Origin of the sequence: Rhizobium ecuadorense (assembly GCF_001187535.1) — a bacterium.
GTDB classification, from domain to species: Bacteria; Pseudomonadota; Alphaproteobacteria; order Rhizobiales; family Rhizobiaceae; genus Rhizobium; species Rhizobium ecuadorense.
On the sequence record NZ_LFIO01001737.1, the window covers coordinates 1 to 52,529 of the forward strand.

The 52,529-nt window shown below is 62.3% G+C and carries 59 protein-coding genes, 1 tRNA gene and 4 pseudogenes; 35 read left to right on the forward strand and 29 right to left on the reverse strand.

Annotated elements, in window-relative coordinates:
* Positions 1-51: 51 nt before the first annotated feature.
* Positions 52-186 (forward strand): annotated as a pseudogene (locus tag AF337_RS45905) (VOC family protein); the annotation flags it as partial.
* The gene (locus AF337_RS41340; RefSeq protein ID WP_244471372.1) at positions 183-314 is read left to right on the forward strand and encodes a hypothetical protein; all 132 of its coding nucleotides are present in this window, start codon (positions 183-185) and stop codon (positions 312-314) included. The pseudogene AF337_RS45905 and the gene AF337_RS41340, both read left to right, overlap by 4 nt.
* A gap of 18 nt (positions 315-332) precedes the next feature.
* On the opposite strand, the gene AF337_RS34625 is transcribed toward AF337_RS41340, so the two are convergent.
* From AF337_RS34625 to AF337_RS34635, 3 genes are all read right to left on the reverse strand, one after another.
* Positions 333-878: a YbhB/YbcL family Raf kinase inhibitor-like protein gene (locus tag AF337_RS34625; protein ID WP_049735630.1), complete on the reverse strand. Its 546-nt coding sequence runs from the start codon at positions 876-878 to the stop codon at positions 333-335.
* Between the two features lie 38 nt (positions 879-916).
* A complete protein-coding gene (locus AF337_RS34630) occupies positions 917-1,771 on the reverse strand; it encodes a helix-turn-helix domain-containing protein (protein ID WP_049735631.1) in 855 nt (284 codons plus the stop codon).
* 269 nt (positions 1,772-2,040) lie between these two features.
* Positions 2,041-2,937: a LysR family transcriptional regulator gene (locus tag AF337_RS34635; protein WP_049735632.1), complete on the reverse strand. Its 897-nt coding sequence runs from the start codon at positions 2,935-2,937 to the stop codon at positions 2,041-2,043.
* 86 nt (positions 2,938-3,023) lie between these two features.
* Here AF337_RS34635 and AF337_RS34640 point away from each other — a divergent pair.
* From AF337_RS34640 to AF337_RS34650, 3 genes and pseudogenes are all read left to right on the forward strand, one after another.
* Positions 3,024-3,290, forward strand: a pseudogene (locus AF337_RS34640) (Atu4866 domain-containing protein); the annotation flags it as partial.
* A gap of 39 nt (positions 3,291-3,329) precedes the next feature.
* Entirely contained in the window at positions 3,330-4,181 is an 852-nt protein-coding gene (locus tag AF337_RS34645) for an oxidoreductase (protein WP_193393693.1), read from the forward strand.
* A 41-nt stretch (positions 4,182-4,222) separates the two neighbouring features.
* Positions 4,223-4,957 carry an SDR family oxidoreductase gene (locus tag AF337_RS34650; RefSeq protein WP_049735634.1) on the forward strand — a complete coding sequence of 245 codons (735 nt, stop codon included), beginning with the start codon at positions 4,223-4,225 and terminating at the stop codon, positions 4,955-4,957.
* A 13-nt stretch (positions 4,958-4,970) separates the two neighbouring features.
* Here AF337_RS34650 and AF337_RS34655 read toward each other — a convergent pair whose 3' ends face one another.
* Positions 4,971-5,534, reverse strand: coding sequence for a methylated-DNA--[protein]-cysteine S-methyltransferase (locus tag AF337_RS34655; protein ID WP_049735635.1), 564 nt, complete (start codon positions 5,532-5,534; stop codon positions 4,971-4,973).
* Here AF337_RS34655 and AF337_RS46605 point away from each other — a divergent pair.
* The 5 genes from AF337_RS46605 (at position 5,517) to ybaK (ending at position 8,305) form a co-directional block, all read left to right on the forward strand.
* On the forward strand, positions 5,517-5,816 hold the full coding sequence (locus tag AF337_RS46605; protein ID WP_244471373.1) for a hypothetical protein: 300 nt from the start codon (positions 5,517-5,519) through the stop codon (positions 5,814-5,816). The two genes, AF337_RS34655 and AF337_RS46605, sit on opposite strands and share 18 nt — an antisense overlap.
* An 11-nt stretch (positions 5,817-5,827) precedes the next feature.
* Positions 5,828-6,112: a hypothetical protein gene (locus tag AF337_RS46610; RefSeq protein WP_244471374.1), complete on the forward strand. Its 285-nt coding sequence runs from the start codon at positions 5,828-5,830 to the stop codon at positions 6,110-6,112.
* A gap of 219 nt (positions 6,113-6,331) precedes the next feature.
* On the forward strand, positions 6,332-7,390 hold the full coding sequence (locus tag AF337_RS34665) for a succinylglutamate desuccinylase/aspartoacylase family protein (RefSeq protein WP_049735677.1): 1,059 nt from the start codon (positions 6,332-6,334) through the stop codon (positions 7,388-7,390).
* A gap of 80 nt (positions 7,391-7,470) precedes the next feature.
* Positions 7,471-7,821, forward strand: coding sequence for an ArsC family reductase (locus AF337_RS34670; protein ID WP_049735678.1), 351 nt, complete (start codon positions 7,471-7,473; stop codon positions 7,819-7,821).
* 10 nt (positions 7,822-7,831) lie between these two features.
* Positions 7,832-8,305, forward strand: coding sequence for a Cys-tRNA(Pro) deacylase (gene ybaK, locus AF337_RS34675; RefSeq protein ID WP_049735636.1), 474 nt, complete (start codon positions 7,832-7,834; stop codon positions 8,303-8,305).
* 2 nt (positions 8,306-8,307) lie between these two features.
* On the opposite strand, the gene AF337_RS34680 is transcribed toward ybaK, so the two are convergent.
* Positions 8,308-8,751, reverse strand: coding sequence for a MarR family winged helix-turn-helix transcriptional regulator (locus AF337_RS34680; protein ID WP_049735679.1), 444 nt, complete (start codon positions 8,749-8,751; stop codon positions 8,308-8,310).
* 79 nt (positions 8,752-8,830) lie between these two features.
* Here AF337_RS34680 and AF337_RS34685 point away from each other — a divergent pair, with 79 nt between their 5' ends.
* Together AF337_RS34685 and AF337_RS34690 are read left to right on the forward strand one after the other, a co-directional pair.
* Complete coding sequence (locus AF337_RS34685) at positions 8,831-9,514, forward strand: glutathione S-transferase family protein (protein ID WP_049735637.1); 684 nt, start codon at positions 8,831-8,833, stop codon at positions 9,512-9,514.
* Between the two features lie 227 nt (positions 9,515-9,741).
* The gene (locus AF337_RS34690) at positions 9,742-10,995 is read left to right on the forward strand and encodes an aminopeptidase (RefSeq protein WP_049735638.1); all 1,254 of its coding nucleotides are present in this window, start codon (positions 9,742-9,744) and stop codon (positions 10,993-10,995) included.
* Here the strand turns inward: AF337_RS34690 and AF337_RS34695 are convergent.
* Positions 10,943-11,854 (reverse strand): annotated as a pseudogene (locus AF337_RS34695) (EamA family transporter). The gene AF337_RS34690 and the pseudogene AF337_RS34695 sit on opposite strands and share 53 nt — an antisense overlap.
* Before the next feature lie 81 nt (positions 11,855-11,935).
* On the opposite strand from AF337_RS34695, the gene AF337_RS34700 reads away from it, so the two are divergent.
* A complete protein-coding gene (locus tag AF337_RS34700) occupies positions 11,936-12,436 on the forward strand; it encodes a MarR family winged helix-turn-helix transcriptional regulator (RefSeq protein WP_049735680.1) in 501 nt (166 codons plus the stop codon).
* Between the two features lie 285 nt (positions 12,437-12,721).
* Here the strand turns inward: AF337_RS34700 and xseA are convergent, their stop codons facing one another.
* Positions 12,722-14,305: an exodeoxyribonuclease VII large subunit gene (gene xseA / locus AF337_RS34705; protein ID WP_049735639.1), complete on the reverse strand. Its 1,584-nt coding sequence runs from the start codon at positions 14,303-14,305 to the stop codon at positions 12,722-12,724.
* Positions 14,306-14,603: 298 nt separating this feature from the next.
* Between xseA and AF337_RS34710 the strand changes: the two genes are divergently transcribed.
* A complete protein-coding gene (locus tag AF337_RS34710; RefSeq protein WP_049735640.1) occupies positions 14,604-14,849 on the forward strand; it encodes a hypothetical protein in 246 nt (81 codons plus the stop codon).
* 23 nt (positions 14,850-14,872) lie between these two features.
* On the opposite strand, the gene AF337_RS34715 is transcribed toward AF337_RS34710, so the two are convergent.
* On the reverse strand, positions 14,873-16,714 hold the full coding sequence (locus AF337_RS34715) for a hypothetical protein (RefSeq protein ID WP_049735641.1): 1,842 nt from the start codon (positions 16,712-16,714) through the stop codon (positions 14,873-14,875).
* 161 nt (positions 16,715-16,875) lie between these two features.
* On the opposite strand from AF337_RS34715, the gene AF337_RS34720 reads away from it, so the two are divergent.
* On the forward strand, positions 16,876-17,883 hold the full coding sequence (locus tag AF337_RS34720; RefSeq protein ID WP_049735642.1) for a glycosyltransferase: 1,008 nt from the start codon (positions 16,876-16,878) through the stop codon (positions 17,881-17,883).
* On the forward strand, positions 17,880-18,257 hold the full coding sequence (locus AF337_RS34725) for a GtrA family protein (protein ID WP_049735643.1): 378 nt from the start codon (positions 17,880-17,882) through the stop codon (positions 18,255-18,257). The genes AF337_RS34720 and AF337_RS34725 overlap by 4 nt, the downstream gene beginning before the upstream one ends.
* A gap of 15 nt (positions 18,258-18,272) precedes the next feature.
* Here AF337_RS34725 and AF337_RS34730 read toward each other — a convergent pair whose 3' ends face one another.
* Entirely contained in the window at positions 18,273-19,259 is a 987-nt protein-coding gene (locus tag AF337_RS34730; protein WP_049735644.1) for a Gfo/Idh/MocA family protein, read from the reverse strand.
* Between the two features lie 236 nt (positions 19,260-19,495).
* Here AF337_RS34730 and AF337_RS34735 point away from each other — a divergent pair, with 236 nt between their 5' ends.
* Both AF337_RS34735 and AF337_RS34740 read left to right on the forward strand, forming a co-directional pair.
* Complete coding sequence (locus tag AF337_RS34735) at positions 19,496-20,443, forward strand: aldo/keto reductase (RefSeq protein WP_049735645.1); 948 nt, start codon at positions 19,496-19,498, stop codon at positions 20,441-20,443.
* 13 nt (positions 20,444-20,456) lie between these two features.
* Entirely contained in the window at positions 20,457-20,900 is a 444-nt protein-coding gene (locus AF337_RS34740) for a GNAT family N-acetyltransferase (RefSeq protein ID WP_049735681.1), read from the forward strand.
* Here AF337_RS34740 and AF337_RS34745 read toward each other — a convergent pair.
* Complete coding sequence (locus tag AF337_RS34745; RefSeq protein WP_049735682.1) at positions 20,890-21,507, reverse strand: hypothetical protein; 618 nt, start codon at positions 21,505-21,507, stop codon at positions 20,890-20,892. The two genes, AF337_RS34740 and AF337_RS34745, sit on opposite strands and share 11 nt — an antisense overlap.
* Positions 21,508-21,656: 149 nt before the next feature.
* On the opposite strand from AF337_RS34745, the gene AF337_RS34750 reads away from it, so the two are divergent.
* Positions 21,657-22,154 carry a YciE/YciF ferroxidase family protein gene (locus tag AF337_RS34750; RefSeq protein ID WP_049735646.1) on the forward strand — a complete coding sequence of 166 codons (498 nt, stop codon included), beginning with the start codon at positions 21,657-21,659 and terminating at the stop codon, positions 22,152-22,154.
* A 141-nt stretch (positions 22,155-22,295) separates the two neighbouring features.
* Here AF337_RS34750 and AF337_RS34755 read toward each other — a convergent pair whose 3' ends face one another.
* Positions 22,296-23,189, reverse strand: coding sequence for a LysR family transcriptional regulator (locus tag AF337_RS34755; protein WP_049735647.1), 894 nt, complete (start codon positions 23,187-23,189; stop codon positions 22,296-22,298).
* Positions 23,190-23,306: 117 nt separating this feature from the next.
* On the opposite strand from AF337_RS34755, the gene AF337_RS34760 reads away from it, so the two are divergent.
* Both AF337_RS34760 and AF337_RS34765 read left to right on the forward strand, forming a co-directional pair.
* Positions 23,307-24,302, forward strand: a complete 996-nt coding sequence (locus tag AF337_RS34760) for an aldo/keto reductase (protein WP_049735648.1) — start codon at positions 23,307-23,309, stop codon at positions 24,300-24,302.
* Positions 24,303-24,393: 91 nt separating this feature from the next.
* Positions 24,394-24,753 (forward strand): nuclear transport factor 2 family protein, encoded by a 360-nt coding sequence (locus AF337_RS34765; RefSeq protein WP_049735649.1) that lies wholly within the window; start codon positions 24,394-24,396, stop codon positions 24,751-24,753.
* A 54-nt stretch (positions 24,754-24,807) separates the two neighbouring features.
* Here the strand turns inward: AF337_RS34765 and pheT are convergent, their stop codons facing one another.
* From pheT to infC, 5 genes are all read right to left on the reverse strand, one after another.
* Complete coding sequence (gene pheT, locus AF337_RS34770; protein ID WP_049735650.1) at positions 24,808-27,231, reverse strand: phenylalanine--tRNA ligase subunit beta; 2,424 nt, start codon at positions 27,229-27,231, stop codon at positions 24,808-24,810.
* Positions 27,232-27,247: 16 nt separating this feature from the next.
* Positions 27,248-28,330, reverse strand: coding sequence for a phenylalanine--tRNA ligase subunit alpha (pheS, locus tag AF337_RS34775; protein WP_049735651.1), 1,083 nt, complete (start codon positions 28,328-28,330; stop codon positions 27,248-27,250).
* 148 nt (positions 28,331-28,478) lie between these two features.
* Positions 28,479-28,883, reverse strand: a complete 405-nt coding sequence (gene rplT, locus AF337_RS34780) for a 50S ribosomal protein L20 (RefSeq protein WP_049735652.1) — start codon at positions 28,881-28,883, stop codon at positions 28,479-28,481.
* A 38-nt stretch (positions 28,884-28,921) separates the two neighbouring features.
* Positions 28,922-29,125, reverse strand: a complete 204-nt coding sequence (gene rpmI, locus AF337_RS34785) for a 50S ribosomal protein L35 (RefSeq protein WP_003570998.1) — start codon at positions 29,123-29,125, stop codon at positions 28,922-28,924.
* 313 nt (positions 29,126-29,438) lie between these two features.
* Complete coding sequence (gene infC / locus AF337_RS34790; protein WP_012559640.1) at positions 29,439-29,975, reverse strand: translation initiation factor IF-3; 537 nt, start codon at positions 29,973-29,975, stop codon at positions 29,439-29,441.
* 178 nt (positions 29,976-30,153) lie between these two features.
* Here infC and AF337_RS34795 point away from each other — a divergent pair, with 178 nt between their 5' ends.
* Entirely contained in the window at positions 30,154-30,978 is an 825-nt protein-coding gene (locus tag AF337_RS34795) for an alpha/beta hydrolase (protein WP_049735654.1), read from the forward strand.
* Between the two features lie 164 nt (positions 30,979-31,142).
* Entirely contained in the window at positions 31,143-31,742 is a 600-nt protein-coding gene (locus AF337_RS34800) for a transglutaminase-like cysteine peptidase (protein WP_049735655.1), read from the forward strand.
* 613 nt (positions 31,743-32,355) lie between these two features.
* On the opposite strand, the gene mbfA is transcribed toward AF337_RS34800, so the two are convergent.
* Positions 32,356-33,339 (reverse strand): iron exporter MbfA, encoded by a 984-nt coding sequence (gene mbfA / locus AF337_RS34805; RefSeq protein WP_049735656.1) that lies wholly within the window; start codon positions 33,337-33,339, stop codon positions 32,356-32,358.
* Positions 33,340-33,522: 183 nt separating this feature from the next.
* Between mbfA and AF337_RS34810 the strand changes: the two genes are divergently transcribed.
* A complete protein-coding gene (locus tag AF337_RS34810) occupies positions 33,523-33,990 on the forward strand; it encodes a group III truncated hemoglobin (RefSeq protein ID WP_049735683.1) in 468 nt (155 codons plus the stop codon).
* Positions 33,991-33,994: 4 nt separating this feature from the next.
* Here the strand turns inward: AF337_RS34810 and AF337_RS34815 are convergent, their stop codons facing one another.
* From AF337_RS34815 to AF337_RS34825, 3 genes are all read right to left on the reverse strand, one after another.
* Positions 33,995-34,888 carry an EamA family transporter gene (locus AF337_RS34815; protein ID WP_049735684.1) on the reverse strand — a complete coding sequence of 298 codons (894 nt, stop codon included), beginning with the start codon at positions 34,886-34,888 and terminating at the stop codon, positions 33,995-33,997.
* 90 nt (positions 34,889-34,978) lie between these two features.
* The gene (recX, locus tag AF337_RS34820; protein ID WP_049735685.1) at positions 34,979-35,530 is read right to left on the reverse strand and encodes a recombination regulator RecX; all 552 of its coding nucleotides are present in this window, start codon (positions 35,528-35,530) and stop codon (positions 34,979-34,981) included.
* Between the two features lie 9 nt (positions 35,531-35,539).
* Positions 35,540-36,565, reverse strand: coding sequence for a histone deacetylase family protein (locus AF337_RS34825; RefSeq protein WP_049735657.1), 1,026 nt, complete (start codon positions 36,563-36,565; stop codon positions 35,540-35,542).
* A 134-nt stretch (positions 36,566-36,699) separates the two neighbouring features.
* Between AF337_RS34825 and AF337_RS34830 the strand changes: the two genes are divergently transcribed.
* Entirely contained in the window at positions 36,700-37,311 is a 612-nt protein-coding gene (locus tag AF337_RS34830) for an HAD-IA family hydrolase (protein ID WP_049735686.1), read from the forward strand.
* A 15-nt stretch (positions 37,312-37,326) separates the two neighbouring features.
* Here the strand turns inward: AF337_RS34830 and AF337_RS34835 are convergent, their stop codons facing one another.
* Together AF337_RS34835 and AF337_RS34840 are read right to left on the reverse strand one after the other, a co-directional pair.
* Positions 37,327-37,845 carry a GNAT family N-acetyltransferase gene (locus AF337_RS34835; RefSeq protein ID WP_049735658.1) on the reverse strand — a complete coding sequence of 173 codons (519 nt, stop codon included), beginning with the start codon at positions 37,843-37,845 and terminating at the stop codon, positions 37,327-37,329.
* Between the two features lie 23 nt (positions 37,846-37,868).
* Positions 37,869-38,438, reverse strand: a complete 570-nt coding sequence (locus tag AF337_RS34840; protein WP_049735659.1) for a helix-turn-helix domain-containing protein — start codon at positions 38,436-38,438, stop codon at positions 37,869-37,871.
* Positions 38,439-38,577: 139 nt separating this feature from the next.
* Between AF337_RS34840 and tenA the strand changes: the two genes are divergently transcribed.
* From tenA to AF337_RS41345, 4 genes and pseudogenes are all read left to right on the forward strand, one after another.
* Positions 38,578-39,276 carry a thiaminase II gene (tenA, locus tag AF337_RS34845; RefSeq protein ID WP_049735660.1) on the forward strand — a complete coding sequence of 233 codons (699 nt, stop codon included), beginning with the start codon at positions 38,578-38,580 and terminating at the stop codon, positions 39,274-39,276.
* 77 nt (positions 39,277-39,353) lie between these two features.
* Positions 39,354-41,186 carry a translation elongation factor 4 gene (gene lepA / locus AF337_RS34850; protein WP_049735661.1) on the forward strand — a complete coding sequence of 611 codons (1,833 nt, stop codon included), beginning with the start codon at positions 39,354-39,356 and terminating at the stop codon, positions 41,184-41,186.
* A 58-nt stretch (positions 41,187-41,244) separates the two neighbouring features.
* The gene (locus tag AF337_RS34855) at positions 41,245-41,475 is read left to right on the forward strand and encodes a type II toxin-antitoxin system CcdA family antitoxin (protein WP_049735662.1); all 231 of its coding nucleotides are present in this window, start codon (positions 41,245-41,247) and stop codon (positions 41,473-41,475) included.
* Positions 41,475-41,771 (forward strand): annotated as a pseudogene (locus AF337_RS41345) (CcdB family protein); the annotation flags it as partial. The gene AF337_RS34855 and the pseudogene AF337_RS41345, both read left to right, overlap by 1 nt.
* Before the next feature lie 640 nt (positions 41,772-42,411).
* On the opposite strand, the gene AF337_RS34865 reads toward AF337_RS41345, so the two are convergent.
* From AF337_RS34865 to AF337_RS34875, 3 genes are all read right to left on the reverse strand, one after another.
* Positions 42,412-42,864, reverse strand: coding sequence for a GFA family protein (locus AF337_RS34865; RefSeq protein ID WP_049735664.1), 453 nt, complete (start codon positions 42,862-42,864; stop codon positions 42,412-42,414).
* Between the two features lie 73 nt (positions 42,865-42,937).
* Positions 42,938-43,495: a sugar O-acetyltransferase gene (locus AF337_RS34870; protein WP_049735665.1), complete on the reverse strand. Its 558-nt coding sequence runs from the start codon at positions 43,493-43,495 to the stop codon at positions 42,938-42,940.
* Positions 43,496-43,506: 11 nt separating this feature from the next.
* Positions 43,507-44,244 (reverse strand): type 1 glutamine amidotransferase, encoded by a 738-nt coding sequence (locus AF337_RS34875; RefSeq protein ID WP_049735666.1) that lies wholly within the window; start codon positions 44,242-44,244, stop codon positions 43,507-43,509.
* A gap of 125 nt (positions 44,245-44,369) precedes the next feature.
* On the opposite strand from AF337_RS34875, the gene AF337_RS34880 reads away from it, so the two are divergent.
* On the forward strand, positions 44,370-44,663 hold the full coding sequence (locus AF337_RS34880) for an Rdx family protein (protein WP_049735667.1): 294 nt from the start codon (positions 44,370-44,372) through the stop codon (positions 44,661-44,663).
* A gap of 11 nt (positions 44,664-44,674) precedes the next feature.
* On the opposite strand, the gene AF337_RS34885 is transcribed toward AF337_RS34880, so the two are convergent.
* Complete coding sequence (locus AF337_RS34885) at positions 44,675-45,088, reverse strand: BA14K family protein (protein ID WP_049735668.1); 414 nt, start codon at positions 45,086-45,088, stop codon at positions 44,675-44,677.
* A 168-nt stretch (positions 45,089-45,256) separates the two neighbouring features.
* Between AF337_RS34885 and AF337_RS34890 the strand changes: the two genes are divergently transcribed.
* Together AF337_RS34890 and AF337_RS34895 are read left to right on the forward strand one after the other, a co-directional pair.
* A tRNA-Leu gene (locus tag AF337_RS34890) sits at positions 45,257-45,343 on the forward strand.
* 220 nt (positions 45,344-45,563) lie between these two features.
* Positions 45,564-45,851: a hypothetical protein gene (locus AF337_RS34895; protein ID WP_049735669.1), complete on the forward strand. Its 288-nt coding sequence runs from the start codon at positions 45,564-45,566 to the stop codon at positions 45,849-45,851.
* 269 nt (positions 45,852-46,120) lie between these two features.
* Here the strand turns inward: AF337_RS34895 and AF337_RS34900 are convergent, their stop codons facing one another.
* The 3 genes from AF337_RS34900 to AF337_RS34910 all read right to left on the reverse strand — a co-directional run bounded on the left by AF337_RS34900 (position 46,121) and on the right by AF337_RS34910 (position 48,711).
* Positions 46,121-46,417, reverse strand: coding sequence for a DUF982 domain-containing protein (locus AF337_RS34900; RefSeq protein WP_049735670.1), 297 nt, complete (start codon positions 46,415-46,417; stop codon positions 46,121-46,123).
* Positions 46,418-46,675: 258 nt separating this feature from the next.
* Positions 46,676-47,008, reverse strand: a complete 333-nt coding sequence (locus tag AF337_RS34905; protein WP_049735671.1) for a hypothetical protein — start codon at positions 47,006-47,008, stop codon at positions 46,676-46,678.
* A 59-nt stretch (positions 47,009-47,067) separates the two neighbouring features.
* Positions 47,068-48,711, reverse strand: coding sequence for a GumC family protein (locus AF337_RS34910; RefSeq protein WP_049735672.1), 1,644 nt, complete (start codon positions 48,709-48,711; stop codon positions 47,068-47,070).
* Positions 48,712-48,846: 135 nt separating this feature from the next.
* Here AF337_RS34910 and AF337_RS34915 point away from each other — a divergent pair, with 135 nt between their 5' ends.
* The 3 genes from AF337_RS34915 to AF337_RS34925 are packed head-to-tail and all read left to right on the forward strand — an operon-like array spanning position 48,847 to position 52,239.
* Positions 48,847-49,896 (forward strand): glycoside hydrolase family 5 protein, encoded by a 1,050-nt coding sequence (locus AF337_RS34915; protein WP_049735673.1) that lies wholly within the window; start codon positions 48,847-48,849, stop codon positions 49,894-49,896.
* Positions 49,897-49,898: 2 nt separating this feature from the next.
* Entirely contained in the window at positions 49,899-51,167 is a 1,269-nt protein-coding gene (locus tag AF337_RS34920) for a hypothetical protein (RefSeq protein WP_049735674.1), read from the forward strand.
* 55 nt (positions 51,168-51,222) lie between these two features.
* Positions 51,223-52,239 (forward strand): acyltransferase family protein, encoded by a 1,017-nt coding sequence (locus AF337_RS34925; RefSeq protein WP_049735675.1) that lies wholly within the window; start codon positions 51,223-51,225, stop codon positions 52,237-52,239.
* The last annotated feature ends 290 nt before the right edge of the window (positions 52,240-52,529 follow it).

The following is a 52,529-nucleotide window of genomic DNA, read 5'->3' on the forward strand; positions in this document are numbered from 1 at the left end:
TTCCCTCCATGCCAAGGAAGATATTGCACCATCAAATGCCGGGACTAAACACCTAAACTGATGCCGTGGGGCAATCGGTCGGTGCAGTTCCGCGATCCGGACGGAACGCTTGTCGCGCTGTTCATGCCGTTTAGTGAAGCGGCAAAGAAGCGCTTTGCATCGCGATCATCGCTCACGGCGGCGTGAGCTTTGCCCGCAGTCTGATCGGCCAGGGACTGGTCGATCAGTTTGCTCTGCTTGTGATCCCCGTGGCGCTGGGCAAAGGCCTGTCGTTATTCTCCGGCGCGGTGGCGAATATCTATCGGCCGGCCTGACCCGCCGGCCGGCCGGTTTCAGCGGCCGTAAGTGACTTCGACGGAGGCCTTGTCGAGCGTATTTGCCCTGACATAGTAGCCGACCATGGCGCCCGGCGCGGTATCGGGAAGCGGCAGCTTGTCGACCGAGAGCGCGTAGACGGTGAACTGGTAATGGTGCGGCGCATCGCCGGTCGGCGGGCATGCGCCGCCATATCCGGATACGCCGAAATCCGTCCGGCCTTCCACGGCGCCTGTCGGAAGCTTCTTCTCACCGCTGGCGCCGGTAGCGATCTTCGAGGCATCGGCGGGAATGTTGAAGACGGACCAATGCCACCAGCCCGAGCCGGTCGGAGCGTCCGGATCGTAAGCCATGACGGCGAAGCTCTTGGTTCCATCAGGCGCACCCGACCAGACCAATTCCGGCGAGATATTCTTGCCCGTGCAGCCGAAGCCGTTGAAGACCTGCGCATCGGCCATGGATTTGCCTGAAGTCAAATCCCTAGAGGTGAGCTTCATTTCGGCCTGTGCGGCCGTGGCGCCGAAGACGGAGGCGGCGAGAAGGACTGCTGTTATGAGACGCATGCTGTTTTCCTGCGGTTGGTGATGCAGGAAAACTAGCGTCAGCCCGGGAGCATATCTGCCCCGCTCCGCTCAACTTCTGCCCCGATCCGCTCAAAGTGCTCCGGTCCGCTGCGCACGTGGCGCGGATTGACGCCGAACCGCTCCTTGAACCGCGCCGAGAATTGCGACGGCGAGTCGTAGCCGACTTCGAGCGCCACCTGCGCCATCGGCAGGGTTGTCGTTTGAATGAGGGCCAGGGCGCGATTCATCCTTGTATCGCTCAAAATCTCGCTGAAACCTGTCTTCTCGGCGGCCAGCTTACGCCTGAGCGTCGCTTCGCTCATGTTGAACGCGCGCGCCGCCTGCCCCAATGTCCAATCGAAGGCCGTATCACTTTCAATCATCTGCCTCAGCCGATCCTCGAGCCGAGGACTTTGGCATTGGCCCAGCACCGCTCCACTGAGCGCAAACCAGGTGATCAGTTCCATCAACCGAGCCTTGGCAATGGCGGCGGGAAGCCTCGTCAGATTGCCGGGCTGACAGCAATAGTCAAACAATGCCGCCGCTTCCTCCGGCAGGTTCGGGGCACTTGCCGGGACAGGCCGCGATGGAACGGCGATCGATCCCATACTGAGATAAGCGTCCTCGAAAAGCTGTCTCGGAACAGGAAGCGCCAGGGTCTGGTACTTCTGCGGCGCCTTGGGGATGTTCTCCATCGTCAACGGCCGATAGTCGGGCAGCAGGCCATAGGCGCCGGCCTCGAGGCGCAAAGCCTTATCATCCGCCATAACGATCTTCGTTCCCGACTGCACCTGGATCAGCAAGGGGCTCGTATTGACGAGGCGATAAAAACAGGCCCGACCGCCCTGGCGGATCAAGGCCCTGGTCGGAACGGAAAAGACGTCTTCCAGCATATGGTCTCCGGCAACGGAATGGGGCAGAGCGCTACCGTCTCCCTCTGGGGGATACCAAAACCGAGTGCGAGCGGCAACCTTGGGCCGGGGCACAGCTCCCATTCTAGCGATTGTCGGGCCGTCCGGCATAAGCGACCGATGCGCACAGCCTCCGCGGCTGCCTCTGGCATCGGGATTCGAATCTGGATAGTTCTTCTGCAGCAATGGTTTGCCTGACGGCAGAGGGACTTCCGCAGCCGACAGTCTTCCGCCGCGGCGACGGGCCCTATCTACCGCCTGCCGGGGGCGCGGATATGGTCCACCAGCGCTCGCAGCTTCAGCGGCTGCCGCTGGCGTCTGGGATAATAGAGATAGAAGCCCGGAAAGGGCGGGCAGAAATCTTCGAGCAGCGGCATGAGTTCGCCGCGCTCGACATAGGGCTGAAAGGTTTCGACCATGCCGAAGGTGATGCCGGCGCCGGCGCAGGCCATGCGGATCATCATGCCCATGTCGTTGGTCGTCACCGCGGGATCGACGGAGACGTCGAAGTCGCGATCATTCTCGGTGAATTCCCAGCGATAGGGCGCGGTATCCGGGCGCGGCCGCCAGCCGATGCAGGCATGGTCCTGGAGTTCGCTTGGATGGCGGGGATGGCCGCAGCGCTCGAGGTAGGCGGGGGATGCGGCGGCGCATTGCCGCTGCGGCGCGGAGACGGAGATGGCGATCATATCCCGCTCGATGACTTCCCCCAGCCGGACCCCGGCGTCGAAGCCCGCCTCGACGATATCGAATTCGTCGTCGGTGACGGTGATATCGAGTTTGATATCGGGGCAGGCCTGCAGGAAGCCGGCCAGCAAGGTGCCTGACAGAAAACTCTCGGCGATCGAGGAAACGGTGATCCTGAGCAAGCCGCTCGGGCGCGCCTGCATGTCCCGCACCGTCTGCATCGCGTCGCTAACCTGCCGCACCGATGGGCGAACCGCCTCGAAGAAGACTTCGCCGGCTTCGGTGAGGCTGACGCTGCGCGTCGTGCGTTGAACAAGCGCGACGCCAAGGCGATCCTCCAGGCGCTGCAAAGCCTGGCTGACGGCGGAGCGGGTGACGCCGAGCCGCTCGCCGGCCAGCCGGAAATTGCGCGCTTCCGCCACTGCAAGAAAGACCGAAATGCCTTCGAGATCATCGACCATTGGTTAGAATTTCTAACCAAGGCATCTCCGATTGGCAACTTAATCATCGTCACCGGCCGCATTATGTTCAATCCCGTCAACGCGCGAAGCATCAACAAACAAGCGAGAACACGATGCAGCACCATCCCTATGTCGGCATGTGGGTCACGGATAACGGCCGTGTGCGCCACGAACTTCTGGCCAACGGCCGTTACGACGAGGCCCGCGGCAACCGGGAGAGCGCCTATCGAGGCCGCTACGAAGTCACCGGAAGCCACATCGAATACTGGGACGACACCGGCTTCACCGCCGACGGCGATTTTGTCGACGGCGATACTCTCCATCATGGCGGCATGGTGCTTCGCCGCAAATAACCCGTCACTCGGGATAAGGGCCGTTTCCGGCCGGAAAGGATGACGACCATGTCTTCCACCACACCCATCTGGTTCATAACAGGCGCTTCGTCCGGTCTCGGCCGGGCGCTTGCCGAAGCGGTTCTCGCCCGTGGCTGGCGCGCCGCCATAACCGCGCGCACACCCGAGGCATTGAGCGATCTCACGGCAGAACACGGAAACCGCGCACTTGCTCTCGCACTCGATGTGACGGACAGCCGCTCCGTCGCCCGCGCGGTTCATGATGCCGAGGCGCATTTCGGGTCGATCGACGTGCTCGTCAACAATGCCGGCTACGGCTACCTCGCGGCGATCGAAGAGGGCGAGAATGCTGAGATCCGCGCCCAGTTCGAGACCAACGTCTTTGGCTTGATAGATGTGACCAGGCAGGTCCTGCCGGGAATGCGGGCACGCCGGCGGGGGCACATCTTCAACGTCTCCTCGCTCGGCGGGCTCGTCGCCTTCGCTGCCACCGGCTATTACCACGCCACCAAATTCGCGGTCGAAGCCCTGTCGGAATCGCTGTCCCATGAGGTCAAGCCACTCGGCATCGATGTGACGATCCTCGAGCCCGGCGCCTTCCGCACGGACTGGGCCGGCCGATCGATGGTCGAATCCAGGACTGTTATCGACGAGTATGCCGAGACATCGGGCAAGCGGCGCCAGGCCACCCGTTCGGTCTCCGGCAAACAGCCGGGCGATCCGGCGCGTGCCGCAGCCGCGATCATATCGGCATTCGAGGCGGAGGAGCCGCCGCTGCGGCTGCTCCTCGGCGCACCCGCCCTGAAGATCGCCCGCGAGCGGCTCGACGCGCTGCGGGCAAATTTCGACGCCTGGGCGGAGACGACGCTGAGCGTCGATTTCCCCAGTTGATCGCACACCCGAGGAAACCTCAGCCTGAAAAGGAGCTTGAAATGTCTGGTATCGAAGGAAAAGTCATTGCCATCACCGGCGCCAGCAGCGGCATCGGAGAGGCCGCGGCAAGGGTGCTGGCTGCCGCGGGCGCCCATATCGTGATCGGCGCACGCCGCAGCGAGCGGCTGCGGGCGCTCGCCGGCGAAATCGAATCCAGGGGCGGCAGCGTGCGCCTGAGAAAACTTGACGTCACCGACCGTTCCGAGGTTGATGCCTTTGCAGGTTTTGCGAGATCCGAATTCGGCCGGTTGGACGTCATGGTCAACAATGCCGGCGTCATGCCGCTTTCGCCGCTTGCGGCCCTCAGGGTCGACGAGTGGGACCGGATGGTCGATGTCAACATCAAGGGCGTGCTCTATGGCATCGCCGCAGCCCTACCGATCATGAAGGCGCAGGGATCCGGGCAGATCATCAACCTGGCTTCGATCGGCGGCCACAGCGTCTCGCCAACGGCCGCCGTCTATTGCGCGACGAAATTTGCGGTGCGGGCGATTTCGGACGGGCTGCGGCAGGAGACCGATTGCATCCGCGTGACCGTCATTTCTCCCGGCACGACGACATCGGAACTGGCCGACACGATCACCGATCCGACGGCGCGAGACGCCATGAGAGCTTTCAGGGCGGTGACGATCAGCCCAGAGGCGATCGCCAATTCGATCCTCTATGCCGTCAGCCAGCCCGATGACGTCGATGTCAGCGAGATCATCATCCGGCCAACGGCCAGCCCGCATTGAGTTGCCGTCACGCCTAAAACCCCAGCGATTGCTGGGCGGGCGGCGGCGGGGCGAGGTTGACGCCTTCGAGCTCCAGCATGCGGGTCTTCGACGACGAACCGCCGGGAGCGGAGAAGCCGCCGATCTTGCCGCCAGCCGCCAGCACCCGGTGGCAGGGAATGATCAGCGCGACAGGGTTCTTCGCCATCGCCTGGCCGACGTCGCGGGCGGCTTCCGGCCCGGCGCCAAGCTCCTTCGCCAGCGCGCCGTAGGTGGTCGTGCGGCCCCAGCCGACACGCCGTGCCGCCGCGTAAATATCCCTGAAGAAGGCATCCTGCCCGGCAAGATCGAGTTCGACGCCGGAAAAATCCGTTTCCTCGCCCTGGAAATAGCGCTTCACGGCGGCGACCGTTTCGAGCACCGCAGGCGTCGGCGCGCCGGGTTCGGCCTCAGGCAGGCGGCGCAGCAACAGCCGCTCGGTCGCTTCCGCTGACTTCGTCGGCAGCTGAAAACGGGTGATGCCGGCGTCGCTCCAGGCAATGCCGCAGAAACCGCCCGCGGTTTCGAAGATGAGATAGTGATGGATCGTCTGGGCCATGACGCAGCCTCCGCGTTTTCGATTACCACCAAAATCGTACGGGACGGCCGCTGTTTCAACCCGATTCTTGCGCATCTCGTTCTTTTTTTGTTCTTGATATTCTCCCTTGCCGGCGTATCTTTCACCCATTTTGGAGCGCGAGGCGGTCATGACGACCTGACAGGCATGGACCAGATTTCCTTCGATTTCGACCATGGTCAAAATCGGCGCGGGCGGGCGGACGAAAACCGGAACGGCGGCCACAGGGCAAAACCTTCTGCCTTTCCGCAACGCCGCGACTGACGACGCTGCATGTGAGCGTTATCGGCATCGGCGACTATGACGTGTTGCCGGAGGACGTGATCTTTGTGGCCCGGCAGGCCGGCGCCACGGTCGAGGGCGCGCCGATCGCGGTCACCTTCGACAGGATCATGAGCTTCAGGCGGGAAGACAAGGCGCGGCCGCTGGTGCTCTGCAGCAAAGGCGGGCCGATGCCGCTCATGCGCCTGCATGTCCAGTTGGGCGTCGGCATGCAAAATACCGGATTGCGTCACCAATATCGATCGCAATTTCACGCCGCATATGACGCTGCTCTATGACCGCAAGGCGGTGCCGCCAACCCGGCTCGACCAACCTGTTTCGTGGACGGCGCGGGAATTCTGCTGATCCACAGCCTTCTCGGAAAAACCGAACACCACATCATCGATCGCTGGCCGCTGCTCGCCTGAGGCACCGTGCCCGGTCAGACTTGCGCTTGCCGGATATCCGCGGATAAAGCTGGAAGAGCCGTTTGGATGGCAATGCGGAGCGAAGACAGCATGGACGTTTCAGAGATCATCATCCCAGGCGATACGCCGGGGACGGAGTGGCGGTTGCCGGTGCTGCGTTTCGCCGGCCGCAATGCGAAGGCGCCGAAGATCTATATTCAGGCGGCACTGCATGCCGGCGAGCTGCCGGGAACGGCGCTCCTGCATTTCCTCTGCGAGAGGCTGCGGCAGGCGGAAAGCGAAGGCGGGATCGCCGGCGACATCACCATCGTGCCGCAGGCCAATCCGATCGGGGCGGCGCAGTCGCATTTCGGTGATTTGCAGGGCCGTTTCGACCTTAACTCCCGCACCAATTTCAACCGGGATTTCCCGCTGATCTCCCTTGCCGACCGGGTGACGCTGATCGAAGACCTCGACGATTACCCGGCTACCGACAGGTTGAAACGACAGCTCCTGCATATGGCGCTCCGCGCCGATCTCGTGCTCGATCTGCATTGCGACGACGAATCGCTGCAATATGCCTATATCGACGAGGCCTTCTGGCCTGAAGCGGCCGATCTTGCCGGCGCGCTCGACATGCAGGCCGTGCTGCTTTCCGATGGCGAAAGTTCGGCCTTCGAGGAGGCCGTCGGTTTTGCCTGGAAATACGAGGTTCCCGGCGAGCGCCGGTCCCGGCTGCCGGGCAGGCTTTCCGTCACCGTCGAGCTGCGCGGCAAGCGCGACGTCGATCCGCTGCTGGCGAAGCAGGATGCCGACGGGCTCTGGCGTTTCCTTGCGGCGCGAGGGATCGTCAGCGGCGGGACGACGCCGACGGAATTTTCCGGTCCCGCCGTGCCGCTCGACAATGTCGAAATCCTCAGGGCGCCCGAAGGTGGGGCCGTGCTTTTCCATCGCAAGATCGGCGACAGGGTTGCTGAGGGCGAGCTTCTGGCGACGATCGTCACCCGGCCGGGGCAGCCTGATGGCAGCATCGACCTGCATGCGCCGCAGGACGGGCTGATCCTGACCCGGACATCCGACCGGCTGGTGCGGCGGCGCGGCGACCTGATGAAGATCGCCTGCGGCGGTCCCAGCAACGCCGCTCGCAAGGCCGGCGCACTGGAGAATTGAGCGGCGGGGATATATGCCGCATGGCGTTTGCGCCGCCCGTCACGCATGTTATCCCGTCGCATCACAGGAGATCGATCGGCATGACCGTCACCATCTACGGCATCAAAAATTGCGACACGATGAAGAAGGCCCGCAGTTGGCTGGAAGCTCACGGCGTCGCCTATGAATTTCACGATTACAAGGCATCAGGCATCGACCGCGCCCATCTCGAATCCTGGATCGATCAGGCCGGCCTCGATACCGTCCTCAACCGCGCCGGCACCACGTTTCGCAAACTGCCCGATTCCGAGCGCGAGAATCTGAGCCGGGAAAAGGCGATCGCGCTGATGCTCGATCAGCCGTCGATGATCAAGCGTCCGGTGCTGGCGGCGAAGGGCAAGCTGCTGGTCGGCTTCAAGCCGGAGGTTTACGCCGGCACGTTCGCGGGATGATCGGCGGCCAATGTCCAAGACCACGCGCGCGACACAGCTTCTTTCCCAGGCAGGCGTCGCCTTCACCGTCCATACCTATGATTACGATCCCGGCGCCGAGCGCGTCGGGCTGCAGGCGGCCGAGGCCTTGGGCGAAGAGCCGCATCGGGTGCTGAAGACGCTGATGGCCGAGGTGGACGGCAAGCCGGTCTGCGTCGTCGTGCCGTCGGATCGCGAGGTCAGCATGAAGAAGCTCGCCAGTGCCTTTGGCGGCAAGTCGGCCAATATGATGAAGCCGGCCGATGCCGAGCGACTGACGGGCTATCATGTCGGCGGCATCAGTCCCTTCGGCCAGAAGAAGACCGTGCCGACGGCAATCGAGGAAGCCGCCCTTGCCGAACCGCTCGTCTATATCAATGGCGGGCAGCGCGGGCTGCAGGTGCGGCTCGACCCGAAGGAGGCGCTGAAGGCCTTGAAGGCGATCGCTGCACCGTTGGTCGCCTGATCTTAGAGAAAACGGTCGAGCAGGCCGGCAAGCGTCTTCGCCTCGTTTTCGGCAAGCTTGCAGCCAATATGGGTCTCGATCGCGCCGCCATAAACGGTCCACATGCGCTCGCGGAGCTGCCGGCCGGCCTCGGTGATCACAACCCAGCGGCCGCGCCCATCCTCGGCGAAGACCTCGCGCCGGACGAGGCCCTCCCTTTCCAGCCGGTCGATCAGGCGGGAAAGATTATACTGCGCAAGCAAAGTCCGCTCTTCGATCTCATAGGGGCGCAGCCTGCCTTCCCCGGCGCGCGCCAGTTCCCACAGCACGTCATACCAGGCAAGCGGCGGCATGCCGGCCGCCTTCAGCTCGGATTCGATCGCGCCGAGCAGGCGCTCGCGGACGCGCATGATGCTCGTCCAGGCAAGGGTGGAGGCTTCGCTCGGTTTCGGCATTTTCTCAGGCATAAATGCAATTACATCTATCTTGAATTCCGTCGCAAGCGCTATTAGATGCATTTGCATAGATTGTGATCAGGAGATTTCCATGAGCAGGCTTACCCTCATCAGCCATCATCTCTGCCCCTATGTGCAGCGCGCCGCGATCGCGCTTCTCGAGAAGTGTGTGCCTTTCGAGCGCATCAACATCGATCTTGCCGACAAGCCGAACTGGTTCCTGAAAATTTCGCCGCTCGGCAAGGTGCCGCTGCTCAGGATCGAGGAGGAGGATGGCAGCGGGGCCGTCCTGTTCGAAAGCAGCGTCATCTGCGAATATCTGGAGGAAACGCAGCCAGGCGTCGCGCTGCATCCCAAAGACGCGCTGACGCGTGCCTTCAATCGCGGCTGGATGGAATTCGGTTCGTCCTTGCTGTCCGATCTCTGGGGTTATGAAACGGCACAGGATGAACTGCAGCTGGAGGCCAAGCGCAAGGCGCTCATTGCAAAGTTCACGACGCTCGAAGGGGTGCTGGGCGACGGGCCTTATTTTGCCGGCAGCAGCTTCGGCCTGGTCGATGCCGTCTTCGCGCCGGTCTTCCGCTATTTCGATCTCTTCGATACGCTTGGCGACAGGGGCATCTTCGAAGGGCTCAAGCGGATGAAGCGCTGGCGCAAGGCGCTGTCCGAGCGCGCAAGCGTGAAGGCCGCCGTCGGCGAGGATTACCCGCAGCGGCTGACGGAATTTTTGGAGAAGCATAACTCGATCCTGCTCAGGCTGCCTGCCGCCGCCTGAAGCGCAACTGGCGGCCGGACATCCATCCGGCCGCCGGCAATTCGGCGACACGACACTTCATTTTCGCCGCAAACGGGTCTAAGTCTGCCAGCCTCTTGGACCGGTTCAGCTTTTCACGGAAGCGCAGAACCGCTCCAATCTTTTGGATCTACGCAATTCCGGACGGAAAACCGCTTCGCACTTTTCCTGGAATTGCTCTAGCGTCGATGACAGAAGGCAGGTTGAACATGACTTTCATGCCCCAGAGCCAGAACACCATTGATCCCGTCAAGCTGGAGAAGCTTGCTGAGGTCGCCGTCAAGGTCGGGCTGCAGCTGCGCAAAGGTCAGGATCTGGTCGTCACCGCACCTGTGGTGGCGCTGCCGCTCGTTCGGCTGATCACCAAGCACGCCTATCAGGCGGGCGCCGGCCTCGTCACCGCCTTCTATTCCGACGAGGAAACGACGCTGGCGCGCTATCAGCACGGCAGCGACGAGAGCTTCGACCGCGCCTCCGACTGGCTCTATGAGGGCATGGCCAAGGCCTATGACAACGGGGCGGCGCGCCTTGCGATCGCCGGCGACAATCCGCTGCTGCTGTCCGAGCAGGATGCCGGCAAGGTCGGCCGCGCCAATCGCGCCACATCGACCGCCTACAAGCCGGCGCTGGAAAAGATCTCGAATTTCGACATCAACTGGAACATCGTCTCCTATCCCAATCCGTCCTGGGCCAAGGTGGTCTTCCCCGGCGATCCTGAACCGATCGCCATCGCCAAGCTCGCCAAGGCGATCTTTGCCGCCTCGCGCGTCGATGTCAGCGATCCCGTCGCCGCCTGGGCCGAACACAATGCCAATCTGGCCAAGCGCTCCGCCTGGCTGAACGGCGAGCGCTTCGCTTCGCTGCATTTCCAGGGACCGGGCACCGACCTGACGGTCGGACTTGCCGACGGGCATGAATGGCATGGCGGCGCTTCCACCGCCAAGAACGGCATTACCTGCAATCCGAACATCCCGACCGAGGAAGTCTTCACCACGCCGCATGCGCTGCGCGTCGAAGGCCATGTTTCCAGCACCAAGCCGCTGTCGCACCAGGGCACGCTGATCGACAATATCCAGGTGCGCTTCGAGGCAGGGCGCATCGTCGAGGCGAAGGCATCGCGCGGCGAAGAGGTCCTGAACAAGGTGCTCGATACCGACGAAGGTGCGCGCCGGCTCGGCGAAGTGGCGCTCGTGCCGCATTCCTCGCCGATCTCGGCGAGCGGCATCCTGTTCTACAACACGCTGTTCGACGAAAACGCCTCGTGCCACATCGCGCTCGGCCAGTGCTATTCCAAGTGCTTCCTGAACGGCGCGACACTGAGCCAGGAGGAGATCAAGGCGCAGGGCGGCAATTCCAGCCTGATCCATATCGACTGGATGATCGGCTCGGATAAGGTCGATATCGACGGCGTCAAGCCGGATGGTTTGCGGGTTCCGGTGATGCGGCAGGGCGAATGGGCCTGACCGGCATCGTCGCGCGCTGACTGAGCCAGACGCTGGCAAGGACCATGGCGAAGCCGGCGATCTGCGCCGGCGCCAGGCTCTGGCCGAGCGCCAGCCAGCCGAGCAGCGTGGCGACGACGGGGCTCAGAAAGCCGAGCGAGGCGACCGCCGAGGGCTCGATGCGCGACAGGCCGCGAAACCACAGAAGATAGGTGAAGGCCGCGCCGATCAGGCCGAGATAGGCAATGCCGGCGATATTTGCGACGGTCGGTTCCGGCAGCGCCGGTTCGAGGAAAAGCGCAAAAGGCACCAGCAGGATGCCGCCTGCCGTCAATTGCCAGGCGGTGAAGGTGAGGTTTGACACCGGCGGCGCCCAGCGCCGCGTCAGCACCGTGCCGAAGGCCATCGAGACGGCGCCGGCAAGACCGGCGGCAACGCCCGCAGGATCGAGCCCCGCCTTCGGCGTCAATACCAGCAATCCCACGCCGGCCATGCCGGCAAGACCCGCCAAGACGGCAAGCGGCCGGATCGGCTTGCCGAGGAAAAGCCGCGACAGCGCGATGACGATCAGCGGCTGCACCGCGCCGACCGTTGCGGCAACGCCGCCCGGCAGCCGGTAGGCCGAGACGAAGAGCATCGCCCAGAAGAACGCGAAGTTCAGCGTGCCGAGAATGAAGGCCCTTCTTCACCAGATGCCATAGGGCAATTTTCTCACCAGCAGCAGAAGCAGCAGCCCGGCCGGCAAGGCGCGCAGCATCGCCACCGTCAGCGGATATCCGGCCGGGAGAAATGCGGTGGTGACGATGTAGGTGCTGCCCCAGATGGCGGGCGCAAGCGCGGTCGCCGCAAGATCGGCGGTGCAACGGCTATTTATCTTCATTTCAAGAATCTCTATTTCAAGATAAATCCATTTTACCCGGTTTTATCTTGACGTCAAGATAATGGATGTTATCGATGGATGATGAGCAAAGACAGCAAGCCGGATCACGTCGACAGGATCCTGGCGCAATGGCGCCAGGAACGTCCGGATCTCGACGTCGAACCGATGGGCATCCTCGGACGCCTGAAGCGCCTCGGCACCCATCTCGGCCGCGAAGTGGAGGCGGTGCTCATGAAGCACGGGCTTTCCACCTCCGCCTTCGACGTGCTGGCCACGCTTCGCCGCTCCGGCGCGCCGCACCGGCTCTCGCCGGGCGAACTCCTGGAGATGACCATGGTCAGCTCCGGTACGATGACCAACCGCATCGACCAGTTGGAGAAATCAGGCTTCGTCGAGCGCATCGTCAACCCGGATGACAGGCGCAGCGTGTTGATCGCGCTGACAGATAAGGGGCTGGCGACGGTGGAAGCGGCCGTCGATGCGCATGTCGCCAATCAGCACCGGCTGACGGGGAACCTGAGCGCTGCCGATAAGGCGGAACTCGACCGGTTGCTCAGGAAGTTTCTTTCGGATTTCGAGTAGTTTCCACTATGTGGCGGAGTGCTTGCGGCATGGATGCTCGGGTCAAGCCCGAGCAGGACGGAGGGTGGGGGACCCGAGCGGCAAGATAGGGACGTCCGAAGGAATTTCAGTAAAATGGGCCAGCAGTTCTGCGTCGGAATCGCGCAAAATAAAACACGCCAATTTCAACAAAATCACCGCTGCGCTTGCATTCCTTGCCGCATAGGCACCCTCACCCTCCGTCGTCCTCGGGCTTGACCCGAGGACCCATGGCCGCAACCAGCGCGTCGGCCGCTAGGACCCGCTCTAAAACAGACTTCCCTGCTTCGACGGATCGCCGGTTTCCCTGGCAGGCCGCTTCCTCAGCGAGGCAGGCGGTGCGCCGTCTTCCGTGGTCACCGCGCCGATGCGGCCGTCGGAAAATTCGATAGAGACTGCGGCACCTGTCGAAAGAGCTGAAGCCTGCGACACCGGCCTATTCTCATCGTCGCGGATCACCGCGTAGCCGCGCTTCAGCACATTCTTGTAGGAGAGCGACTGCAGCACGCGATCCTGCGCCGCAAGTGCTGCTTTTGCCCGGATCAGTCGATGGGATGTCGCGGTGTCGGCGTGCCGGATGAGATTGGCGAGGTGGTCGCGGGCGCGGCCGGTCTGCGCCTGCAGGCGGGCTGGGAGCGAGGCGAAGACCGCCTCGGCGCGGCCGACGCGGGATTTCGAGCGGTCGATCAGCCGCTCGACCATGCGCTCGGCCCGCACCATCCGCTCGTTCAGAGTCTGCCGCCGCTCGGCGATGCGGTTGGCCAGCACATCGGGGCGCAGATGCGCGGCGACGCGCTCGAAGCCGCGGCGCTTGTTGATGGTGTTGAGTTCCAGTCCGCGGCCAAGGCCGGCCGCCGCCTCATCGAAACGCCGGCGCGGCAAGGCAAGAAGCTGGTCGAGCGACGGCAACGCCCGCATCAGAGCGCGCACCGACTGGCGGCGCTGGTCCATCTGCCGGTTCATGCAGCCCTGCAGCCGCGCGGCAAGGGCAGCGGTTTGCGCCTCGAGCTCCGCCTTGACCGGCACAGCCATCTCGGCAGCTCCTGTCGGCGTCGGGGCACGGACATCGGCGGCATAGTCGATCAGCGTCCAGTCGGTTTCATGGCCGACCGCCGAGATCAGGGGTATCCGGCTTTCGGCGGCCGCACGCACGACGATCTCGTCGTTGAAACTCCAGAGATCCTCAAGGCTGCCGCCGCCGCGCGCGACGATCAACACGTCCGGGCGGGGGATGGCGCCTTTCGGCTCCAGCGCGTTGAAGCCGCGAATGGCGTTCGCCACCTCCTCGCCGGATCCCTCGCCCTGAACCTTCACCGGCCAGACGAGGACATGCACGGGGAAACGATCGGAGATCCGGTGAAGAATATCGCGGATCACGGCACCTGTCGGCGAGGTGACGACGCCGATCACCCTGGGCATGAAGGGCAGCCGCTTCTTGCGGGCGGCATCGAACAGGCCTTCGGCGCCGAGCCTGCGCTTGCGCTCCTCGATCAGCGCCATCAGGGCGCCGGCGCCGGCCGGCTCCAGCGTCTCGATGACGATCTGATATTTCGAGGAGCCGGGAAAGGTGGTGACCTTGCCGGTGGCGATCACCTCCATACCCTCTTCCGGACGGAACTTCAGCCGCGAGAAGGTGCCTTTCCAGATGACCGCGTCGATGCGGGCGCGATCGTCCTTCAGCGCGAAATAGGCATGACCCGAAGAATGCGGCCCGCGATAGCCTGATATTTCGCCGCGCACACGAACCTGGTCGAAGGCCGTTTCGACGGTGCGCTTGATCGAGCCGGAAAGCTCCGAAACCGAATATTCGGCAAGGTTGGTCGGCGAATCGCTGTCGAAGAGGTTGCTCATCCCTTCTTTTTATGTCGATCGGCGGCAAACGGGAAGGTCGGTATCGGCGCAGCGAGCCTGTTTTCCCGGCTGTCGAAGTCGGCGGCGGCGGGCACATGTGGTCGCGGCAGCCTGGCGGGTGAACAGCGAAATCGGGTAAATCCGTTTGGTTGCGGAACGCATCGTTAGAATGCGCGTTATAGATGAAAGGGATTGCTAACCACCGCAATACAAAGGCTTTTCGGCGGGGAGTGCCGGTAAATCTTTGTTAGCTGGCGCTTCCTATGCTTCCCCTCGTTATCACTGGGAAGGTGCTGAAATGATTATTCTCACAGCAGCAGCATTGGGCATCACCGCCGGGCAAACGCGCTCGGCCGCCGCGATCGCGTTGGTTGCCGCGCTGATCGGAATAACCTTCGCGGTGGCGGCGATCACCTCGCCCGGGCCGGTCTCCATCCTGGCCTTCGTCTATGCCGTTCTCGGCTATAATGGCGGCCTCATGCTCTTCGTTCTCGGGCTCTTTGCCAAAACGCGGCTTCGCCCCGCGACGCGCGTTTCCCACTAAAGGCTAGCCGAAAACTGCCGGCGTCAGTTCACCGCCGGCCGATAGCGAAAGAACTGAACGCCCACCTCAGCCGCCTTCGGAAGCGGCTCCAGATAGGGCGGAATATTGCCTTTGCCGAGTTCCGCGTAGAGCCCATCCGGTTTCAGCTTGGCGATCTCCCGGGTCTGCAGGTCGGCGGGGCAGAAGCCAAGCACCGTCACATCAGCCCCCTTCAGGAAGGCTTCCGCCTCCTGCGGCTCCGCCAGACCGATATGCAGTTCCGTCAGCATGCCGCCCTGATTGCGGTGATAGGGCGCGGAAAGAACCCGGTTCTGCGTGAAACGGAGGATCGGCACGCCCATTTCCGAGGGTGCGGAGACCAGGCCGGCCGGAAGCCCGGCGAGCGGCGCCAGCGCCGCTTTCGATGTGCAGGAAAGCAGCTTTTCTGTCGCCAGCTTCTGCGCGCCATTCTCCAACTGCAGCGAGGCAAGTCCGCCGCCGAGTGCCCAGGCGGCCGGAACGCTGGCCAGCACCGTGACGATATAGACGAAGGCGGCGGCAACGTTCTCGCTGTCGCTGTTGGAGATCCGCCTGATATCGATGATCAGCAAGGCAAGCGGCAGAATGGAGAGCAGGTTCGAGAAAGTGCTGCCGCGCACCTGGACCAGCGCGATCGCAAAGCTGGTGGCGAGCAGGAAGAGCAGAACCAGATGGATCTGCATGCGGTCGCGCCGAACGATGCGGAAGATGCAGACCGTGATGCCGAACAGACCGGCCGCATAGAAACCACCGATCGCGAAGGGATCGGTGCGAGCGAGAGCGAAGGCCGACTGCGCTTCCGACACATTCCTCAGCCAGAGCTCGACCAGCATCGGATCGAGACCGGCGAGCGGGTCGCTCAGGCATTGCGGCGCAATCACCATCGCCGAACCGAGAACGCCGGCGCCGACGAGGCCAAGCGCTGCAAAGCGCAATGGCCGGCGCAGGCGGCTCGCAAAAACCGCCGAAAACAGCAGCAGCCCGCCGCCGATCGCCGCCAAGCTGTAATAACCGAGCGAGAGATTGTCGCAGGTGACCGTCGAATAGAGCCGGGGCGGCACCGTTGCGACAAAGAGGATGCTGATCGCAATCGCCAGCGCCAGGCCGAAGGCCTTAGCGGCGGCGGCGAATTTCTCCCCTTCCCAGGCCCAGAGCACAGCGATGGTCAGACAGACCGCGGCGACGAAAGGCGTCGTCTCGGCGCCGATGGCAATGGCGATGGCCGCCGCGATACCGGCAACCGCATAACTCCAGCCGTGCCGCTCAGGATCCAGCAGCATCGCCACCATCGTCGCAACCAGCGCCAGCTGCGCATTGTGATGATCGATGGCTCCAGGCGCGAAACGGTTGCCGGTGTAGATCGCAAGACCGGTCATGCCGAGACAGATATGCATGCCGGCAATACCGCCGATACGCCGGCCGGCAACGGCCATGGCGAGCATGGCGGGCAGGACGAGCGAAACCGGCCAGACGGCAAGCGCCAGCGCCTCGGCCGTCTCGCGGGGCGCAAACAGGCCGAAGAACCAGATCAGCGAAGCGATCGGCAGATCGATCAGCCGCGACCAATGCATCAGCGTGCCGCCACCGAGGCCGAGGCGATATTGCATCAGATCGAACCATCCCTGTCCGGCGAGAAAATCGCGAACCTCGATGAGACGCATTCCGTCGTCATTGTCGGGACCGACATAATCGGTGGCGGTAAAAAGCTTGGCGACGAGGAGGATGGTGGCGAGAACGACGCTATAGGCGATGACGGTTGGCCACAGGCGCATCATCAACCTGCCCAGTCCGCCCCTTTGGGCAGTGGTCACGGATGCGGCATTGGCGATCGGCTGCACGGCGTTCATCGTGGTTAGCGCTTCGTTTCGAGATGGCCGAAGCTTAGCCGTCGCCGATCAAGAAAGTGTAAAGCCGCTTGCGGCGGCTACCGATTTTGCCTGCGTCATAGGGTCTTATTAACGGCGGGTGATTTAGGCTGCGTGCGGCTTTCAGTGTAACGAGTAGAGTCATGGCCCGATCGCGTACCGATAATCCGAATATTGCCGTCCTGCTTCCCTGCTATAACGAGGCAGCGACAATCGGCCCTGTGGTGCGGGGTTTCCGCGCGACGCTGCCGGATGCGGCGATCCACGTCTACGACAATAATTCCACCGACGGCACTGCGCTGCAGGCGATGCTTGCCGGCGCGCATGTCGTGCGCGAGCGGCGGCAAGGCAAGGGCCACGTCGTGCGCCGCATGTTCGCCGACATCGACGCCGACATCTACATCATCGCCGACGGCGACGGCACTTACGCGCCTGAGGATGCCGAAGAGTTGGTGCGCACACTGCTGACCGAGCGGGCCGACATGGTGGTGGGAACCCGACGCGGCGTTCATGCCGATGCCGGCCGTCAGGGCCACGCGCTCGGCAACCGGCTTTTCAACCTGCTCTACCGGACGATCTTCGGCCCCGACTTCACCGACATCTTTTCCGGCTACCGCGCTTTCTCGCGCCGCTTCGTCAAGAGCTTCCCGGCGGTATCGGGCGGCTTCGAGATCGAAACCGAAATGTCCGTGCACGCCTCGCGGCTGAAACTGCCGGTCAGCGAGCTGGAACTCGATTACGGCCGCCGGCCGGAAGGCTCGCATTCCAAGCTTTCGACCTTCCGCGACGGCGGCAGGATCCTCTGGATGTTCGCGATGCTGATGAAGGAGACGCGGCCCTTCGCCTTCTTCAGCACGATCAGCGCCAGCTTCATGCTGGCGAGCCTCGGCTTCATGGCGCCGGTGCTGGCGGAATATTTCCAGACGGGCCTCGTCAGCCGCATGCCGACCTGGGTGCTGTCGATGGCGCTGATGATGATCTCCTTCATGCTGTTTACCGCCGGCGTCATCCTGGATTCGGTAGCCCGTGCCCGCGCCGAACAGCTTCGCATCCATTATATGAACCTGGAGACGCCAAGTGCGGTCAAGGCACCGCTCAGCCAGACAGCGCCGGTATCGCGCACGCGTCCCGGCAAGGCGGATGCGGCGTGAGAAAGCTCATCCGCTTTACCATCGCCGGCGGAATCGGCTTCCTCGTCGATGCCGGCATGCTGTCGGCGCTGCTGCATCTGACGTCGCTTGGGCCGTTTCTGGCACGGCTGGTGGCGATCGCTTGCGCAATGGCAGTGACCTGGGTTTTCAACCGGCGCTACACTTTCGATCGCTCCGGCCGGACGCTCGCCGCCGAAGGCTTCCGGTACGGCTCGATCGGGGTGACGGCAGCGCTCGTCAATTATGGGCTTTATTCCACGCTTCTGCTGTCGCTGCCGGCACTTCAGCCGCTGGCAGCGATGGTGATCGCCAGCATCGCCTCGATGGTGTTCAGCTTCTTCGGCTATTCGCGCTTCGTCTTCCGCGCCGAATAATTCTCGAAATATGCGCTAGACGGCTTCCCAGCCGTCCTTCTCGCTGGCCCGGTAGATCGCGTCGATCACCTTCTGGTTCAATTTCGAATTTTCCAGCGTGACGAGCTCTTCCTTGTTGTCCTTCACCGCCCGGGCGAAGGCTTCGACCTCACGCTTGTACTGGCGGCTGTCCTGGAAGCGGAAGATGCGCGATTCATTGTGGCTGCGGTCGGCAAGCTCGATCTCCTCAGGCCCCCAGCGATTGGCGTTGAACGGCGATTTGACCTCGATGTAACCGTCGGTGCCGTGGAAGACCATGACCTGGCGGTTGGCCATCTGCGTCGAGATATAGAAGCTCAGCTCGAAGTCGCCGAAATCGGCTTTGACGCTCGAATAGATATCCGTGCCGAATTCGGGATCGCGCTCGGTGACCGCCTGGATCCGCAGCGGTTCCTTGCCGGTGGAAAACCGCGTGCCCATGACGGGATAGACGCCGATATCGGGAAGGCCGCCGCCGCCAAGCTCGGGAACGTTGCGCATGTTGGCGGGATCGCGGTTGAAATAGGTGAAGGCGCCCTGCACATGCCGGAGCGAACCGATCGCACCCTCGTCGATCAGCGCGCGCACCTTCCGCCAGACCGGGGAATAGGTGATCATGTAGGCTTCGGTGACCACCACGCGGTTGCGGTCGCGGGCGGCGATCACTTCGTCGATATCGCCTGCCTTCAGCGCCAGGGGCTTCTCGCAGAGCACGTGCTTGCCGGCATCGGCTGCTTTGATCGACCATTCGATATGCTGCGAGGTCGGCAGCGGGATGTAGACCGCGTCGATGAGATCGGAGGCCAGCATCTCCTCATAGGAGCCGAAGGCATGCGGCACGGAGAAACGGTCGGCCATCTCCCTGGCACGTGTAAGATCACGGCTGGCAATCGCCGTGACGACGCAATTTTCCGCGTCCTGGATTGCGGGAACGACATTGTCGCGGCCGATCTTCGCCGTTGAAATGATACCGAAGCGCAGCATATCCAAACCTCCCAAACAGATTTCCGCGAACCATATTCAGGCCTCAGCTGCGGCGCAATGGCGCGGGCTGAAATCACGGAAGTTTGCCTTCCCGGATGCCCGCAATGCGCTAAGTTCTTCCGAATCGTCAGAGCATGATGTCGTCCGAAAACCGCTTACACGTTTCGGCATCATGCTGCGGGACGGCGTTCTGCCGTATCCGCGATTTCAATCATTGCAGAATTTTGGAGAGCGTCATGGAAATGCGCCGGCTTGGAAAAACAGGTCTTTCGGTCGCGCCGATCGTGATCGGCGGCAATGTCTTCGGCTGGACGGCCGACGAGAAAACATCCTTCGCCATTCTCGACGCCTTCTTCGATGCGGGGCTGAACACGATCGACACGGCCGATGTCTATTCCGCCTGGGTTCCGGGCAATAAGGGCGGCGATTCCGAGGAGATCATCGGGCGCTGGCTGAAACAGGCAAGCGTCTCCCGCGATAAGGCCGTGATCGTCACCAAGGTCGGCTCGGACATGGGACAGGGCAAGACGCTGAAGGAGAGTTATGTCCTCAAGGCGGTCGAGGATTCGCTCAGTCGACTGCAGACCGATTATATCGACCTCTATCTCTCGCATTGGCCGGATGCCGATACGCCGCACGAGGAAACGCTCGGCGCCTATGCCAAGCTGAAGCAGCAAGGCAAGATCCGCGCCATCGGCTGCTCGAATTATGATGCAGCGCTGCTGCAGGCTTCCTTCGACGCTGCCGAAAAGGCCGGTCTGCCGCGTTACGATGTGGTACAGCCGGAATATAACCTCTATGAGCGCTCAAGCTGCGAGGGGCCGCTCGCCGAGCTTTGCATCAAGGAAGATATCGGCGTCATCACCTATTTCAGCCTCGCCGCCGGCTTCCTCACCGGCAAATACCGCAGCAAGGCCGATACGCAGGGCCGCGCCCGCGAGGGCCGCGTCTTGCAATATCTCGATGACAAAGGCCTGCGCATTCTTGCCGCACTCGACAGGGTATCCGCTGAAACCGGCGCCAAGCCCGCGGAAATTTCGCTCGCCTGGCTTTTGCGCAAGAAGGGCGTGACAGCGCCGATCGCCAGCGCCACCAGTCTTTCGCAGCTTGAAAGCCTGGCGAAATCGGCGACACTTGCCCTTTCCAATGACGCGATGGCGCTGCTCGATGAAGCCGGCCGCTGAAAGAGAAGAGACGATGACCGTGACGATCCGCGATGCCCGCCTGGAAGACGAAACCCGCTGGCGCGACCTCTGGGCTGATTATCTCGCCTTTTACGAGGTTACGGTCGATGCCGATATCACCGACCAGACATGGCGCCGGGTTTTCGATCCGGCGTCGGCGATCGCCATGCGCGTCGCCGAGGTCGACGGCAGGATCATGGGCTTTGCGCTCTATCTCACCCATGAGGGCAGCTGGATCCGCGGCAGGGATTGCTATCTCGAAGATCTGTTCGTCGATCCCGAGGCACGCGGCCAAGGCGTCGGGCGGGCACTGATGGACGATCTCGTCGCCACCTGCAAAGCCAGGGGCTGGTCGCGGCTCTATTGGCATACGAGCGAGCAGAACAAGACGGCCCGGGCGCTCTATGACAGCTATGTCGAGAGCGACGGCCATATCCGCTATCGCATCAGCTTCTGAGGGCAGGAAAACCTTCGTACCATTCGGAATGTTTTCCCTCCCAATTCGCCATGCCCGGCTTGGTGAGGATGCCGCGCGGGCTGACGTAACTCTGGATCACCCGTTTCGGCCGCTCGTGCCACTGGATATTGAAGGCCCAGAGCTTGGGGAAGAAGCAGAGCGAAGCATAAGGCAGATGATCGTGGATCCACCAGGCGAGACGCTGCCAGTCGCTTTCGTCGCTGTAGCGGTCGAGCATCCATGGCACGGCAATGCAGACCGCAGCACCCATGCAGCCGTCGAAGTCCCGCATGTCCCAGATGTGATGGGCTGCGGTGGCAGCATTGGTCGAGCAGTTCAGATTGTTGTCGTTGCCGAACCTGTTGACATCAGGCGATCGATAGCCGGAACGGATATGCAGACGACCGAAGGCCGCTTCCAGCGGCTCCAACAATTCCTGGCAAAGCCTCCTGCCTGCCTCGATCGCCAGATCGGGATCCTCGGGAATATTGGGGATGCGGTGGAAATCGGCAATTTCGGAATGCAGGAAATCGCGGAAGAAGAAGTTCTGCGACAGCCGCACACGGCCGAGATCCTCCAGCCCCTTCATCGAACCCGGCTTGCGCATGACGTTCTCTTCCTTCCACATCGACGGCAGAATCATCGCCCGGAGCAGATTTCCAGTCCACCCGAAATCGGTCGGGAACAATTTGCGCAATCCTTGCTTCTTAGTGTGTCGCCGCATTCGCGGCCTTTCCCAGAATAAGGATCGAGAAAATGGCCAAGGAAAAGACGTTGGAAGATCTCTTCTACGACACGCTGAAGGACATCTATTTTGCCGAACGGCAGATTTTGCGCGCCCTGCCGAAGATGGCGCGCGCTGCGCAGTCTTCGGAACTGAAGGCGGGTTTCCAGAAGCACCTGGAGCAAACCGAAGGCCAGGTCGAGCGCCTGCAGCAGGTTTTCGAGAAGATCGGCAAACGCGCCCAGGGCAAGACCTGCGAGGCGATCCAGGGCATTATCGCCGAGGGCGAGGAAATCATGGAGGAATTCAAGGGCACGCCGGCGCTGGATGCCGGGCTGATTTCCGCGGCCCAGGCCGTCGAGCATTATGAAATCGCCCGTTACGGCACGCTGAAGACCTGGGCTGCGACGCTTGGCCTCAAGGATGTCGTCAGCCTGCTCGACCAGACGCTGCAGGAAGAAACGGCGACAGACAAGACCCTCTCGCAGCTCGCCACCACGGCGGCGAACCAGAAGGCCAAGGCAGCCTGACGGAATGAACAGAACGGGCGGCGGGTCTGTTGCCGGCCGCCCGTATCCTTCTACGGCGCCGCGCGTCTATCAGGCGCGCAAAGGACGCTGTAACACTTGAAATTGCTGCGTAATTCCTTAGATCGATGACGATCCAAGGTATTATGCAGTGACATATCTGAAGAAATCGATGAAGGCTCGCAGCGCCGGGCGCATCTGCCGCCGGGTGGGGTAATAGAGAAACGGCCCGGAATAGGGTGCGCACCAGTCCTCCAGTACCCGCACCAGCTTGCCGCTCGCCAGCTCGGCATCCACCCGCATATCGAAGAGATAGGCAAGGCCGGCGCCATTCAGCGCCGCAAGCAGGGCCAGCCGGTCCTCGCTGACAATCAGCGGCCCATCGACTGCAACGACCAATTCCTGCCCGTCCTTTTCGAATTCCCAGCGATAGATGGAGCCGTTGGTGAAGCGCCGTTTGATGCAGCGGTGATGGACGAGATCGCGCGGGTGTCCAGGCTTTGGATAACGCTCGAAATATTCGGGCGACGCGGCGATGACAGTCGTCAGATCGGGCGAGACCTTGACCGCGATCATATCGGCTTCCAGGCTCTCCTCGAGCCTTATGCCGGCATCGAAACCCTCCTTGACGATATCGGTGAAGCCGTCCTCATTGGCGATCTCCAGGGTGATATCGGGATAGAGGTTGAGAAAGTCGCCGAGGCGCGGGGCGAGCAGGAGATCGGAGGCGAAGCGCGGCGCGGTGATCCGCAGATTGCCGGCGGGCTTGGCGCGGGTATCGCGGACGGCCTCCAGGGCAATATCGATCTCTTCAAGCGCCGGACGCAGCCGCTGGAGAAGCAGGCGGCCCTCCTCCGTCGGCGCGACGCTGCGGGTGGTGCGCGCCAGAAGCCTGACACCCAGGCTTTCCTCCAGGCTCGAGATCGCATGACTGATCGCTGACGGCGCGACGAGGAGTTCCTTGGCTGCGGCGCGGAAGCTGCGATGCTCCGAAACGGCGGCGAGAACGGCGAGTTGCGAGAGCTGTGTTCTGTTCATTGATCGAAATAATAGAACAAGCCGTTAGAAACTGCATGTATTTTCTGACCGATGACGCAGGGATATAGTCTGCCCGTGCCGCATAGAGCGGTTCCCAGCTCAGAAACGGAGCACATGATGAAAACCCGGAAACTCGGAAACGATCTGACCGTCTCAGCCGTCGGCCTCGGCTGCATGGGCATGAGCTTTGCCTATGGCACCAGCGACGAAGCGGAATCAATGAGGACGCTCAATCGCGCCGTCGAACTCGGCGTCACCTTTTTCGACACCGCCGAAGTCTATGGCCCCTTTACCAATGAGACCCTTCTCGGAAAGGCGCTGAAACCATTCCGCGACCACGTGGTGATCGCCACCAAATTCGGCTTCAAGATCGATACGAACAAGACAGGTGCTGCCGCCATCGCCGGCGTCGACAGCCGTCCCGAGCATGTGCGGCAGGTCGCCGAGGCCTCGCTGAAGCGGCTTGGGATCGAGACCATCGACCTGTTCTACCAGCACCGCGTCGATCCCGATGTGCCGATCGAGGAGACGGTCGGCGTCATGGCCGAGCTGGTGAGGGAGGGCAAGGTCCGCGCCCTCGGCCTCTCGGAAGCCGGCAGCGCCACCATCCGCCGCGCCCATGCGGTGCATCCGATCGCCGCACTCCAGAGCGAATATTCGCTCTGGACGCGCGACCCCGAAGAGGATGTGCTCGCCACCTGCCGCGAGCTCGGCATCGGTTTCGTGCCCTACAGTCCGCTTGGCCGCGGTTTCCTGACGGGGGCGATCCGCAAGGCCGACGATCTTGCCGCCGACGATTTCCGCCGGCAGGTACCGCGCTTCCAGGCGGAGAATTTCGACGCCAACGCCGCCCTCGTCGCCACGCTCGAACAGCTTGCCGCCGAGAAGGGCGTGACGGCCGCGCAGCTGGCGCTCGCCTGGGTGCTGAACCAGGGCGACGACATCGTGCCGATCCCCGGCGCCCGCAAGCTTCACCATCTCGAGCAGAACGCCGCCGCTGCCGATATCGTGCTCAGCGTGGCCGAACTCGAGCAGCTCGACGAGGCGATCCCGGCCGCGCAGGTGGCGGGAAAACGCTATTCGGACGCCTCGCTTGCAATGACGAACCTGTAAGCGACAAAAGCCCGGCCTGATACAACCGGCCGGGCTTGCCTTCGCGGCCGGCGAAACTATCTAAAGCCATCTCGGAAAACGGGATGAAAACATGTCGGACAGGCAGGCAGTCGAACAGACGGTTCATCTCTATGTCGAAGGCATGGCCTTCGCCAATGAGGCAGCCTTGAAAAAGGCCTTTCACCCGAAAAGCTCGATCATCGGCTATTACCAGAATGCCGTCGAATGGCTGACGCGGGACGAATTCATCGCCGCCATCCTGGCGGAGGAGCCGGCCCCGCCCGGCACGCAGCCCTTCATGGATATCCAGAACGTCGATGTCGAGGGCGATGCGGCGAGCGTCAAGGTCACCGACGATTTCGCCGGAATGCGTTTCACCGACTATCTCTCACTGCTGAAGATCGACGGCCGCTGGACGATCGTCAGCAAACTCTACCATCTTCACACGTGAAAAGACCGGCCGCCTTGGCAGCCGGTCCGTTGTTTTTGGTGAAGGCCAACGCGATCAGCTTCTGAGAACGCCGCCGGTGAATTTTGTCACGCTGGCGACGATCTTCTGCGTCAGCGCCTCGAAGTCCTCATCCGTCAGCGTGCGCTCGGCCGGCTGGATCTGGACCTCGATCGCCACCGACTTCTTGCCCTCGCCGACGGAAGCGCCTTCGAAGATGTCGAAAACATTGACGCCGGTGACCAGCTTGCGGTCGGCGCTTGTCGCAGCCTTCATGATGGCGCCCGCTTCCACCGTCTTGTCGACTACGAAGGCGAAGTCGCGCTTGACCGCCTGGAAAGGCGAAAGATCGAGCGCCGGCTTGGTGCGGGTCGCCTTCTTCTTCGGCTCGGCCATGGCATCGAGATAGACCTCGAAACCGCAGAGCGCGCCGGAGACATCGAGCGCCTCAAGCGTCAGCGGATGGAACTCACCGAAATAGCCGAGTATGACCTTCGGCCCCATCTTGATCGTGCCGGAGCGGCCGGGATGATACCATTCCGGCCCGCCCTGCTCGATCTGGATATTGCCCATCGGCAGGCCGCAGGCTTCGATGACGGCGAGCGCATCGGCTTTGGCGTCGAAGACGTCGACCGGCTTTCCGCCGCCCTTGGCGGCGTTCGACCAGGCGCGGCCAGCGCCGGCAAGCGAGGCCGTGCCGCGGCGGATGCCGCCGGCAACGCGGCGCTGGCCATCCGGCCGGTCGTTCTCATAGGTGCCGGAGACCTCGAAGAGGGCGACGTCGGCATAGCCCTTGTCGGCATTGCGCTGGGCCGCGGTCAACAAGCCCGGCAGCAGCGAGGGGCGCATATCCGACATTTCGGCGGCGATCGGATTGGCAAGCTTGAGGGCGGGTGAACCGCCGCCGAAGAGCTTGGCCTGATCTTCCGGAATGAAGGACCAGGTGACGGCTTCGAGCATGCCGCGCGAAGCAAGCGCCCGCTTGGCGAGGCGAGTGCGGATCTGCAGCGTCGTCAGGATCTTGCCGTTGACGACAGCGTGGCTTTCGAGCGGCGCCGGCTTGATATTGTCGACGCCATGGATGCGCATGACCTCCTCGACGAGATCGGCCTTGCCGTCGACATCCGGACGCCAGGAAGGAACGGCGACCGAGACACGCTCGCCGGAACCGGAGACCGTGAAGCCGAGGCGGGTCAGAATGCTGTTGCTTTCCTCATCCGAGACGTCGAGGCCCGTCAGGCGCTTGACTTCGGAATAGGGGAAATCGACGATCTTCGATTCGTAACCCTTGTAGCCAACGATCTCGGCTCTGGCGGCCGTGCCGCCGCAGAGTTCCAGCACCAGTTCCGTCGTGCGTTCGAGACCGGGAACCATATAATCCGGATCGACGCCGCGTTCGAAGCGGTAGCGGGCATCGGTGATGATGCCGAGGCTGCGGCCTGATTTGGCGATGTTCATCGGATCCCAGAGGGCCGATTCGATCAGCACGTCGACGGTTTTCTCGTCGCAGCCGGAATGTTCGCCGCCCATGATGCCGCCGATCGATTCGATGCCGTCTTCATCGGAGATGACGACATTGTTCGGGCCGAGCTTATACTCGCGTTGGTCGAGCGCCAGCACGGTTTCACCTTCGGCGGCGCGGCGGACGGTGAGGCTGCCCTTGACCTTGGCAGCGTCGAAGACGTGCATCGGCCGGCCCTGGTCGAAGGTCATGTAATTGGTGATATCGACCAGCGCATTGATCGGACGCAGGCCGATGGCGGTGAGCCGCTGCTGCATCCAGCGTGGGCTTGGGCCGTTTTTGACGCCGCGCACCAGGCGCAGCGCAAAGCCCGGGCAGAGCTTGGCATCGTCGAGATCGAGCGTCAGCTTCACCGGCGTCTCGCCTTCGACGGCAAAGGACGGCGCGGGTCGCGTCTTCAGCGTGCCGAGGCCGGAAGCGGCGAGATCGCGGGCGATGCCGTGGATCGAGGTGCAGTCCGGCCGGTTCGGCGTCAGGTTGATTTCGATGACCGGGTCGTCCAGATGCGCATAGGCCGCATAACTTTTTCCGACCGGCGCATCCTGAGGCAGATCGATGATGCCGTCGTGGCTGTCGGAGATCTGCAGCTCCTTTTCGGAGCACATCATGCCATGGCTTTCGACGCCGCGGATATTGCCGACGGCAAGCGTCACATCGATGCCTGGAACATAGGTTCCGGGTGCCGCGAAGGCGCCGACGAGGCCGGCGCGGGCATTCGGCGCACCGCAGACGACCTGGACCGGCGCGCCGGCGCCAGTGTCGACCATCAGCACCTTCAGGCGGTCGGCCTGGGGATGTTTTTCCGCCGAGACAACTTTGGCGATGACGAAGGGCTTGAACGCCGCCTTGTCGTCGACATCCTCGACCTCCAGACCGATCTCGGTGAGGCGTGTGCAGATTTCATCGAGGCCGGCATCCGTTTCCAGATGCTCTTTCAGCCAGGAGAGCGTGAATTTCATCGTCCCAATTCTCCGTTCAAGCGCTGAGGCCGCCGAACAGCGTCGGCATGTCGAGCGGGCGGAAGCCGTAATGCGTCATCCAGCGGACGTCGGCGTTGAAGAAGTCGCGCAGGTCGGGCATGCCGTATTTCAGCATGGCGATGCGGTCGAGGCCCATGCCCCAGGCAAAACCCTGGTATTCGTCCGGATCGAGCCCGCCGTAACGCAGCACGTTCGGATGGACCATGCCGCAGCCGAGGATTTCCATCCAGTCCGTGCCTTCGCCGAACTTGACGATCGGGCCGGAGCGGTCGCACTGGATATCGACCTCGAAAGAGGGCTCGGTGAAAGGGAAGAAGGACGGGCGGAAACGCATCGTCACGCTGTCGACCTCGAAGAAGGTCTTGCAGAACTCCTCGAGCACCCAGCGGATGTTGGCGACATTGGCCTTCTTGTCGATGACCAGGCCCTCGACCTGATGGAACATCGGCGAATGCGTGGCGTCGCTGTCCTGGCGATAGGTCTTGCCGGGAATGATGATGCGGATCGGCGGCTTCTGCGCTTCCATGGTGCGCACCTGCACCGGCGAGGTATGGGTGCGCAGCACCTTGCGCTCACCATTCTCATCCGGGTTGAAGAAGAAGGTGTCGTGCATCTCGCGGGCCGGGTGGCCTTCGGGGAAATTCAGCGCAGTGAAATTGTAATAATCGGTCTCGATGTCGGGACCTTCGGCGATCGAGAAGCCCATGTCGGCGAAGATCGCGGTGATCTCGTCGACGATCTGGCTGATCGGATGGATGCGGCCGCGCTCGGCGGGCGAAGAGCGCACCGGCAGGCTGACATCGACCGTCTCCGCCTTCAGCCGCGCATTGACCGCCGCCATTTTCAGCACCGACTTGCGTTCAGCAATGGCATCCGTCACCGCGTTCTTCAGGGCGTTGATCGCTGCACCCCGGGTCTGGCGCTCTTCCGGCGTCATGGCGCCAAGCGTCTTCAGGAGTTCGGAGACCGAGCCCTTCTTGCCGAGGGCGGACACGCGCACGGCTTCGAGCGCGGGCTCATCACCAGCGGCGGCAATTTCGGCAAGCAAAGAGGATTTAAGCTGGTCGATATCTGACATTGTCTTCTTTCCGTCCAGATCAGGCGGCGTTCGAAAGGCAGGCCGGAGAGGCCGGCGCAAGGAATATAAAGAAAGAAAAACCCGCGCTAGCCCAAACCAGCGCGGGTTTCCCAAAATTCAAAAAAGCGTCAAGCTTGGGAAGCGCTGGTTACTTGACCGCGCCTTCAAACTCGTTGGCCGTACCGGCTTCCTTGAGGTACTCAAGAGCCTTCTTGGCAGCCTTGACGAGCGCGCCGAATGCCTCCGGCTCGTGGATCGCCATATCGGAGAGAACCTTGCGGTCGACTTCGATGCCGGCCTTGTTCAGGCCGTCGATGAAGCGGCCGTAGGTCAGGCCGAATTCGCGGACAGCGGCGTTGATGCGCTGGATCCAGAGCGCACGGAAGTTGCGCTTGTTGACCTTGCGGTCGCGGTAAGCGTACTGCTTCGAACGATCAACAGCAGCCTTGGCGGTGCGGATGGTGTTCTTGCGGCGGCCGTAAAAGCCCTTGGCGGCCTTCAGAACCTTCTTATGCTTGGCGTGGGCGGTAACGCCTCTTTTTACACGTGCCATATCATGATCTCCTTAAATCTAGCGTTCGCGGACGAGTCTCAGAGACCGTTCGGCAGGTAATTCTTGATAACCTTGCGGCCATCCGGTTCTGCGAGAACCATGGTGCCACGTGCATCGCGAATGAACTTGTTGGTACGCTTGATCATGCCATGGCGTTTGCCGGCAGCGGCAGCCTTGACCTTGCCGGTTGCGGTGATCTTGAACCGCTTCTTGGCAGAGGACTTCGTCTTCATCTTGGGCATTTTGCTACTCCTTCTGTCCTCCCTGCGCGCTTCATCAAAAAAGCCCTTCTCGCGAAGTCCGGTTCTCCGGCCGTCGCAACCAGGTGCGGGAGCGTTTGTTGTTGATCTGCGGCTTCAGTGACGAACCGTTCCGCAAGCATTCGAAACTGCCACGGCATGCCCTGCCGGTCAGTTCGGACGCGCGCTTATAACCGCAGCGTCCTGAAAGTGCAACGGGGCCGCGGAGGAATCTTCGCACAGGCGGAAAGTCCCGGGGCCGAAAGCACAAAAGCCGCCCTTGCGGACGGCCTTGGGGCGAAAAAGTGCCTGGCGCTTACTTCGGCGCCAGCACCATCATCATCTGGCGGCCTTCGAGCTTGGGCTCGGCTTCGACCTTGGCGAACTCGGTCGTATCGGCCTTGACCTGCTGCAGCAGTTTCATGCCGAGTTCCTGGTGGGCCATTTCACGGCCGCGGAACTTCAGCGTCACCTTGACCTTGTCGCCTTCGTCGAAGAAGCGACCCATCGCCTTCATCTTCACCTCATAATCATGGGTGTCGATATTGGGGCGCATCTTGATTTCTTTGACTTCGACGATCTTCTGCTTCTTGCGCGCCTCGGCAGCCTTCTTCTGGTTGGCATATTTCAGCTTGCCCAGATCGAGGATCTTGCACACAGGCGGTTCGACATTCGGGGAAATTTCGACGAGATCGAGGCCGGCTTCCTCAGCCATTCTCAAGGCCTGGTCGGTAGGCACGACGCCCATATTCTCGCCGTCAGCCCCGATCAGCTGAACTTTGGGAATGCGGATTTCACGGTTCGAGCGCGGTCCGTCCTTCACGGGCGCGTCGGTTTTAAAAGGTCTGCGAATGGTCGTATTCTCCTCGCGTTGTTTCGGAATGTTGCAGCCTCGCGCTCCCATATCGGGGTGCACAAACGTGTCGCGTCATCGCTGCAACGGAGTCAATATCATCCTTTAGCGGAAAAATCACCCGCTGTCAGCCTGCCAAGAATCTGTTTTATAGGCCAAAATAACAGGAGTTTCGCCGATGTCCGATCAGATGCTGAATGCCCAGCCGCAGTTCCTAACGGTCGGCGAAGGTGAGGCGGCGCGTGATATCGCTATCATCGTCCGCCCGGCGCAAGCCGGCAGCGACGCACCGGCACTCGTCTGGTTATCCGGCTATCGCTCCGATATGAGCGGCACCAAGGCCGTGGAACTCGACGGGCTGGCGGCGGAACTCGGGCTTGCCTGCATTCGTCTCGACTATTCCGGCCACGGAGTTTCCGGCGGCAGCTTCAGCGACGGCACGATCTCACGCTGGCTGGAGGAGGCGCTGGCCGTCATCCGTCATGTCGCCCCCGAACGGGTGATCCTGGTCGGCTCGTCGATGGGCGGCTGGATCGCGCTCAGGCTGGCGCAGGAGCTCCAACGGCGGGACGGCCCGAAGCTCGAAGGAATGGTGCTGATTGCGCCGGCCCCCGATTTCACCTCCGAACTGATCGAGCCGAACCTCAAGGCCAGGGAGCGCAAGTCGCTTGCCGAGCGCGGCTATTTCGAAGAACGGTCGCAATATAGCCCCGAGCCGAACATCTATACCAGGGCGCTGATCGAGGACGGCCGCGACAACCGGGTGCTTGACGGCATCATCGAAACCGGCTGCCCGGTGCATATCCTCCAGGGCATGAAAGACGCCGACGTGCCGCATGCGCATGCGATGAAACTCATGGAGCATCTTCCCGCCGACGACGTGGTGCTGACCTTTGTCCGCGACGGCGACCACCGCCTTTCCCGCCCAGGCGATATCGCGCTTCTGCTTGCCGCCGTCAAAGGCATCATCCGTTCATCAACGAGCAGGCAGATGCCCGTTTAAACGGCACCGGCCAAGAAATTCGCCCGACGCGAGCGCCCAACCCGTTGCATTTTAACCATGTCGGCGAGTCGCAAGGCGCTCCCAAGAAGTAACGATTGACTCTTCTCGGCCCTCTCCATTAACACTTTGTTAATAAATGAGGGGCGATACGAGGAAGATCGGGCGTGCGGATGAAGGGTATTTTTGTGGCCATGATGGCCATGTTTGCGATGGCGACGGCCGCCATACCGGCCCCCAGCAGAAATGCTTCAATGGTAACGGGCAATGCCACATCCCAGCCGATCGGCCACTATGATTTCTGTCAGATCCACCGCAGCGAATGCGGGGCAAACCGCAATTCCGGCCCGGTCGAGATGACGCCGGCAAAGTGGTCGCTGGTGCGTTCGGTCAACGCCACGGTCAACCGCACGATCACACCGATGACCGACAAGGAAATTTACGGCAAGGATGAGGTCTGGGCCTATCCGACCACTGCCGGCGACTGCGAGGATTTCGCACTCCTGAAGCGCCGCATGCTGATCCAGCGCGGCTTTTCGGCCGCCGATCTGCTGATGACCGTCGTACGCAAGCCGGATGGCGAAGGCCATGCCGTGCTGACGCTGCGCACCGCCGAGGGCGACTTCGTGCTCGACAACCTCGCCTCCGACGTCAAGCCGTGGTTTGGGACGCCCTATTCCTTCGTCAAGCGCCAGTCGAGCTACAATGCCGGCCGCTGGGTCACCATCGAAAACGGCCGCGACGTTCTGGTCGGCGCACTGCGGTAAGGATTTCCGGGGGATGTGGGGAAAAAAGGCCGGCGAAAGCCGGCCTTTTGCTTTTTGGGGATGGACGCGTGCACTGCTACCTTTCGCTTCCGCTCAAGGTGTTCGTCGCTGACGCTCCTCACCCCCCCCATCTGCCCTGACGGGCATCTTCTCCCCGCTGGGGAGAAGGGGGCAAGACGCACGGTCATCATTCCTGCATCAAAGGTCTCAAGAGGATTGAGACGCTGCCACGAGTCCTTCTCCCCAGCGGGGAGAAGATGCCGGCAGGCAGATGAGGGGGTGAGCGACGATAGGAGCGAATGCACGCAGCGCAAGCGAAGCGCAACGATACCGACGCGCCCTCTCTCCGGCCTCATCCTGGGGCGCGGCGCCTCGAAGGACGGGCTGGCCACCGCAGCCACCCGCACTCCTCCTTCGGGGCCCCTGCGGGGCGCCTCACGATGAGGGCTGATTGTTGTGCCTGCCGCGGGTGATATGAAATCATCGTGGAGTTTGCGGCACTGTCAGTGGGTTGCGTTCGCGGCACCGTCTCCCGGCCCTCCGCATGGCTCCGGGCGTTCGTCGCTGCAATCGATTCACCGGATCGATTGCTCGGGCTACGCCCGACCGCAGCTCACCCATTCCCAATCAAAATCCCGGCGCCGAGCACCAGGCCGCCGCCGAGGACCACCTGGAAGGCGGCGCGCAGGAAGGGGGTTTCCATGTAACGGTTCTGGATGAAGGCGATTGCCCAGAGTTCGAAGAAGACGATGATCGCGGCGGTGATCGTCGCCGTCCAGAAGTGCGGGATCAGATAAGGCAGCGTGTGGCCGAGGCCGCCGAGCGCCGTCATGATGCCGCAGGCAAGGCCGCGTTTGACCGGCGAGCCCCTGCCGGAGATCTTGCCGTCGTCATGGGCGGCTTCAGTGAAGCCCATCGAGATGCCGGCGCCGACGGAGGCGGACAGGCCGACAAGGAAGGTCTGCCACGTATCCTGCGTGGCGAAAGCGGCGGCGAAGATCGGCGCCAGCGTCGAGACCGAGCCGTCCATCAGCCCGGCAAGACCGGGCTGCACATAGGTCAGCACGAATTGCCGATGCACCGTCGCGTCCTCGTCATGCTTGACGTCTTCAGGCGTATGTTTGTCGCCCAGCATGCGGGCGATATCCTCATGCCCTTGTTCGGCAAGCGCGAGATCGCCGAGAAGCTCGCGCGTCGAGGCATCCGAGGTGCGTTTTGCCGCCTCGACATAGAAACGATAGGCCTGCTCCTCCATCGCCTCGGTTTCCCGGCGCATCGCATCCAGGGTCAGATTTGCCCTGAGCCAGTCGGGTTTGCGTTCGTAGAAGCCCTCGACATGCTCACGCCGGATCAGCGGGATGCGCTCGCCGAAACGCTGGCGATGGATTTCGAACAACGACTTGCGATGCGTGTCCTCGACTTCGGCCATATCCTCGAAGACTTTGGCCGAGGCCGGAAATTCACTTCGCAACCTGTCGGCATAGGCGAGATAGATGCGGGCATCGTCTTCCTCGGAGGCGATCGCGAGGGCGAGAATCTCCTGCTCGGACAGCGATTCGAAAGATCGTTTCGAGGATCTGAAAAACCGCGCCAGCATGACACTCTCCAAATTTAGAATTATTCTAAATCTAAAGAAGGAGGCGATAACGGTCAAGGGCGCGGGAAGTGATTGAAGCGCCTGGGCTGACAGAATGCCGCAAGCGGGCACCGATGACTTTGGCTCGCTGTGTTAAACACCTATATGACAGAGCGCCGCATCACGCGGCGCCGGGGTTTTGCAATGGACAATGAAATTCAGGGTCGCCCTGCCCATATCGCGGCGATCCGCGAAAGGGCGGAGACAGAGATGCGGGAGATGGGCGTCGACGACGCCTTTATCGGCAGGCTGGTCGAGACCTTCTACACCAGAGTGCTTGCGGATCCCGATCTCGGCCCGGTGTTCGACGCCAGGCTTTCCGGCCGCTGGCCGGCGCATATGGAGAAGATGAAGAGCTTCTGGTCGGCGGTCGCCTTCCGCAGCGGCGCCTATGGCGGCAAGCCGGTGCAGGCGCATGCAGGTGTCCAGAACCTGAGGCCGGATCTCTTTCCGAAGTGGCTGTCGCTGTTTGCCGCAACACTCGACGATATCGCGCCAACGCCGGAGGCAAAGACCTGGTTCATGGCGACGGCCGAGCGGATCGCCAAAAGCCTGACGCTGTCGCTGTTCTACAATCCCGCCCTCGACGACCCGACAAGAAAGACGGGCTGATCCCTTACTGCTTTGCGGAAAAGGTGGCGCCGGCGCTTGCGGCGACGACCAGAGCCGTTCCGGCCATCTGCAGAAGGGTCATTGGCTGCGTCAGAATGGCAAAGCCAGCAAGAGCCGCAATGGCCGGCTCGAGGCTCATCAGGATGCCGAAGGAAGTTGTCGGCATGCGCCGCAGGGCAATCAGCTCCAGGGTGTACGGTAGCAGCGGCACGAGAACGGCGAGGCCCGCCATTTCGATCAGGCCGTAGCTGTCGAGCGCCGGCGCGGCGCCGGCGAAGCCGAAAGGTGTCGCGACGACAGCGGCAACCATCAGCGACATGGAAAGCCCTTCCAGCCCCTTGAAGCTTGCGCCGATCTTCTTGGTGAGCACGATATAGATCGCCCAACCGGTTCCCGCGCCGCAGGCGAAGAGAATGCCCGGTATATTCCCAACCCAGCCTTCACCATCATGGGCAAGAGCCAGAACGCCGAGCGCGGCAATCAACGGCCAGACCAGACGCCGGCTGAGGCCGTAGCCGATGGTCGCGACCGAAAGCGGGCCGAGAAAATCGATCGCCACGGCGAGACCGAGGGGGATGCGCTCGATCGCCGCGAAGAAACTCATGGTCATCAGCGCCGTCGTCATGCCGAGAACCAGAGCGCTGATCCATTGCTCTTTGCTATAGCTGAATATGCGCGGACGGACGGCGACGGCCAGGATGAGGGCGGCAAAGGCAAGGCGCAGCCAGCTGGCGCCGGCTGGCCCATAGGTGGCGATGGCGGAGGAGGAAAGTGCGGCGCCGAACTGGATTGAGGACATGGACAGCAGGCACATCAGCCCGCCGGCCGCCAGGCCGCCGGATGTTGCAGGTCCTTCGATTGCCAGCACGCCGGCACTGTCGTTGGTTCTGTCTTCCATGTCCGCCTCCGATTGCGGGCTCTTCATACGAAGGTCATTTGCAACCGACAAATTCAAACTTCTGATCCAGGCAGCAAAAGGCCTGATGCATCAGAGGCGGCCTGCGAGGATCACCTCTTCAGCCTCTTCGAAGCTCATGTCGAAGACCTTCTTGCCGATCTCGAAGCTGAAGCCATTGCGGGCGAAGGCGGAGAGTTCCTTGGCCTTCCGCTTGTCGTCAAGCTCGACCCGGCGGAACGGGCCGAAGGCGCGCTTGCGGGCGAATATCGCCGCAGCATAGAGATCATCCGCCGCCTCGAGTGCCGCCTCGACCTTGTCGCCGGAGACACCCTTGGCGGTCAGTTTCTGGGCGATCGCACGCTTCGATTTGCCGCCGCGCACGGCAGAGCGCGTGCTGATCTCGGCATAGGCGCCATCATCGAGCACCTTGTTGTCATAGGCAAATTTGACGGCGAAATCGGCAACCGCCTTGAGCTGGCCCGCGCCGATATCCTCGAACTTCTCCTTGGCCTTGCGGGTGATGGCGTCAAAGAGCTGCTTTTCCGTCATCATCCGCCGCTCCAGGCGGTAGATGGCGGAGTTGCGCGCCCAGCTCAGCATGCGGGGTGTCGGGATATCGGACGGAACGGTCTCGTCGGTCATATCAAGCAATCAGGCTTCCAGACCTTTGAGCACATTGGCAACGTTGAGGCCGATTTCCGGCACGCCGTAGCCGCCCTCCATGCAGACGAGCACCGGCAGGCCGGCAGAAGCGATCATCGCCCCCATGCGGGTGAAATCGTCGGAGGTGAGGCTGAAGAAGGAGATCGGATCGCGCTCGAAAGTATCGACGCCGAGCGCCACGACGATCGCCTCGGCGCCGAAGGCCTTGATACGGGCAAGCGCATCGGCAAGGGCCGAAGACCAGATCTCCCAGGGTGTGCCCGGCGGCATCGGATAATTGCGGTTGGCGCCCACCCCCGCCCCCTCGCCTTCCTCGTCGGCATGGCCGAGGAAATAGGGAAAGGCCTGCATGGGATCGCCGTGCAGCGAGGCGGTGAAGACATCGCCTCTGTGATAGAAGAGATCCTGGGTGCCGTTGCCATGGTGGAAATCGACATCGAGCACGGCGACCTTTTTCGCACCGCGATCGAGCAGCCGCTGCGCCGCCACACCCGAATTGTTGATGAAGCAATAACCGCCGAAAAGATCGATGCCGGCATGGTGGCCGGGCGGGCGGCAGAGCGCGAAGGCGAAACGATTGCCCTCTCCCAGCCAGTCGGCGCCCGTCACCGCGCAGCGCATCGAGGCGATCGCCGCCTCATAGGAGCCTTTGGTGATCGAGGTGTCGGCGGCATTGGCATAATGGCCGATCGCGCCGACGATATTGTCGGGTACGCGCTGGCTGGTGCGGCGCACCGGGAAGGAATTGGCGATCGCCTCACCGTCGAACCCGGCCGCCACCCAGCGGTCCCAGACCGTGGCGAGAAAATCGAGATAGGCGGGATCATGCACCTTTCCAGCCGTTTCCAGCCCGTGCGCATCGGGCGCGACGACATCGGCAAAGCCCGCCACCTTGACCGCCGCCAGGATCCATTCGGCCCGGAACGGCGCCTCGAAGGGGGTCACCAGCTGGCCGGCATGGAGCTCGGTCTTCGCATCGCGCAGCTTGTGGTCTTCGGAATAGATGACACGCATTTCAGATCCTGCCTTTGATTGAAGGTCGAGATTTACACGGGGTTGCCGCGACAAAAAAGCGGCGCGGCGACCTCTTGATCATCCAGAGCAACAACGCCACCTTCGCCGCTGTCTTGAGAACGAGGAATTTCCGCATGAAAGTGCTGATGGTCGATGTCGACGGCGTGCTCATTCATGGCCGGCCGACCGACGGCCTGCCGCATTTCACTTTTCTCGATCGCGATCTCGGGCTGCGACCCGCGCTGCTGCAGCAGGAATTCTTCCAGACCTGCTGGGGAGATATCATTGTCGGCCGCGCGGCGTTGGAGCCCAGCCTTGCCGAAGTGCTGGCAAAGATCGCGCCCCATCTCAGCGCCGCAACGCTGATCGACTATTGGTTCGAAAACGATTCCCGCCTTGATCTCGCTCTGCTGGAAGAACTCGCCGCCCTCAGGCAAACCGGTGTCACGCTGTTCCTGGCGACCAACCAGGAGCATCGGCGGGCGCGCTACCTGATGGAACAGGCCGGCCTTGGCGCCCATTTCGACGACATCCTCTATTCCGCGGCACTCGGACACAGCAAACCGTCGCCCGACTTTTTCCGGCTGGCGACCGAGCGGGCCGGCGCCCTGCCCGGCGAGATCGCCTTCATCGACGATATGGCGGTGAATGTCGAAGCGGCGCGGCAATTCGGCTGGCATGCGGCGCAATGGACGGCGGGCGCCAGGCTGCGCGAGACGCTTTCCGCCTTCAGCCTTCCAAGATGAGCGGAGCCGGCGCAATCAGGCGAGCCGCTTGTAAAACAGGGTGGTGTCGCAGAAGCCGCCTTGCGGCCACAGCGCATAATCGGGGATGACGCCGACGCGCTGCCAGCCCAGACGGGGATAGATCGCCTCGGCATCGCTGCCGGTTGCGGTATCGAGCACCAGCAGGGTCTTGCCACGCCTTGCCGCCTCGTGCTCGGCGGCCTGCATCAGCCGCCGGGCGAGGCCACGCCCGCGGGCGGAGCGATGCACTAAGAGCTTCTTCAGATCGCCGCGATGCGGCTGGTTCGGCATCTGCGCGGCCCCCACCTGCACCGTGCCGACAATCTGACCCTCCAGTTCGGCGACCAGCAGCAGATTGCCGCCCGCAGCAACGGCATCGGCGACATCGCGCCAGTAGAGTTCGGCCTCGTCAGGCCCATAGGGCTGCATGAAGCCGACGGAGGCGCCGCCGGCAACACAATCAACAAGCACCCGCGCAAGCGCCGGAATGGCGGCGCGCGCCTCATCGGCGGAAAGGATACGAATATCGGGCATGGTCTTCTCCTGAACTGAAGCTGTTAGCGGCCGCCGCGATCGAGCACGACGCAATAGCGCGCCGGCGCGTTGCCGGGATTGTGGAAGACATGGCCTTCGCCGACCGGCATGAAGAGGCAATCGCCGGGGCGCAGCCGGTAGACCGCCTCGCCCGCCGTCATCTCCAGCTCGCCGTCGAACAGCCAGATATGCTGCGTCATGCCATGTGATGCCGCATGCGGGGGAAAGCTGACGCGGGCGCCAGGGGGAAATTCGACCTCGACGATATCGACGTCGGAAGCCGTACCGGGCGCCGAGACCGAACGCCTGAGATAACCGGTCTCCGGATCGCGCCAGACCTGCTGCTCCTGACGGCGGGCCAGCGGCGAGGCCTGCTCCCCCTCCTCCGCGAAGAAGGCCGACAGCGACAGGCCGAGCGCAGCACAGATCCGTGCCAGCAGCGAGGCGGTGGGGCTCGCCTCCGCCCGTTCGATACGCGAGATCATCGCCCGGCTGACCCCGGAGGCGGTGGCGAGATCGTCGAGGGTCAATCCTTTGTCCAGCCGCAGCGTGCGGATACGGATGCCGATTGCCAGTTCGAGTTCCTGTTCCATCGTCCGATCCATGATTCTACTATAAGAGAAATACATTATCTGATGATGGAATCAACTCTCTTCAGGCGGTCGGCGCTCGATCTTGCTTTCGCCTCGGCGTCGCCGATATATGGCAGCGCAATTCAGATGGGAGAGAGTGATGGACGCCGGCACGCAGAGCACGGAACTGACGGAAAGCTTCACCGCCGCCGCCTGGGAGAGGATCGCGCCCATCATGGCCGAGATCGAGGTGCTGCCGTTGCTCACGCGTCTTTCGGACGGCACGCTGCCGCCTGAGGTTTTCCGGCACTACATTCTGCAGGATGCGCTTTACCTCAAACATTATGCGCGATGCCTGGCGATCGTCGCGGCCAAGGCGCCCGACAATGCGCAGGTGCTGCGCTTCCTCGGTTCGGCGCAGAAGGCGATCACCGTCGAGCAGGGCCTGCATGCCGGCTTCCTCACCCAGTTCGGCATCACTTCCGAAGATGTGACAGCGGCCGAACCCTCGCCTGCCTGCTTTGCCTATACGAATTTTCTGCTCGCCACGGCCTATCACCGCTCCTACGCCGTGGCGCTTTCTTCAATCCTGCCCTGCTTCTGGATCTATTGGCATGTCGGCGAGGCGATCAAGAGCCGGCCGGCAATCGAGGACAATGCCTTCCAGGCCTGGATCAATACCTATGGCGATCCGCAATTTGCCGCCGGCGCCCGCGAAGTGATCGCGCTGACCGATATCGCCGCCCGGGCCGCATCGCCGGTGGAGCGCGCCGAGATGATGGATGTCTTCGTGCGCGCCTCGCAATATGAATGGATGTTCTGGGATTCGGCCTGGCGGCTGGAGACGTGGCCGGTCTGAGACGCGCCCGACCGGCTGGCAAAATAGCGTAAACAGCGGGATAATTACCGCTTTGCGGCAGGGGGCGGCGCTGCTATATGGCGCGCATGAGCACCAATTCGACCACTCCGCTGTCCCATATCCGCAACTTTTCGATCGTGGCCCATATCGACCACGGCAAATCGACGCTGGCCGACCGGCTGATCCAGACGACTGGCGGCCTTGCCGAGCGCGAAATGTCCGAGCAGGTGCTCGACAATATGGATATCGAGCGCGAGCGCGGCATCACCATCAAGGCCCAGACGGTGCGCCTGCACTACCAGGCTGATAATGGCGAGAAATACATTCTCAACCTGATCGACACGCCCGGCCACGTCGACTTCGCCTATGAAGTCTCGCGGTCGCTGTCGGCCTGCGAGGGCTCGCTGCTGGTCGTCGACGCCAGCCAGGGCGTCGAGGCGCAGACGCTCGCCAACGTCTATCAGGCGATCGACAACAATCACGAGATCGTCACCGTCCTCAACAAGATCGACCTGCCGGCCGCCGAACCCGACCGCATCAAGGAGCAGATCGAGGAAGTGATCGGCATCGACGCTTCGGAGGCCGTGCTGATTTCGGCCAAGACCGGCCTCGGCATTCCCGACGTGCTGGAGGCGATCGTCAACAAGCTGCCGGCGCCGAAGAGCCCGGGCGGCGACAAAGCGCCGCTGAAGGCGCTGCTGGTCGACAGCTGGTACGACACCTATCTCGGCGTCATGGTTCTCGTGCGCATCATCGACGGCGTTTTGACCAAGGGTCAGACGATCCGCATGATGGGCACGGATGCGAAGTACCAGGTGGAGCGCGTCGGCGTGTTGACGCCGAAGATGGTCAATGTCGACAGCCTCGGCCCCGGCGAGATCGGCTTCATCACCGCCTCGATCAAGGAAGTGGCCGATACCCGCGTCGGCGATACGATCACCGAGGACAAGCGGCCGACGGCCCAGGCGCTGCCGGGCTTCAAGCCGGCGCAGCCGGTGGTGTTCTGTGGCCTCTTCCCGGTCGATGCCGCCGATTTCGAGGATCTGCGCGCCGCCATGGGCAAGCTTCGCCTCAACGACGCCTCCTTCTCCTTCGAAATGGAATCGTCGGCCGCCCTCGGTTTCGGCTTCCGCTGCGGCTTCCTCGGCCTCCTACATCTCGAAATCATCCAGGAACGGCTGGAGCGCGAGTTCGACCTCGACCTGATCGCCACCGCCCCGTCGGTGGTCTACAAGATGTTCATGACCGACGGCTCGGAGCGCGAGCTGCACAACCCGGCCGACATGCCCGATGTCGTGAAGATCTCGGAAATCCACGAGCCGTGGATCCGCGCGACGATCCTGACGCCGGACGACTATCTCGGCGGCATTCTGAAGCTCTGCCAGGACCGTCGCGGCATTCAGATCGAACTGACCTATGTCGGCACGCGCGCGATGCTGACCTACGACCTGCCGCTCAACGAAGTCGTCTTCGATTTTTACGACCGGCTGAAGTCGATCTCGAAGGGTTATGCCTCCTTCGACTATACGCTCACCGACCACCGCGAGGGCAACCTGGTGAAGATGTCGATCCTCGTCAACGGCGAGCCGGTCGACGCGCTGTCGATGATGGTGCACCGCACCGCCGCCGAAAAGCGCGGCCGCGACATGTGCGAGAAGCTCAAGGAGCTGATCCCGAAGCACATGTTCAAGATCCCGATCCAGGCGGCGATCGGCGGCAACGTCATCGCCCGCGAGACGATCTCGGCGCTACGCAAGGACGTGACCGCGAAATGCTACGGCGGCGACGCCACCCGCAAGCGCAAGCTGCTCGACAAGCAGAAGGCCGGCAAGAAGCGCATGCGCCAGTTCGGCAAGGTGGAGATTCCCCAGGAAGCGTTCATCGCAGCGTTGAAGATGGGCGACGAGTAACGCTCCTCAACGGCATTTGATGCGCATACAGTGTGCGCATCAGACCAAGTAGATCGTCATGGCGCAGCAGCCAAGAAAAGCAGCGAACCTCTCTCTCGATGAGAGCCTCGTGTCGCAGGCGCGCGACCTCAAGATCAACATATCCAGGGCGGCGGAAGATGGAATCGCCAAAGCCATAAAGGCGGAACGCGAGCGGCTGTGGCGTATCGAGAATGCCGAGGCAATCGCTGCTTCCAATGCCTATGTCGAAAAGCATGGCCTGCCGTTCGCCAAATACCGTCAGTTTTAATGGCACGCTTCCACGTCTATCGCTTGAAAAGCGGGAATATCCTGGCCATCGATCTTCAAGCCAATCTGCTTGACGATCTGCCGTCGCGCGTCATGGTTCCGTTGCATCCAGTTCAGGAACTGAGTTGGTCCATCTCGCGACTGAACCCGCGCTTCTCAATCGAGGGGGAAGCCTATGTCATGGCGACTCAGCGCATGGCATCGATCCCGACTACGGAACTCGGAGGCGCCATCGCGGACGTTACCGCCGACAGCGACCGCATCGTGGCTGCCGTCGATTTTTCTCTTCCAGGATTTCTGAAATCAACGCTGCGCGCTTTTCCGCATCATGCTCTAGCTGTCGGTCGCCAAAGCCCTTCGCGGAGTCTCGGAAATCCGCCGGCAATGCAGAAGATATTCCGCAGAGCCATTGTCGTCGTTCCATGCATCGGTTTCAGGAACTTCCCGCCATCCACTCAGGGCAGGATCGCGAACCATCCGGTTTTCGCCTGCGTCGACAAACGGCGCTGTCTGCATCTCGATTCCTTCAATGATCCAATCATGGATCATATCTGGCGCATCGTCGAATTGGCTGATCTGCTCGAAATAGAAGAACGGGTCGATCCCGATATAGACACGGCCTTCCAGCCATGTTCCGGGGCGCACGTCCTTGGGCGGCGGCACATTTTGAAATGCGGGTATTCCGAAATCCATAGCCCACCAATCTTCGGATATGTGCGTGACACGCCCGCGAGCCTGATAGAACGAGCCGCTCTCACGCCTCATGAAAACATCGCCGCGATGCTCACTAATCCTCAGCGCCGTTTCATTGTAGAATTCCAGGGCAAAGGCCGCCCGCTGTCCCTTTTGGAATTCGCCGTAGTTTCCATCCATGATGATCCAGGCGGAAATACCGACGGCTAGTTCATTCGACATCCTTTTTATCCCCGGATTGGTTCTACGATTGCGCCATATACTCCTTGACCAACCCTTCATAGGCCGCCATCTCCGGCAGTGCGGCGTAGCTGTGCACCGCGCCGGTCTCGGCAAAGGCCAGCTTCTCGCTCGTCCATGTCTCGATGAACGGCGTGAACCAGCTGGGGTCATCGAGCATGGTGACGCGCAGATTGACGAACCAGTCCATGCCTTCCGGACGGGTGAACATCCAGCTCATGCAATGCGGGCAGAAATAATGTTTCGTCGTGCCGTGCAGGCCGCCGATGACCGGCTCGCCCTTCGTCACCTCGAAACCCTCGCTGGGGATGGCGGCGCTCAGCGAATAGGCGCTCGCGGTCATCCTCTGGCAGCCTGTGCAGTGACAGGCCATGGCTAGCAGCGGCGGCGCGCTGATCTTCAACCGCACCCGGCCGCAACGGCAGCCGCCTTCCATGGGTAGGTTCTGTGCTGTCATGATATCTCTCCCCTTGGCCACGTGATCTAGCGGAGCGGGCGCCATTGTCGAGGGAGGCGAGGCAGGCCGAATTTCAGACGGCGTTTATCCGCCGCGCCGGGTTGCCGACTACGGTGGCGCCCGCCGGCACATCCCTGGTCACCACGGCGCCCGCGCCGACGATTGCACCATCGCCGATCGTGACGCCGCCGAGGATGATGGCGGCGCCACCGATCCAGACATCGCTGCCGATCGCAACCGGCCGGGCGATCTCGATGCCGGCGCTGCGAAGGGCGGCATCCTTGTGATGTTCGGCGCAGTAGATCTGCACGCTGGGGCCGAACATCGTGCGGTCGCCGACGGTCACCCGGCCGGAATCGAGGATGGTGCAGCCGGCATTGAAATAGACGCGCTCGCCGAGCGTGATGTTGATGCCGTAAGAGCAGTGAAACGGCGCTTCGATGAAGACATCGGGGGCCACGCCCGCAAAGAGCGCCCTCAGGGCTGGCGCCATGGCTCCGCGCTCGTCCGGCGGCAGCGTGTTGTGCGCATGGACCGCCAGGCGCGCCTGCCGGCGCAAGAGATCGAGCTCGTCGTCGAGGCAGCAATACCATTCGCCTGCCGCCATCTTCTCGCGTTCGCTCGTCGGCATTGCGTCGCCTCTCAAGCCGAGGCCTCCGCCAATATTCCGATCTCTGCCGGTTCGATCAGGCTGACCCAGGCACGCGCGATGGCAAGGCCGGCGGCATCGGCGGCGACGCCATGCCGCGCCGCCAGTTCGGCATGGTTCTCCAGCCAGCCGGGGGCGATGCGGGCGATCGTATCAGGGAATTCCGCCTTCCATTGCTCGACGACCGCTCGGTCGGCCTCGAAATGGAACTGGGTGCCGTAAACGGCGCGGCCGATGCGGAAGGCCTGGTTCTCGGCGACCGGGCTCGTCGCCAGACGCACCGCACCTTCGGGCAGGGAAAACGTGTCGGCATGCCATTCGAAAATGGTGAATTCACCGCCAAGCGCCGACAGCAGCGGATCGGCCCGGCCCTCCCCGGTAACGCCGATCCCGTGCCAGCCGAATTCGCGGGCGGTGCCGAGATGATTGTCGGCACCATAGGCGCGGGCGAGGATCTGGCTGCCGAGGCAGATGCCGAGCACAGCCTTGCCGGCATCACCGAAGCGGCGCGTCAGCCGGACGAGCTCCGGCAGGTAGGGATGCGTCTCGTCATCCAATGCGCTCTGTTCGCCACCAAGCACGACAAGCGCGTCATGGCCGGATATATCCGGCGGCAAGACGCCGTCCTGCCACACGCGGAACCACTCGATATGAGCTCCCGCCTCGTCGAGCGCTCTGGCAAGCGCGCCGAGACCGGTATTGCGCATATTTTCGACGACTGCTATCCGCATGGGTTCTCCCCGGTATGACCGACGATGGAAGAGACCATGCCGGCGAACGACGCGCAAGATGCTTGCGCGCCATTGCGTGAGCACGCCGCAAGGGCTTAAATCCACGCGAACGAAAGGAAATCGCCATGACCGAAAAAGCCCGCGTCTCGATCCTCTACTGCACCCAGTGCAACTGGCTGCTGCGCGCCGCCTGGATGGCGCAGGAACTGCTGCACACTTTTTCCGACAGCCTCGGCGAGGTGGCGCTGATCCCCGCCACCGGCGGCAATTTCGAGATCCGCGTCAATGGCGACCTGATCTGGGAACGCAAGCGCGACGGCGGCTTTCCCGGGCCGAAGGAGTTGAAGCAGCGGGTCCGCGATATCGTCGAGCCCGGCCGCGATCTCGGCCATGTCGACCGCGCTTCGCTGGAAAGCTGACCGCAACGCTCTCAGCGATAGGGCGAGCGGCAGACCCTGTAGACGCCCTCATAGGTGAGGAAGTGATCCGTCCTCGGATTGTAGGAGCGGTATTCATTGGTGCACCAGGCGATATGCTTGTTCGGAGCGTTCGGCTGCACCCGGCGCACCGGCGGCGGATCATAGGTTAGCTGCGGCCGCCCGGCGGCACCCGGCAGGTAATAGGTCGGCCCCGCGCCGCGCGGCCGGTAATTCGGCTGGACATAAGCGGGGCGATGCCATTGCTGCGGCCCGAAACCGAAACAGCCGCGAAAATCGCAGAGCGTCGATCCGGTGTTGAGCGGCCCGACCCCCGGCTTGCCCAGCTTCAGCGAATCAGCGCCTGCCATGGCTGGCGCGACAACAGCGAGAAGACCGGCTAACAGAAGCGTGCGGGCGACGGGCATGGGGCATTCCTTTCGATATTTCCCCTATATAGGGCGTACCGAGTGAAGCGCTATGCCTGCCCTCCGGCCACTCCCTCGCATGTGATCAATTGTTTTTCGCCAACTGTCAGAAAAACTTCAAAAACCCGGTTGACAGTCAGGAGCCGCCCCCTTACATCGCTCTCCGTCGCCCAGATGGCGGAATTGGTAGACGCGCCAGCTTCAGGTGCTGGTACCCGAAAGGGTGTGGAGGTTCGAGTCCTCTTCTGGGCACCATTCCATTCTTGATCGCTACCAGGATCAAGACGTTAGCCTTTCCAAAATTTACGCATTTTGTGCCTGTGAAAGGCCAGCAACAATGCGCTCGAGGCTTGCCTGCTCAACTCCAAAGACTTTCAAAATCCATATTGGCGCCTATTCCGGCCGCCGATAGCGGGCCGCCATTGACTTGTTCATCGTCGAATGGAACATAAAGCGAACACAATGGAGTCTTGTGATGATCCGATACGCCACATCCGTAGCCGCCCCCGAGCCTTCAAAGGCGCGCGAGGCGCCAGCCGTCAAGCTCGCCATCGAGATGCCTCCGCCCAAACAGGTCATTAGTGAATCCCCGACCGGTGCGGTCCTTTCTGCCTATCCGCTGCTGGTCGGCTCCGAGTCAGACGAGTTCGGCTCCGACACTCTGCCGAAGAACACAAAGCCACCGCGCCGTGCGGCAAAAAATCGGAAGGCTAAAGCCGCCGAAGCAGCCAGCACTCCACTTCAGCTTGATCTAGAGGCCTAACCGTCTCTTCGGGACAAGAACTGGCTGCGATCACCGGAACTCCCTACCATAATCTATATAGTACTTCGGAATCCCGAAGCGGGGGAACTTCGGGATTCCGAAGTGAGGTTTTTCGTGACGGCGTGTGCATCTGCCGACATTAAGCGGCCAGCGGAGCGGTATCCTGCGGGAACCATCAGCAGAGCTTTCCCTTATCGCGCGGTTCGCAGCATTTGCATCTCATGCGTCAGCGCCGCTTCGGTCGGCGCAGGATAGAGTGGTTATGGCCTTCACGCGGCCATTTCGGCCGTCGTCTTCCCGCCGTCGGGAATAACGGTCAGAACCCCCATGCCGGCTTCTCTGGCGGCGCTCAGAAGCAATTCCCTGAGTTCGTTCATCCCAGCCAGCCCCATGACGGCATCGGCGCAAGCCTTCACCGCCGCGACATATTCTTCTCCATCTTCAAACGGCCAGTCTGTCATCAGAACTTCGGCTGCGTCCCGGAGCGTCCTGACGATCCTGCGCCGGTGCCCGGCTCCGACAAAGAGAACAAGAGGCGCAAAATCCGCCGATGTGTTCCATTGCATGGCACTTTCTCCCCAAGGGTTAGAATATTAGTAACGATGCAAGAAGCGTGCCGGGGAGGCGATCGGCCTCTACAGGCGGCTGGGTTTTGCGGCAGCCGAAAGCCTGCCGCTGCGGCGCGGGGAGGAAGAGGGCATGGTCAAATATTCGGTCGTCGATCGACCGGACGCCAATGCCGGCTTCGACTATCTGAGGATGGAGCTTCCGAGAGCATATTTCCGACAGGTACATCCGGCGGCTTTGCCGACCGGCTGAGGAGCCTACCGCACCGGCTGATAGTGGCCGCGCAGCGGCACCTTGTCGTCCATCGAGATGAAGCCGTCGCGTTCGCAGACATACATCAGCGTCGGCATGCCGCCCGAGCGGAAGATCTCGTCGTAGCGGCGGCGGATCTGGACGGTTTCGGTGCGGCAATTATAGGATTCCTCCTCCTTCTTGTCCGGCTGCGCCTTGACGCCGGGCAGGCCCTTGTAGGGGTAGAGGGGCTGAACGCCGGAATCGAGTGATTTCGTCCAGTCGACGGCAAAGGCCGACGCGGGTGCCAGGCTGGACACGGCAACGAGCGACATCAGAAGCACCATCACAAGCCGCATTGGAATTCTCCTGCCGGCAATAGGCCGTTCACAGGATGTAGGAGAACCGGGGATCGTGATCAAGCAGCCGCAGCCGGCGATTTCCTGAAATAGCTTTTGATGACGGGATGGCTGAAGAGGCCGGCGAGGATCGCAAAACCGGCGCCGACGACGAAACCGGCGAGAAGACCGCCGATAACGCCGGCGATGAGCAGGATCTTCTTTCCCGGGCCGTCGGCCTTGACCGGCGGCTCGGCCGGCGAGATGACGCGAATGTTGCTCTGGTTGAGGTTCTGCTCCTCGCTCGTCTGGCTGGAGCGCTTCAGCACCGTCTCATAGATATCGCGCGCCGCCGTCGCCTTGCGCTGCAATTCGTTCAATTCCACCTGCTTGTCCGAAGTGCTCGCCTGCAGCGCCTTCTGGACGGCAAGCTCCTTGGCGATGCTGTCCTCGGCGGCCTTGGCCTGCTCGTATTCGCCCCTCGCCGACGTGGCGAGACGCTGCAACTCACCCTTGATTTCGCCTGATATGCTCTGCAGCGAGGAGCGGGCCGCCTGCAGGCGCGGGTGGCGCGTGCCCATCTGGCTTTCGAGGCTGCCGACAGCAGCGGCCTGGGTGGCATATTGCTGCCGCAGGCTGACGAGCGGCGAGGTGACGCCGCCCTCCGCCTGATTGCCGGCAACGATGTCCTCGACACGCAGATTGGCGACGGCATCGGCGCGGGCCTTGGCCTGGATGGTCTTTTCCTGCGCCGTCACCAGTATTGTGTTCAGCGAGACGAGCCGCTGGTCGGAAATCAGATTGCCTTCGGTGGCGGCCATGTCGTTGTCGGCGCGGAAGGTTTCGACGGCCTGCTCGGCCTCCAGCACCTTCTGGCGCAGATCGTCGAGGCGTCCGTCAAGCGTCGAGGAGGTGTTTTCGTAGATGCCGTTCGAGGCGCTGTTTTCTTCCTCGGTGAAGGAGGTGACGACCTGGTTGGCAAGCCGTGCGGATTTCTCGGGATCGTTGGTCGTCGCGGCAAGCGAAACGACATAGGTGCTGGCCTGGCGGGTAATGACCAATGCCTTCTGCAGGGCGCCGATCACGGCGGCGCCATCGGTGCGGCCGCCGGTGAATTCCGGATCCTGATCGAGCTTCATGGTCTCGACGACACGGCGCAGCACGTTGCCCGAGGTCAGGATCTGCACCTGGCTGTCGATCAGCGTCGAGATCATTTCCGGCGAAGGCCCCGACGATTGCCCGCCTGCATCGGCAAGGCCGATCTGGCGCGGATCGAAATAGAGGCTGCTGACGGCGGTGAATTTCTGCCCGATGGTGGGCGCCACCACTCCGCCGGCAACGGCACCGAGAAGGGCCAGACCGAGCACGATCAGCCGCCGGCTCCAGATCGCGGCGACGCTGGAGCGGAGGTCGAGAAGCGGTGCGGCCGATGCGGAGGCTGCGGCCGGGGGCGCGTCGACGACAGGCTGTTTCATGGGCGCAATCGGGGGCGGGGGCGCAGGCGCCGGGCGTTCGGATTGGCGGGTTTGCGCAACACTTGCCGGCGGCGGCACAAAGGCGGGAGGAGCGGGGGCAGGAGAAGTTGGTTCGGGCGCCGGAGGGACGAAATCGTCCGGACGGACCACAGGACTGCGCGTACGCACGCCTTCCGGCGCAGTCTGAGGCGACTCATAACTGCGCCAGCCAGGGAGCCGGCTTACCCTGTTCCTGTCATACTGGTTCATACGCGCACTCGTGTCCCGCCCAGCATCAAAGACTGAAGCCGAGGTGCTGAGACTTTAGAAATTCTTAGCTAACGGACCGTTAAAATAATTCGAGCGACGCCGATGTTGCGATTTGCCTGGATTACGAGGGTAACCATGAGGACGAGACGACATCTGACAGCGCTGCTGCTTGCGGCCGCTCTCGTCCCCCCGCCGGCCCTTGCGGCCGACGCGCCCTGTTATCGCGGCGTCAATCTTTCCGGCGGCGAATATGGCGATCGCGACGGCATTTACGGCACGAACTATACCTATCCCAGTGAGGACACGATCGACTATTTCGCCAAGAAGGGCATGTCGATCATCCGGCTGCCCTTCCGCTGGGAGCGGCTGCAGCCGGCGCTCGGCGGACGGCTCGACGAGGACGAACTCAAGCGGATCAAAGATACCGTCGGCCTGATCCGCAAGCACGGAATGGCCGTGCTGCTCGACCCGCATAATTTCGGCTATTACGACAAGACGCAGGTCGGCACGGCGCCGGCGACGGATGCCGCCTTCGGTAATTTCTGGGCAAGGCTCGCGGTCGAATTCGCCAATCAGGACGGCATTCTCTTCGGCCTGATGAACGAGCCGCACGATATCAAGGCGACGGACTGGCTCGATGCCGCCAATGCGGCGATCCGCAGCATCCGCGCCGTCGGCGCCCGCAACCTCATCCTGGTGCCGGGCACCGCCTGGAGCGGCGCTCACAGCTGGGAGAAGGATGTGATCGGTGGCCCCAATGGCACGGTGATGCTCGGCGTGCGCGATCCGCTCGACTTCTACGCCTATGAGGTCCACCAGTATCTCGACATCGATTCCTCCGGAACCCATCCGACCTGCGAGGGTGCCGCCGCCGCTGTCGAAGCGATCGCCGGCGTCACCGCCTGGCTGAAGAAGAACCACAAGCGCGGCTTTCTCGGCGAATTCGGCGCCGCCGCCGACAAGGACTGCATGAACGGGCTGACCGAAATCTATGCCACCATGTCCGACAATGGCGACGCCTGGCTCGGCTGGTCCTATTGGGCGGCGGGCGAATGGTGGCCGGCCGACGAGCCGTTCAACGTCCAGCCGCAAAGGGGCACGGAGCGGCCGCAGATGCGGCTCCTCGCCAGTTCGGCAAAAGCCAAAGCCGGTGCCTGCGCCAGCGTCAAGCCGGCGAGGAAGTGACAGTGGCGGCCGTCGACCAGAAGGCAGCTTTCTCTGTAGCCGGCAGTGCAGCCGGCGCAGCCTCGCGGACCGATTATCCCCTGCTCTGGCTCGGCCTGCTGTCGGTGCTCTACAACGGCATTCTCGCCTTCATCAACCACAACATCATGCCGCTCTCGATGACGCATGTCGCCGCCAGCGAAGGGCTGATCCTGGCGAGCGCCCTCATCTACATCCTGCACAAGGGGATCTACGAGACCGATCTCCCAGCTTTCCTGTTCCTGCTGTTCACACTTGTGGTGACCATCTATGTCAGCGTGCTCAACCGCATGCTGTTCGTCGATCATTTCCGCAACGTGCTGATTATCTTCTGCTTTACCGGCCTTGGCGGCTGGAGCAACGAGAAAACCATGAAGCTCGCCTTTCGCTGGGCGAGCCTTGCCGTCATGATCTTCCTGATCTTCGAGATCGTCAGCGTGCCGTTTTTTGTCAGTATCGTGCATCCGTCCGATTATTTCGCCAATACGCGCGGGCTGCTGCCGCTGAGCTACAACACAACGGGCCTGTTCCAGAACGCGCTCGGTTTTCCCGAGCGTTTCTCCTTCGGCATCATCGACCACCGCTCGTCGTCGATCTTCCTCGAACAGGTGTCGCTCGCCAATTTCTGCGGCGTGATCGCGATCTATCTGATTTCCATGTGGGAAAGACTAGGCCGCTGGGATCGGTTGCTGTTCGTCGGCACGGCGGTGCTGATCCTGGTGACGAACGATACGCGCACGATGCTGATCTTCTGTTTTGCCTGCATCGTCGGCTATTTCGTCTTTCCGAAGATCCCGAGGAACTTCAATCTGGCGCTGATGCCGCTGATCGTCGCCGCCGGTTTCCTCGTCTACACCCTGAAGCCCAATGCGACCGGCGACAATTTCACCGGCCGCATCAACCTGACGATGAAAAAGATCATGGAGCTCGATCCGCTCGCCGTCCTCGGCCTTTCGGTCGACCGGGTCGCGGAATTTGCCGACAGCGGCTATGTCTACCTGATCTACGCGGCGACGATCTTCGGCGTCATCGCCCTCTGGCTGTTCGTCTGCCTCTTTCCCGCCGGGCGCACGGCGGCGCAGCGGCGCTGCGCCCATTCACTTTCTCTTTTCATTTTTCTGAATATGATGATCGGGGGGACCGCCGTTTTCTCGATGAAGATCGCCGGGCTCCTGTGGTTCGTCGTCGGATATATGCGCTTCCACGACAGCCCGCGCATCCGGCAGGATCGTGCGGCTTATGTAGAGAGTTGACCGCAGCGGCACGGTGGAGACCGTCGCCCGCAAGCCCCGGGGAGCAAGACATCAGATGCTTGTCCAGCTTCAATATCTGCGCGCCGTCGCGGCGCTGATGGTCGTCTATTTCCACGCGATCCTGCAGCTTGCCAAGGTCAATCCCGCGCTCGACGCGACTGCCTTCGTCTATGGCGAGACCGGCGTCGACATCTTCTTCGTGCTCAGCGGTTTCGTGATGTGGCTGACGACGAGCGGACGGGCGATGAGCCCCATCGATTTCGCCCGCCGGCGCATCAAACGCATCGTCCCGCTCTATTGGCTGGCAACGCTGTTTTCGGCTGTCGTGGCGCTGGTGGCCCCGTCATTGCTGAAATCGACAGTGTTCGACCTGCCGCATCTGATCGCCTCGCTGTTCTTTCTGCCATGGGCCAATACCGCCGATCCGACCACGATCACCCCCGTCGTCGTGCCGGGCTGGACGCTGAACTACGAGATGTTCTTCTATCTCGTCTTCGCGCTGCTGCTGCCGCTCTCGGAAAGCCGCCGCATCCCGACCATGTTTGCCGTCTTTTCCGTCATCCTGATTGCCTGCCGGCTGCTGCCGGAGATGACGGCCACCCGGTTCTACGGCGAGCCGATCATCCTGGAATTCCTTGCCGGTGTCGTGCTCGGCTGGCTCTACCGGCAAAAGGTGCTTCTGCCGAATCGCTGGGCATGGGCGGCACTGGCCATGGGCTTTGCGTTCCTCCTCATCAACGAGGCGCTGATGCGGCCGGAAAGCCGGTTCTACGCCTGGGGGATCCCGGCGATCTTCATCGTCTACGGCGCGGTCTCGATCGACTTTTCCAGGCTGCCGGTCCTTGCATGGCTGAACTATCTCGGCGACTGCTCCTACAGCATCTATATCACCCACGCCTTCACGCTCGCATTCCTGAGGGTCGCCGCCGACCGCCTGCCGATCGGCATCCTGCAGCAACCGGTGCTCTTCGTGATCCTGTCGCTGGTGCTCTCGTCGATCGGCGGCGCCATCATCCACGAAATCACCACGCCGCGGCGGAAAGTCGCGGTGGCGAGCCGTCCGCCGGCCTAAAATCGGCAGCTGAGGCGAGAATACGCATCCCGGCGGCGCTGGCGGCACAGTTTTTCGCGTAACTTCTCCTAAGCTAGGCCCAGCGTGAGAGAACTTGCAGAAGCATGATGGTTTGCTTGCAATTTGTCGCATGAATGAAAGCGCACCGGCCTGTTCGCGGCCCGGGCTTTGATCTAAGCACGGCGGCGGCCTTGCAGAGGGAAGAGGGAAAGACATGAGAAGCTATGTATTGACGGTATCCTGCAAATCGACGCGCGGCATCGTTGCGGCGATTTCGAGCTATCTGGCGG

What these genes read in the sequence shown, in the direction of transcription:
- AF337_RS34745 (WP_049735682.1), bottom strand. Translation starts at nt 21,507, where the DNA reads ATGCGCAAGCCGGGTTCGATGAAGGGGCTGGAGGATCTCGGCCGTGTG.
- AF337_RS34710 (WP_049735640.1), top strand. Translation starts at nt 14,604, where the DNA reads ATGATTATTCTCACAGCAGCAGCATTGGGCATCACCGCCGGGCAAACG.
- AF337_RS34825 (WP_049735657.1), bottom strand. Translation starts at nt 36,565, where the DNA reads ATGCGTGTCATCTATTCCGAAGACCACAAGCTGCGCGATGCGAAGACC.
- AF337_RS34655 (WP_049735635.1), bottom strand. Translation starts at nt 5,534, where the DNA reads ATGGCCCAGACGATCCATCACTATCTCATCTTCGAAACCGCGGGCGGT.
- pheT (WP_049735650.1), bottom strand. Translation starts at nt 27,231, where the DNA reads ATGAAATTCACGCTCTCCTGGCTGAAAGAGCATCTGGAAACGGATGCC.
- ybaK (WP_049735636.1), top strand. Translation starts at nt 7,832, where the DNA reads ATGTCCAAGACCACGCGCGCGACACAGCTTCTTTCCCAGGCAGGCGTC.
- AF337_RS34740 (WP_049735681.1), top strand. Translation starts at nt 20,457, where the DNA reads ATGACCGTGACGATCCGCGATGCCCGCCTGGAAGACGAAACCCGCTGG.
- AF337_RS34895 (WP_049735669.1), top strand. Translation starts at nt 45,564, where the DNA reads ATGATCCGATACGCCACATCCGTAGCCGCCCCCGAGCCTTCAAAGGCG.
- AF337_RS34715 (WP_049735641.1), bottom strand. Translation starts at nt 16,714, where the DNA reads ATGAACGCCGTGCAGCCGATCGCCAATGCCGCATCCGTGACCACTGCC.
- lepA (WP_049735661.1), top strand. Translation starts at nt 39,354, where the DNA reads ATGGCGCGCATGAGCACCAATTCGACCACTCCGCTGTCCCATATCCGC.
- AF337_RS34910 (WP_049735672.1), bottom strand. Translation starts at nt 48,711, where the DNA reads ATGAACCAGTATGACAGGAACAGGGTAAGCCGGCTCCCTGGCTGGCGC.
- AF337_RS34750 (WP_049735646.1), top strand. Translation starts at nt 21,657, where the DNA reads ATGGCCAAGGAAAAGACGTTGGAAGATCTCTTCTACGACACGCTGAAG.
- AF337_RS34760 (WP_049735648.1), top strand. Translation starts at nt 23,307, where the DNA reads ATGAAAACCCGGAAACTCGGAAACGATCTGACCGTCTCAGCCGTCGGC.
- AF337_RS34870 (WP_049735665.1), bottom strand. Translation starts at nt 43,495, where the DNA reads ATGCCGACGAGCGAACGCGAGAAGATGGCGGCAGGCGAATGGTATTGC.
- AF337_RS34885 (WP_049735668.1), bottom strand. Translation starts at nt 45,088, where the DNA reads ATGCCCGTCGCCCGCACGCTTCTGTTAGCCGGTCTTCTCGCTGTTGTC.
- xseA (WP_049735639.1), bottom strand. Translation starts at nt 14,305, where the DNA reads ATGAGCAACCTCTTCGACAGCGATTCGCCGACCAACCTTGCCGAATAT.
- AF337_RS34835 (WP_049735658.1), bottom strand. Translation starts at nt 37,845, where the DNA reads ATGCCCGATATTCGTATCCTTTCCGCCGATGAGGCGCGCGCCGCCATT.
- recX (WP_049735685.1), bottom strand. Translation starts at nt 35,530, where the DNA reads ATGACCGACGAGACCGTTCCGTCCGATATCCCGACACCCCGCATGCTG.
- tenA (WP_049735660.1), top strand. Translation starts at nt 38,578, where the DNA reads ATGGACGCCGGCACGCAGAGCACGGAACTGACGGAAAGCTTCACCGCC.
- AF337_RS34875 (WP_049735666.1), bottom strand. Translation starts at nt 44,244, where the DNA reads ATGCGGATAGCAGTCGTCGAAAATATGCGCAATACCGGTCTCGGCGCG.
- rplT (WP_049735652.1), bottom strand. Translation starts at nt 28,883, where the DNA reads ATGGCACGTGTAAAAAGAGGCGTTACCGCCCACGCCAAGCATAAGAAG.
- AF337_RS34735 (WP_049735645.1), top strand. Translation starts at nt 19,496, where the DNA reads ATGGAAATGCGCCGGCTTGGAAAAACAGGTCTTTCGGTCGCGCCGATC.
- AF337_RS34900 (WP_049735670.1), bottom strand. Translation starts at nt 46,417, where the DNA reads ATGCAATGGAACACATCGGCGGATTTTGCGCCTCTTGTTCTCTTTGTC.
- rpmI (WP_003570998.1), bottom strand. Translation starts at nt 29,125, where the DNA reads ATGCCCAAGATGAAGACGAAGTCCTCTGCCAAGAAGCGGTTCAAGATC.
- AF337_RS34670 (WP_049735678.1), top strand. Translation starts at nt 7,471, where the DNA reads ATGACCGTCACCATCTACGGCATCAAAAATTGCGACACGATGAAGAAG.
- AF337_RS34880 (WP_049735667.1), top strand. Translation starts at nt 44,370, where the DNA reads ATGACCGAAAAAGCCCGCGTCTCGATCCTCTACTGCACCCAGTGCAAC.
- AF337_RS34840 (WP_049735659.1), bottom strand. Translation starts at nt 38,438, where the DNA reads ATGGAACAGGAACTCGAACTGGCAATCGGCATCCGTATCCGCACGCTG.
- AF337_RS34630 (WP_049735631.1), bottom strand. Translation starts at nt 1,771, where the DNA reads ATGCTGGAAGACGTCTTTTCCGTTCCGACCAGGGCCTTGATCCGCCAG.
- mbfA (WP_049735656.1), bottom strand. Translation starts at nt 33,339, where the DNA reads ATGCTGGCGCGGTTTTTCAGATCCTCGAAACGATCTTTCGAATCGCTG.
- AF337_RS34810 (WP_049735683.1), top strand. Translation starts at nt 33,523, where the DNA reads ATGGACAATGAAATTCAGGGTCGCCCTGCCCATATCGCGGCGATCCGC.
- AF337_RS34730 (WP_049735644.1), bottom strand. Translation starts at nt 19,259, where the DNA reads ATGCTGCGCTTCGGTATCATTTCAACGGCGAAGATCGGCCGCGACAAT.
- AF337_RS34645 (WP_193393693.1), top strand. Translation starts at nt 3,330, where the DNA reads ATGACGACCATGTCTTCCACCACACCCATCTGGTTCATAACAGGCGCT.
- AF337_RS34755 (WP_049735647.1), bottom strand. Translation starts at nt 23,189, where the DNA reads ATGAACAGAACACAGCTCTCGCAACTCGCCGTTCTCGCCGCCGTTTCG.
- AF337_RS34685 (WP_049735637.1), top strand. Translation starts at nt 8,831, where the DNA reads ATGAGCAGGCTTACCCTCATCAGCCATCATCTCTGCCCCTATGTGCAG.
- AF337_RS34855 (WP_049735662.1), top strand. Translation starts at nt 41,245, where the DNA reads ATGGCGCAGCAGCCAAGAAAAGCAGCGAACCTCTCTCTCGATGAGAGC.
- AF337_RS34665 (WP_049735677.1), top strand. Translation starts at nt 6,332, where the DNA reads ATGGACGTTTCAGAGATCATCATCCCAGGCGATACGCCGGGGACGGAG.
- AF337_RS34795 (WP_049735654.1), top strand. Translation starts at nt 30,154, where the DNA reads ATGTCCGATCAGATGCTGAATGCCCAGCCGCAGTTCCTAACGGTCGGC.
- AF337_RS34830 (WP_049735686.1), top strand. Translation starts at nt 36,700, where the DNA reads ATGAAAGTGCTGATGGTCGATGTCGACGGCGTGCTCATTCATGGCCGG.
- AF337_RS34635 (WP_049735632.1), bottom strand. Translation starts at nt 2,937, where the DNA reads ATGGTCGATGATCTCGAAGGCATTTCGGTCTTTCTTGCAGTGGCGGAA.
- AF337_RS34700 (WP_049735680.1), top strand. Translation starts at nt 11,936, where the DNA reads ATGAGCAAAGACAGCAAGCCGGATCACGTCGACAGGATCCTGGCGCAA.
- AF337_RS34680 (WP_049735679.1), bottom strand. Translation starts at nt 8,751, where the DNA reads ATGCCTGAGAAAATGCCGAAACCGAGCGAAGCCTCCACCCTTGCCTGG.
- AF337_RS34905 (WP_049735671.1), bottom strand. Translation starts at nt 47,008, where the DNA reads ATGCGGCTTGTGATGGTGCTTCTGATGTCGCTCGTTGCCGTGTCCAGC.
- AF337_RS34650 (WP_049735634.1), top strand. Translation starts at nt 4,223, where the DNA reads ATGTCTGGTATCGAAGGAAAAGTCATTGCCATCACCGGCGCCAGCAGC.
- AF337_RS34925 (WP_049735675.1), top strand. Translation starts at nt 51,223, where the DNA reads ATGCTTGTCCAGCTTCAATATCTGCGCGCCGTCGCGGCGCTGATGGTC.
- AF337_RS34915 (WP_049735673.1), top strand. Translation starts at nt 48,847, where the DNA reads ATGAGGACGAGACGACATCTGACAGCGCTGCTGCTTGCGGCCGCTCTC.
- AF337_RS34625 (WP_049735630.1), bottom strand. Translation starts at nt 878, where the DNA reads ATGCGTCTCATAACAGCAGTCCTTCTCGCCGCCTCCGTCTTCGGCGCC.
- AF337_RS34720 (WP_049735642.1), top strand. Translation starts at nt 16,876, where the DNA reads ATGGCCCGATCGCGTACCGATAATCCGAATATTGCCGTCCTGCTTCCC.
- AF337_RS34765 (WP_049735649.1), top strand. Translation starts at nt 24,394, where the DNA reads ATGTCGGACAGGCAGGCAGTCGAACAGACGGTTCATCTCTATGTCGAA.
- pheS (WP_049735651.1), bottom strand. Translation starts at nt 28,330, where the DNA reads ATGTCAGATATCGACCAGCTTAAATCCTCTTTGCTTGCCGAAATTGCC.
- AF337_RS34815 (WP_049735684.1), bottom strand. Translation starts at nt 34,888, where the DNA reads ATGGAAGACAGAACCAACGACAGTGCCGGCGTGCTGGCAATCGAAGGA.
- AF337_RS46605 (WP_244471373.1), top strand. Translation starts at nt 5,517, where the DNA reads ATGGATCGTCTGGGCCATGACGCAGCCTCCGCGTTTTCGATTACCACC.
- AF337_RS34865 (WP_049735664.1), bottom strand. Translation starts at nt 42,864, where the DNA reads ATGACAGCACAGAACCTACCCATGGAAGGCGGCTGCCGTTGCGGCCGG.
- AF337_RS34690 (WP_049735638.1), top strand. Translation starts at nt 9,742, where the DNA reads ATGACTTTCATGCCCCAGAGCCAGAACACCATTGATCCCGTCAAGCTG.